Source organism: Falsiphaeobacter marinintestinus (genome assembly GCF_007923355.1).
Taxonomy (GTDB): domain Bacteria; phylum Pseudomonadota; class Alphaproteobacteria; order Rhodobacterales; family Rhodobacteraceae; genus Phaeobacter_A; species Phaeobacter_A marinintestinus.
This window is the reverse complement of the sequence record NZ_VOGO01000002.1, coordinates 224,435-279,687: the sequence shown is the minus strand read 5'-3', so window position 1 is coordinate 279,687 and position 55,253 is coordinate 224,435. Positions and strand designations below refer to the sequence as shown.

The following is a 55,253-nucleotide window of genomic DNA, read 5'->3' as shown; positions in this document are numbered from 1 at the left end:
CTGCGTCCAGCGTCATATTGGTCCGCAAGCCAGGATCGTCAGGCCCGGGTTCGATACCGCCCCCTGCCCCTCGCATGACCGACGCCACATGGGCATGCCGCCCCTTGGCGACGTCTTTTGAGAATTCGCGCACATAGTCATCAACCGGGTGCAGAACAATTTCGGCAGGCGTGCCGATCTGCACAATCTTGCCATCGCGCATGATGGCGATGCGATCGGCAAGTTTCAGCGCCTCGTTGATGTCATGGGTAATGAACACGATGGTCGTCTTCAGCTTGGCCTGAATTTGCAGGAACTCGTCCTGCAATTGGCGTCGGATCAGCGGATCCAGGGCCGAAAACGGCTCGTCCAGAAACCAGACCTCGCAATCGGCGACCAGCGACCGGGCAATCCCGACGCGCTGACGTTGCCCGCCGGACAATTCGCGCGGGTAATTTGCTTCGCGACCGGCCAGCCCGACCAGATCGATGACTTCGCTCGCCTTGGCCAACCGCTCTTTGCGCCCAATACCCTGAACTTTCAGCGGATAGGCCACATTGTCGGCAACCGTCATATGCGGGAACAGACCGAAATGCTGAAACACCATGCCCAGCTTTTTGCGGCGCAGTTCGATCAAACGCTGCTTGCTGGCCTCGACGATGTTTTCATCATCAATCCGGATTTCGCCCGCAGTTGCATGCAACAGGTGCGAGATGCAACGGATCAGGGTAGATTTCCCCGATCCGCTCAGCCCCATGATCACGAACAGCTCACCTTCGGCCACGTCGAACGTGGCATTCTGCACGGCCGGGATAAACCCGGTCGCACGAAGGTGTTGTGAGGCCGCGTCCGCATCCTGCCCTGACCTGTCCAGTGCGGCAGTCAGGGCTTTGTCGGCCCCTTCCCCGAACACCTGCCACACGTGGCGGCAGGCGATCGCCGGAGCGTTTACGTCACTCACCGAGTGGCCGCGTCCACAATCGGGCGCCAGCTGGACTCATTTTCAGCCATCCATGCGGCGACGACCTCTTGGACCTTGCCACCGTCAACGTCCACGGCCCCCATCATCGGCTGCTGTGCCTCTACGCTGAGGGTATAGTTCGTCAGGATCTCGTAGGCCGCAGGCCAGGTTTCCTCGATACCCGACCACCCGGCTTTGAAAATGCGCGACGGCGCAAAGTCACAGTCGTTCACCGCATTCGGGTTCGGACCCCATGCCGGATCGTTGAAACATGCCTCTTCGCCAACGGGCAGATCAACGAACTGCACGTCATAGGCCGACATCGCCCAATGCGGCTGCCAGAACGTGATCAGCAGCGGTGACTTGCGTTCAGTTGATGCGCGCAGTTCAGCGATCAAAGCGCCTTCGGACCCGGCCGGAACCGCCTTGAACGGCAGAGCCAATCCGGTCATCCGGTCAGCCCCCGGGGTGCCCCAGTCAGCCGGATAGTCCACAAGACGACCCATCGGGATGGTTTCAGCCGTGGCAAACGCCTGCGCGCAGTCTTTCAGCGCTTCCCACGCTGGCAAACCCGGGCACATGTCCGCGACATGCGCAGGGTATGCGATACCTTCCTTGGCATCGAGCCCAAGATCACCCAGTTCGACAACACCGCCGGCCTCAACCTTCTTGGCATAGTCGTCCGACACATTTGACGACCAGATTTCCATCGCGCCGTGGATCTCGCCATCCGCCATCGCCTGATACATGTTCATGTATCCAGCGGTGACATATTCGACTTCATATCCCGCGACTTTCAGCATTTCGCCTGCCACATAGGTCGACACATGCTGTCCGGTCCATTCGTTGACCGCCAGTTTGATCGGCGTCCCCACATCGCCCATGTCGGCGGCATAGGCTGTCGATGACAGAAGGGTCGCCACAATGGCGAGTTTGACGTGCTTCATATCTGATACTCCCTGTTTTGATTTTGGTGCGAGTATTCGGCAAATCCTGCCGACTGTCACGCGATCAATTGAACTTTGGCTGGCATGGTGCCCGCATCGCAAAACGCAGGCCCATTCCAGAGACATGTGATCGAAACACCGCATCCTGCGATCCAGTTTGCCAGAACAATTGGCAGGCAGAAAAAAGCCCCATATTCTTCTGTGCAATCTTCGGGGGGAGACACGTGCTGAAACGTTTTACCAAGGTTGGCCATGTTGCGGCCATTGTCGGCCTTTGCCTGCCGCTTCAGGGGTTTGCCGCACCCGAGACAGTGCGCTGGGGTGTTGTCGGCGGCTGGGATATCTCGTTCTACCCGGACGCCAAGGGGTGTCAGGCCTTTGCGCTTTTCGAACACGACACTGCATTCTTCATCGGATTTGACGATACCGATGGGCGCAGATCGCTGAACGTGACCCTGATCGACCAGTCCTGGACGAATATCGAAGACGGCGAAGAATACCCCGTTCAGGTTCAGTTTGGCCCCAACCCGACATGGACACTGGCCATGGATGGGCGGGTGATGAACGGGTATCCGGCACTGAGCATCCACATCAATTCTGACAGCGACGAAGCCGAGCAATTTGTTCGCGAGTTTCGCGAAGAAACAGAAATGGCCTGGACGGTAGATGACATTGCCCTGGCCCGGCTGACCTTGCGCGGGTCATTGAAAGCGTTTGATGAAGTTCTCGCCTGCCAGAATGCTGATCATTCGTTAAAACCCGTGCCGGCAGCGACCGCGCCCGAAGAGATCGTACCCGAAGAGGCTGTGTCTGAAGACACTGCGCCCAAAGACACTGCGCCAGTGTCGGACTGACCCGATTCCAGTGAACCTGTTGCCAGTACGACCGACGCCCGCTAACCCTGCCTGAGGTTGTCGTTCGCAATAGAGAGTCACCGTCATGCCAAGAACCCTTTTCCTGCATTCTGGCCCCGGCAAAACCGGAACCAGCGCGATACAGGCGGTCTTGCGCGACGCGACTCCGCCGGGTTTGCTCTACCCGACAACAGGTCAGTGGCCTGACGGCGCCCACCATAAGATACTGTTTGCCATGCGTGGAAAAACCAAACGAGGCGACATCGACATCCCGCCGTTCGAAGACCTCATGTCTGATTTATGTGCTGAATTGGATGCCGCCGAAACCGACGTTGTGATCAGCAGCGAGTCATTTGGCACGCAGGATTTCGAGGTTTTTCTCGACCATCTGAACCGGCGTCTGGAACGGCCCTTCGACGGCATGCAGGTTATTGTCGTGCTGCGTCATCCGCTGGAACGCGCCGCATCAGCCTATAATCAGAACATCAAGGACATGGCTTTGACGACTGTTCAAATGCCAAAGCCTTATCTTGAAACCAGCGCGTTGAGCTTGCGCCTTGCCCCATTGGTCCGGGCGTGGAAAACCATGCCCGTGCCGGTCACTTTCCTGAATTATCACCCGTCTGCAACGCTGGTACACCGTTTCTTTGAGACCATAGGCCACTTGCCCGAAGACGGAAAACTGCCCGAGAAAACCCACAACCAGTCGATCAGCGGTTATGCCCTGCTGACGCTTCTTGCCGGGCGCATGGTCGGTCTGTCACCTGAGGATCTGAAGACCCTGTTCAAAGGTTTGCGACAGGACAAAACCCGCAAAATCTGGCAGGGGCCGTCCTTTCCCTTCGCGCGCAATTCCTGTCTCGCATATCTCGAAACCGTCGTGACACCGGATCTGGCCGAGGTCGAGCGTTTGACCGGGTTGGCCATTCCGAACGAAACCAAAGATGTGCCAAAACGATTTCATCTTGGTGATGACGACCTTGCTTCGATCCGGGATCGGGTGACTGCCTTTACGCTAAGTACCGCACAAGCAAAACGGCTGGACAGTGTGTTGGCCGCCTTCGCCATGCAAAAACGCAAACCCGCAACGCAGAATTGAACGACCTGCCCCCTCGACGGGCTGACACCGGCTGGCTAACCTGACGCGCAAGCCACAGGAAAGGCACGACATGACCCCGGAAACCGCACAGGCGATCCTTGCCGACAACTTTGCTGACTGGGTGCAGGCGCTTGACCTGACCGTGACCGAAATCGACGCCGAGCATGCGTTGGTGCGAATGCCTCTGGGCGATCATCTGGCCCGCGTCGGAGGCATCGTGTCGGGGCAGGCCCTTGCCGCTCTGGCCGACACCTCGATGGTGCTGGCCGCGCTGGCGCAAGCTGGCGAATTCCGGATGTTTGCAACAACTGACCTGCACACGCAATTTCTGCGTCCCGGCGTCGGGACCGCCATACTGTGTCGCGCGATGGTGGTGCGTGCTGGCAAAGCACTGGTCTTTGCCCGCGCCGAGATGACGGAAGAAGACAGCGGTAAAATGGTCGCGACGGCAACGGCGACGTTCTTTGCTGCACCGCCCCAAGGATAATCGCAATGCGCAGCTTTGATGAGATCTTCGAAATCTCCGCCGGACGTCATGGGGGTGCCGCCGCTTTGGAGGACAAGTTATCCCCGCCGGTTCCGGTGGCCGACCTGAGCGCGATGCCCGACGACCGCTGGTTGTCAATCATGACAAAATGCGTGTTCCAGGCCGGGTTCAACTGGAAGGTCATCGAAAACAAATGGGACGGGTTTGAAACTGCCTTTGACCAGTTCGACGTCGGGCGCTGCGCTTTCATGGATGACGACAAATTCGACGCCCTGCTGCGCGACGAACGGATCGTACGAAACGGCATGAAAATCGCCACAATTCGCGACAACGCCGCCTTTTTGCTTACCCTGCGCGATCAGGGCGGTGCCGGAAAAGTCCTGGGTGGCTGGCCATCGACCGATTATGTCGGCCTTTTGGACCTTCTGAAAAAAGAAGGCGCCCGGTTGGGCGGCACAACAGGGCAATATGCCATGCGATTTGCAGGCCGCGACAGTTTTATCCTGTCGCGCGACGTGACCGCCCGTCTGGTTGCCGAGGGGGTGATTGACAAGCCCGGCACCTCGAAAACCGCGATGAAAAAGATCCAGACGGCGTTCAATACATGGATGGATCAATCGGGCCGGTCCCTGACCGAAATCAGCCGCGTTCTGGCGATGAGCGTGTGACGCACGACCGCGCCTCAAAGGGCCTACCGTCTTGCCGGCAAAGCCGCTAGCGTGCCGATCATGATCCTGCGTATTTTCCTCGTTCTGCTGCTTGTGTCCGCCTGCGGTCGCCCCTTGACCGACACCGAACTCGCCTTTGCCCAGAAGATACAAGGTGACGAACTGAACGTGAAACGCGTGCGGCTTGTCAAAGGTGCCCCGGTCGGCAGCGTGACTTTCAAACGCAAGGTCCGACCACGCGTGACCTGCCGCGAGCGCATCCTGCCCCCGGCCAAGGAAGAAATCGTTACAACCCGCCCCGCCGCTGTCACCCTGTTCAACAAGGTCTATTTCAGCAAGGACTGGTACATCGAAAACTATCTTCCGTCCTATCCCGACCGGCTGTATTTGGTCGAATCCATGTTGCTGGCCCATGAACTGACCCATGTCTGGCAGTGGCAAAACCGGAAAAAAACCGGCTACCATCCGCTGCGTGCCGCTGCGGAACACGGTCAATCGGACGATCCCTATCTGTTCGATCTGGAAAACTCGCCCGATTTCCTGAGCTATGGGTACGAACAACAGGGGGCCATCGTCGAAGAATATGTCTGTTGCCGCGCTCTGGCGCCTCAGGCGTCACGGACACGCAGGCTGCATGCGATGCTTCAAGACGCCTTCCCGGTGTCGGACCTGCCGCAAAGCCGGGAAAACGACGTCTATTTGCCGTGGAAAGACGCTGAACTGACAGGCATTTGCGACTAGTCAGTGACCTGAATGCTTTCCAGATAGACCATCAAAGCGGCCAGTGGCCGTGGCGTCGGGGTCAGCGTGCCGTCAATGTCGACCGGCACCAGATCGCCTTCCAGCAGTTTGCCAAATTCAGGCATGACATCCGCAGACACCTTGCCGTGACCATAGCCGTCAACCTTGCTCAAAACAGCGGCCCTTGGGAACACGCCGTCATTGCGCGCCGAGATACGGGTCAGATCCGGCGCCGCCTGCCCTCCGATCAGATCCCCGCCCTCACCCGAATAGTCGTGGCAGGCCGTACAATACTCGGCGTAGTATTGTTCGCCTTCGGTGGGAGTCGGCATCATTTCACTGGTGGCGCAGGCGGCAAGCAGCCCGGCCAAAGGCAAGGCCATCAGGCCCAGATTCACGATACGCTGGCTCATTGTGTCTGCAACGTTTCGATATAGCTTAACAGATCGACGATCGGTGCGCTGGTCATGATGGGCTGGCCGTTAGGGGCTTTGAGCGCCTTGTCGCGCCCCTCAAAGAAGTATCCGTAGACCGGCATTGGGCTGCCGTGGCTGACCAGCGGGTCGCGCCCGTCGATACGCTTGACGACCCGTTCGACAGGAAAGACCCCGTCGTTTCCAGCTTTCAGTTGCGTCATATCTGTCGGTTTGATCAGCAGAACGCCCGCCATTGGTCCCTGTCCGGTGCCTTCTATCCCATGACAGGTCGCGCAATGGACCCGGTAAAGCTCGGCCCCTTCTTTGACGTCCTGCGCCACGGCTGGCATCGCCAGCGTCGCCAGAACGGCCCATGTCACCCATCTTGTCGTCTGCATCGCTGTTCTCCTTTATTTCGGGTCGTGCAGGATCACGGATCCTGCAGAGTTTCCACATAGTCGGTCAGCGCCACCAGCGCTTGGGGCGTTTCAAGTTCGCGCCCGTCAGGCGTTGTCCAGATCACGGTCGGCCCGTCCAGAACCGGCCCGAACTCTGGCATCAGGGCATCAAAATCGCGCCCGCGATAGCCATAGACCTTCGCCATCACGTCCTCGGCCGGAAACACGCCATCATTCGCTGCCGCCAACCCGCGCAGATTCGCTGGTGTGACCGGCAAGTCACCTGCCAATGGTCCATCACCTGCGCCGCTAACCCCATGGCATGCCACACAGTTTTGCTGGTACAGCATGGCTCCGGAGGGTCCGGCATCCGGGGCGCATCCCGCCACTATGACGCTCAGACCAATAAGAATGGCGCGTTTTGCTTTACGCATTTTGTTCGATCCCGCTCTGCGCCTTGTCCCTGCTGTGCATGTTCAGCCTTGTTCAGGGTGTCTTTCCCCGCAATGATCCACATCAAGCTGAAATGCACAAGAGGAAGCTGTTGATGACCCACTATGCCCTGATCATGCTGGCAGCGGGGATCGGGATTCCGATTTTGGCCGCGCTGAATGCAGCCCTGGGACGGGTCATCGGCTCACCGACTGCGGCGGCCGTGGTTTTGTTCTCGGTGGCCTTCACAGTCAGCGCAATCGCCGTGATGTTCACGGGACTGCAGCCCCTGTCGCGGTTGGGCGAGGCCCCCAAACACCTGTTTCTGGCCGGGTGTCTTATCGCGTTCTATGTGCTGACGATTACCCATGTTGCACCGCATTTCGGGGTCGGAAACGCCGTCTTTTTCGTGTTGATCGGCCAGTTGATCAGTGCCGCCATGATCGATCACTTCGGATTGTTCGGCGCGCAGGCGCAGCCTTTGAATGCGATGCGAGCCGGCGGTTTGGCATTGATGGCAGCGGGCGCCTGGGTGACGCAGCTGGCCTAGGTCAGAACCCCGCCGTCCAGTCGCACGATGCGATCCATGCGGGCCGCCAGCTCCAGGTTGTGCGTGGCGATCACGGCAGACAGGCCGGTGCCGGTCACCAGTTGCATCAAGGCGGAAAACACCTGATCCGAGGTCGCCGGGTCAAGGTTGCCGGTGGGTTCATCCGCCAGCAAAAGCTGCGGTGCGTTTGCCAGAGACCGGCAAAACGCGACACGCTGCTGTTCGCCACCGGACAAAGCCGCCGGGCGATGATCGACACGGCTGGCAAGCCCGACATCCTCAAGCAACTTCCGCGCGCGGGCATTGGCCTCGCCGCGGGGTACGCCATTGGCCAGTTGCGGCAGAACGACGTTTTCGGCCGCCGTGAATTCGGGCAGCAGATGATGGAACTGATAGATAAAGCCAACATCGCGCCGCCGTACCGCAGTACGGGCGCTGTCGCCCTTGCCGGTCATGTCCTGACCTGCGATCTCGATTTGACCGCCATCGGCCGTGTCCAGCAATCCGGCGATGTGCAGCAAAGTGGACTTGCCCGCCCCCGACGGAGCGACCAGTGCGACGACCTCACCTTTGGCAACTGTCAGATCAATACCCCGCAAAACCTGGACCTCTGCCGGGGTTCCGCGTTTATAGACCTTGGTGATCCCGGTCAGCTTTAACGTGTCACTCATAGCGCAACGCCTCGACCGGGTTCATCCGCGCTGCGCGACGGGCCGGGAACAGCGTGATCAGCCAGCTCAGGCCAAGGCTTAGCCCTGCCGCCGCCAGCACATCGCCCATGGTCACGACGGCAGACGGAAAGAAGAACCCATTGGCTTCAAGGTCACGGACACCACTGCCGGTGATCCAATCGACCAGCCCGTACACACTGTCGATATTCCAGGCAAAGACCACGCCAAGTATCACACCAAGGATCGTGCCAACCGTGCCCACAACGGCTCCACACAAAAAAAACACCCTCAGGATGGACCCTTGACTTAGCCCCATGGTGCGCAGAATGCCGATGTCGCGCCCCTTGTTTTTGACCAGCATGATCAACCCCGACACGATGTTGAGTGCCGCGATCAGTACAAGGATCGACAGAACCACGAAGATCGCATTGTCCTGCATTTTCAACGCCCGGATCATGCCGCCCGTTCGGTCCTGCCATGTATAGGCATAAGCACGGTCCCCGCTGGCTGCGGTTACCGGGATGACCATACGGTCCACAGACAAGGGGTCTTCGACCCGCAGATCGATCTGATCAACCGCCCCGTCGCGATTGAAGAACTCCTGTGCCTTGCCAAGCGGCAAATAGGCCCGGCTTTGATCGATGAACCCCTGCCCGGACGAAAAGATGAACACCACCTCATAGGCTGACACACGTGGAGATGTCCCCATCGGGGTTTTCACGCCATCCGGAGAGATCAGTTTGATCCGATCACCGGTGGCCACACCCAGCTGACGCGCCAACAGAGCGCCAAGGGCTATGCCGTCGTCAAAACGCGCTAAGCTGCCCCAGGATTGATCCGGGTCAGCAATCATCGGGTAATCCAGCAGGTCATCATACGAGATGCCATAAACGTCGACCGGCGCGTTCTGACCCCGGTAACTCCCCATCACCTGCTTGCGCACCAGCGGGGCCGCGTCTTCAACTCCGGGTAGTGCTTCCAGACGGTCGGAGACGTCGGCGTAGTCGCGGATCAGATGATCAAGCGGGATATCCCCCGTCAGATCGCGTTGATAATGCACGTCGATGTGGGCATTGGCGCCCAGCATCGCTTCGATGATATCCGCGCGCAGCCCAGCCCGCACAGCCAGAGTCGCGATCAATGCGAACACCGCCAGCGTGATGCCGATCAAACTGATCCAGGTCATCACGCTGACACCGCCGTCGGCGCGGCGCGCCCGCAGGTACCGCCAGGCAATCATCCATTCAAACCGCGCAAAGGGCGGTGGGGCACTGGCCATGTCTGCTCCGGTCTTTTGCCGCTTCATAAGGTGGGCGCACCCTATGGGCGGGGCTGGGGCCGGTCAAGCAATGCCACCGCTCCTGCCCTGACCTGTCCGAAGATCATCAGAATCAATGAAACATTTGAACACGGCAAATGACGTTCCGGTGCGCTCACGGAGAACACGCGATGGGGTGAACTTTTGTGAAGTTTAGTGGCCTGTTGCGAAAGATTAATATCGGACAGGGTCACGGCATTGAAACTTTATTACAGGAGACTCCCATGACTCAGATCCGTATCGTGGCAACCAACACATCCGCAGACGGCGGCACCTTTCTGACACCGCTCTGGTTCGCGGCCCATGATGGCAGCTTTGACCTCTATAATATGGGTGAGGCCGCTTCGGCAGGCCTGGAAGCGCTGGCCGAGGACGGTAATTTCGCTCCGATCAATGGCGAAGTCACGGCAGGTGACGCAGACGCCGTTACAGGGGCTGTCGTCGGCGCAGGCGGGCCGATCGCGACCGGCGAAACGGCGTCGGTTTTGGTCGAGGTCGATGGCGCATCGAATGGCTATCTGTCGCTGGCGGCGATGATCCTGCCGTCGAACGATGCCTTTGTCGGCACCGGCGACTCTATCGCCCTGTTTGACTACTACGGCGACTTCCTGGGCGAGCAGACCATCGAGTTTGCCGGAAGTGATGTGCTGGATGCCGGAACCGAAGAGAACACCGAAGAAGACGCAGCATTTCTGAACCAGGCCGCACCGGACACCGGTGTCGATGAGAATGGCGTCGTGGATTATCACGTCGGCTTCCTGCCGGAAGGGGATGGCAACATTCTTGGCGGCACCAACGCAGCGGGGGCATTCATTGATCCGGTTGCAGCGGATTTCACGCAGCCCGGCGCTCAGATCGCATCGGTTCACATCAACGTTGCGGTCATCACAGACGGAACCAACGGACATGATTTTGTTGGTGGATCTGAAGCCGATGATCTGGTCGACGGTGGCGCCGGTCGTGACACTCTGATCGGCCGTGCCGGGTGGGATGTTTTGCTGGGCGGCGGTGGAAATGACACCCTGTCGGGCGGCATCGGCAATGACGTGCTCGACGGTGGTCGCGGGCGCGACATGCTGGACGGTGGGCGCGGCCAGGATGTTTTCGTGTTTGCTGAAAACTATTCGCGCGACCGGGTCGAGAACTTCGATGCCACAGAAGACGTGATCATTCTGGACATCGACGGCGTAGATAACTTCGACGATCTGGCCGGCCTGTATTCGCAAGTTCCGAACAACACAGTGTTCGACTTTGGCGACGGCGACGTGCTGATCCTGAACGGCACATCCTTTGACGAGCTGAGCGCGTCAAACTTCGACTTCGTCTGATCCGTATGACCATCTACCGGATTCCGCTTTGGCGGGGTCCGGTCCCGTTGCGCGGTTATCGTCTCAGGGTTTGAACACGGCCTCGATCATCACACCATCCAGCTGTGTCATGACGTCGAAATCAATACAGGCCTGCCACGCGGCAACCATCCCCCAATCGCCTTCCCAGGACACGGCATATGATCCGGCCCCCATGGTTGGGAAACACAATGCACCCATGTGCCAGAAATTGTGACTGCCGCGAAAGCTGCGCCAGAACGTGCCAAGCCCATAATGCACACCGCCCCCCAGATCGACACTGGGGTCACCCGAGGGCACTGGCCCATTCGCGAAAGCACGGGCATGAAACGCCGCATAGTCTGCCACAGGCATGTACCACCCGCCCCAGGAGTCAAACGCTCCGGCAACTGGCGAGGTTGAGGCCCCGGGCACCACGCGATCCGCACAGGCGGTTCGGTACAGGGTTTGCGTAACACGCGCGATCACTTCGCCCAAAAGCGCATAGTTTTCGTTGGTGTACTGGAATTGTCCGGATCGTTTCAGCTTGTTGCGTCGGAACACATCATCTGTGACGGTGCCGTGTTGAGGCGCTGGATGGCCCAGCCAATCCGGCATCGTTTTCTGCGTGCTGTCGCGATGCACGCCGCCGGTGTGAGTCAAAAGATCGCTGAGGGTCAGGTCACGCAGGGCATCCGGAGTTTCGGGCAGCACATCGACCAGCGCCGTGTCATAGCTCACAACGCCCTCGCCCACCAATGCGCGGATACAGGCCCCTGTGATGGCTTTGCTCAGGCTGGCCATTTCAACAGGGTCGCTGGCATCCATGCCCCAGCCGTGCGTCGTGACCAACTGCCCCTTGCGGGTGATCGCAATCGCGCCGGTTTCGACGCCTGCCCCATCCATCCACCCTTTGAACCCGGCAATGATCCGGTCAGGAATGTCCTGAGCTGCGGCGTTGACCGCAGTCAGCCAGAACAACAGCACACAGAACAGACCCCGCATGGTGTCAGATCCAGGTATGGAACGACCGGTTGGCCATCGGCTCAACGTGTTGGGCCGCGCCACCGTGATGCGGGGCATAGATTTCAGCGATTTTCTTCACCGCGTCCTCAGGCGTCATTTCAACGCTTTCGCCCGTGCGGCGCGAGGTCAGTTCGACAACACCGTTCTTCAACCCGCGCGGTCCGACCGTGATCCGCCACGGCAAACCAATCAGATCCATAGTCGCGAACTTGCCGCCTGCGCGTTCCTTGCGGTCATCATACAGCGGTTCCAACCCGATAGCCGTCAATGCCTTATAGATCGTTTCACAGGCGCCATCGGCGGCTTCGTCGCCCTGTTTCAGGTTGACGATACCGCAATGGAATGGCGTCACGCCTTCGGGCCAGATGATCCCGTTTTCGTCATGGCTTGCCTCAATAATGGCGCCGATCAGGCGGCTGACGCCAATCCCGTGGCTGCCCATATGCACTGGTACGGGTTTGCCATCGGGTCCCTGAACGGTGGCGCCCATCGGTTCTGAGTACTTGGTGCCGAAGTAAAAGATCTGCCCAACTTCGATCCCGCGCGCCACACGGCGACGCTCTTCAGGGACCTGATCGAACAAGGCCGCGTCGTGGGTTTCGTCTGTGCGCGCATAGAGCGTCGTGAATTCTTCCATGACGGCCTGGCACTGGGCTTTGTCGTCATAGTCGATGTCCCGTTCCCCCATGCGAATGTCGGTCACAGCGCTGTCATAGAACACTTCCGACTCACCGGTTTCAGCCAGCACAAGGAATTCATGCGTATCGTCGCCGCCAATCGGACCACTGTCGGCCCGCATCGGAATGGCCTGCAGGCCCATACGTTCGTAAGTGCGCAGATAGCTGACCAGATGGCGGTTATAGGCGTGCAACGCGTCTTCTTTGGTCAGGTCGAAGTTGTACCCGTCCTTCATCAGGAATTCACGGCCCCGCATAACGCCAAACCGCGGGCGGATCTCATCCCGGAATTTCCACTGGATCTGGTAGAGGGTCAGCGGCAAATCCTTGTAGCTGCTGACGTGGCCGCGGAAGATGTCGGTGACCAGTTCCTCGGCTGTCGGCGTGAACAGTAGGTCGCGGTCGTGCCGATCCTTCATCCGCAGCATTTCCTGACCATAGTCATCGTAACGTCCGGATTCGCGCCACAAGTCTGCGGATTGCATGACCGGCATCTGGATCGCGATGTGACCGGCGCGGGCCTGTTCCTGGTGGACGATGTTTTCCAGCTTGCGCAGGACCTTAAAGCCCAACGGCAACCACGAATAGATCCCCGCGCTGGCTTGTTTGATCATCCCGGCCCGCAGCATCAGCCGGTGGCTGACGATCTGCGCCTCGGACGGGTTTTCTTTGAGGACAGGCAGGAAATAACGGGTCAGGCGCATCGGGGGTCCCTCGTTTGCGTAGCGTTCAGGGGTTTTGACCGACGGGCCCCGGCTTGGCAAGCCCTTCACGCCCCCAGCGCAGGACTGGATCGCAGGTCGCGCGCCGTAACGGTCCGCGACCCGGTTATTGCTTCTGAATCAAGGATCCGTAGAAATTGATCCCGCGCTCAAGGTTTTCGATCGACAGCCGTTCGTTGATACCGTGAAATCTGAGCAGATCGTCCGAGGTGATCTTGAACGGGTTGATCCGATATGCCGCGTCAGCCGCTGTCGCATAATGGCGGGCATCGGTGGCGGCGATGGTCAACCCCGGCACGGTCGCCAACGGGCCGAACGCCGCGCGGATCGATCCTTCGATGTCGCGATACCCGGCCGTATCGGTGCTTGAGACCGGAGAGGCTGGTGTCGCGAACCCATCGTTCACGCGGATCTCGATCCCTTCGTCATCCACAACGGCGCGAACATGCGCGATGACATCGTCAACCGTGTCGCGAGGGTGAAGCCGAAAGTTGACTGTTGCCGTTGCCTCGGCTGCCAACACGTTTTCCTTGCTGGACCCGGACAGCATCGTCGGCGCGGTGGTCGTGCGCAGCATGGCATCAGTTGACGGCGCGCCGGACAGGATGCTTTCGAGCAACGGATTGAACAACCAGCGGTTTGCAAACACCACGCGTTGTTCGATCGAGAAATGCCGGCCGAGACCGTCAAAGAAGTCTTCGGACACACCGGTCAGACCTCCGGGAACAGGCTTGTTCTGCAACCGGTCAATTGCACGGGCCAATTGCCCGACCGCTGTCTGGCGCGGCGGCATCGAAGAATGCCCGCCCGGAGACGTCGCGATCAGTTTCAGCGTCAGGTATCCCTTTTCGGACAGGTTGATGCTGGCCACAGGCTGGTCCAGCCCTGGAATGATCTTGTCGAGCACGAATGAGCCTTCATCGAGTGCCCAGGCCAGTTGAATTCCGTTGTCATGCAGGTATTTGGCAACCGACTTGGCTCCGTCGCCGCCAATCTCTTCATCGCCACCAAAACTGAAGTAAATCGTACGTTTCGGCGTGAAACCCGCCAGCATCAGATGTTCGGTTGCTGTAACCATGGCGATCAGCGCGCCCTTGTTGTCAAGCGTACCGCGCCCCCAGACGAACCCGTCATCGATGGTGCCTGCGAAGGGGTCATGATCCCATTTCTCAAGCGATCCCGGCGGGATGGGCACGACATCGTAATGCGCGGCCAACAGCACCGGTTGCAGGCTTTCGTCACTGCCTTTCCAGACATAGAGCGGCGTCTTGGCGTCCAGAACCATACGCTCGGTATTGGCCGCGAACGTCGGATAGGTTTCATCCAAAAAGCTTAGGAACCCATCGAAATCGGGGCGGGTCAAATCGTCCGAAACTGTCGCGAACCGGATCGCTTTGGACAAGTTGTCGGTCGCATTGCCAATGTCGGCCCCCAGATCGGTCAATTGTGCCTCGGAGACCGTCGCCGGTTTGTACCGCATCGTGTTGATCGTCAGAACGGCGGCCAGTGCCACCAACAGGAACAACCCCGCCACAAGAATGCGTCTGGCAGTTTTCATGATGCTCTCCATTGCGACTCAGGGCCCAGCCCGGTTGCTCAAAGGATGCCTTATGGCCCCGTGGCCTGTCTCGGATAACCTGACGTTATTGAGTTTTTTGAACGCTCAGCTTTCTAACAAAGCCATCAAACGGGCCTTTTCGCCGACGTCATCAGGGCGCGAGATCACGCCTGCCAGATCTTCCAACGACGCGATCGAATGACCGGCGCGGAAGCTGTCGACATGAGGCAGCATGGCGCGGATGCCTTGGGCTTTCGGGGCAAACCCTTCCCAACGCAACAATGGATTCAGCCAGATCAGGCGGCGGGCCGACAGGTGCAGCCGCTCCATCTCTTTTTCCAGCGCGCCGGGATCGTCCCGGTCCAGCCCGTCGGTGATCAGCAGCACGACGGCGCCCTGCCCCATCACACGCCGCGACCAGTCGCGGTTGAAACTGTGCAGACATTGCCCAATCCGCGTGCCGCCTTCCCAATCTTGCGCCTCGGCGCCAGCAGCCGCCAGCGCGGCATCGACATCGCGCTGACGTAAATGGCGGGTGATGTTGGTCAACTGTGTGCCGAAGGTGAAGGCATGCACCTTGGCCCAGCCCGCGCCTTTGGCGTTAGACACGGCATGGAGAAAATGCAGGATGATGCGGCTGTATTGGCTCATCGAGCCGGAAATATCGCAAATTACCACCAGGTTGGGCCAGCGGGGTTTCGGCTCTAACTTGTGCAGGTCGTGCAGTTCGCCCCCCTGCCGCATCGCGCCGCGCAGGGTTTTGCGCCAGTCCAGCCGGTTGCCAAGATGGCTGGCCTGCCCGCGCCGCGACGGGATCGGTTTGACCGGCAAGGTCAGCTTCGCCAGCATCCGTTTGGCCCGGGCGACCTCATCCGTGCTCATCTGTTCGAAATCAAGACTGCGCAGGCGTTCTTCGGTCGACATGGTCATCGAGGCGTCGACCTCGATCATTGTCTCTTCTTCGCGCTCGGGCCCCTCTTCGGGAATGTCGAGGTCCGCACCATCCAACAAAGCCTCGGCCGCGCGTTTTTCAGCGGCCTGTGCCGTGCGTTCTTCCTGCACGCCGCGGACGGCGGGCAGCATCATCGCCATCATGTGTTCCATGAACCGCGGATCGCGCCAGTACAGCCGGAAAATCTGTCCAAAGACTGCGCGATGTTCGGGCCGGTTCACGAAACAGGCGTGCAACGTCCAGTAAAAATCCGCCTTTTCGGTGAACCCGGCGGCCTCGACCGCGCGGATCGCATCGATCACCCGCCCCGGCCCGATCGGCAACCCGGCTTTGCGCAACGCCCGGGCGAAATGGATAATGTTATGCGAGAGTTTCGGGTTCTCGGGCAGATCGAGCGGCGCGTATTCAGTCATGCGGTGCACAACGGGGGGCTGCCCGCCCCCCGCACCCCCCGGGAGTATTTTCAAAGAGAAGATGCATCAGACCGGTTCGAGCGTCGATTTGACCTCATCCAATATGCGCTTGGCCTCGGACCCCTGCAGTTTCTGGATATCATCCTGATACTTCAGGATTGCGCCCAGCGTATCGGCGATGACTTCGGGGCTAAGGCTGACCACATCAAGGGCCAGAAGGCACTTGGCCCAGTCGATGGTTTCGGCAACGCCGGGCTTTTTGAACAGATCTTCGGTGCGCAATTTCTGAACGAACGCAACCACTTCGCGGCTCAGGGCGTCAGCGGCTTCGGGCGCGCGCGATTGCAGGATCTCGACCTCGCGCGGGAACGTCGGATAGTCGACCCAATGATAGAGGCACCGGCGCTTCAAGGCGTCATGCACTTCGCGGGTACGGTTCGACGTTAGAATGACGATAGGCGGTTCGGGCGCCTTGATGGTGCCGAGTTCCGGGATCGTCACCTGGAAATCAGACAGGGCTTCCAGAAGGAACGCCTCGAACGGTTCGTCTGTGCGATCCAGTTCGTCGATCAACAGCACCGGCGCGCCGTTTTCATCCGGGCGCATGGCCTGCAGCAACGGGCGCTCGGTCAGGTATTCAGGGCTGAACAATTCGTTTTGCAATGTCTTGCGATCAGCGCCACCGCTGGCTTCGGCGGTGCGGATTGCCACCATCTGGGCTGGAAAATTCCATTCATAGACCGCACTGGACGCATCAAGCCCCTCGTAACACTGCAGGCGGATCAGACGGCGGTTCAAACCGGCGGACAAGGCCTTGGCGATCTCGGTCTTGCCGACACCGGCCTCGCCCTCAAGAAACAGCGGACGGCCCAGTTTCAGTGAAAGGTAAACGACCGTGCCCAGCGCGCGGCCGCAGACATAGCCCTGTTCGGCCAGCATGGCCTGAACGGCATCGATAGATGGCGGTATCTGCATGATCTCTCCTCTTGCGCCCAAAAGGTCATGCGCGCGCGCGCGGGTCAAGCACTGCTAAGGTCGGACAAATCGGCGCAACCGGGCGACAGGCTAATGGACTGAATGTTGACGATTTCGCCCTGAAATGTCATGTTTCAGGAAACAATAAATGGCATTCGACCGGCTCAGGGTCGAACCACAGCGGGCAGACACAACATGATCAGCAACGGATACGGCACCGAGATGGAGGTGACATGCGGATCACCGCAGTAACCTGCGTCAAAAACGAAGGTCCTTTTCTGTTGGAATGGATCGCCTTCAACCGGTTGATTGGCGTCACTGATTTCCTCTTTTATTCAAACGATTGCACGGATGCGACCGACCGCATGCTGGATGCGTTAGAGGTCCGGGGCATTGTGCAGCATCTGCCCAACCCGGCAGAGGGGCGTAATTATCAGATGGAGGCGCTGAAACACGCCTCAAAACAAGAGATCGTTCAGAATGCAGACTGGGTCTGGATCGCAGATGTGGACGAGTTTCTGAATATCCATGTCGGTGATCATACAATCCCCGGTCTGATCGAGGCGTGCGGCAACCCTCAGGCGATTTCTATCCCGTTCCAGTTTTTTGCCAATGACGATGTTGACGGCTTTGAGGACGTCCCGGTGATCGGGCAGTTCAACCGGTCTCACAATCCGGACCTGTGGTGCGGAGAGACCGCCCATGAGGTTAAGTCCCTGATGCGCCACGATTTCCCGCTGCAGTACTTTGGCGCACACCGGCCGTTCTTTAAAAAGAAACTGCCGGAAAAACGGTACCCCAAGTGGACTGACGCGTCGGGCCGCAAGGTGCCCAAACCGTTCCTGACGGCCGCCAACCCGCGCCGGATCCGCAAGTTTCCCGCAAAAGGGTCGCGGGATTTTGCGACGCTGAACCATTACGCGCTGCGTTCGCTGGATAGTTACCTGGTCAAGAACGACCGGGGTGATGTGAACCGTGAACACCGCGCGTTTGACGATACGTATTGGCGCGAACGGAATGATCCTGCCTTTGAGGACACATCGATCCGGCGCTACTTGCCGGATCTGAAAGTGGCGCTGGCTGACCTGAAATCTGACCCCGAGATCGGCGCGCTGCATGACGAAGCAGTTGCCCTGCACATCGCCCGGCGCGATCAGCTGTTGGAAAGCCCGGTCTATCGACAGATGCAGGCGCAGTTGCGCACGGCATCAAAACTCCCCCCGCAGGAAGAGGCGATGCTGATCGACCTTGGTCTGGCCTCCTGATCTGCAGACGAGGATCTGTTAACGAATGCGTATTTACCTGCATATTGGCCCCGAACATGTCGGTGCCGACCGTCTGCAAAACGTGCTGTCGGACAAGCGCGAACAACTTTCGTCGAAGGGGGTTTTGTATCCGCGTAGTCCGGGGGGCAAAAATCACACCCGTCTGTACATGGCCGTCACGGACCCCGATCATATCGACCCGCTGCGCTTTAACCGCGGGCATATGACGGCGGAAAAACAGCAGGCGTTGTATAACTCGCTGGGTATGGAACTGGCGCGCGATGCGGATCAGGCCAAGCCTGAGATCATGATCCTGTCAGCCTCACAGCTTGGGGCATCGCTGTGCCGCGTGTCTGAATTGGAGCGTCTGAAGGCGCTGTTGACCCCGCTGTCGGACGACATTCGGATTGTGGCGCATGTCGATGAACAGGCGCATCTGCTGACCCGGGTTTATGCCGGGCAAGTGATGGAAGGCCGCTCTGCCCCCCTGACACAGGAGTTAGAGTTGGCGGGCACGACAGACTGGTGGCAAGCGAGCCTTGATGCAGGGCCCAGGATCGACCCGCAGGCCGGTCAGTTTCTGGAAACCCAGGCGCCGCCTTTCTGGCTGGATTTTGCCGGGTTGCAGACCTTTTGGGAAAGCGTGTTTGGGGCCGGGTCGGTGACGTTGCGCCCCTATGACGCCGACTTGTTCTATGGCTCGGACACGACAGAAGAGATCCGCGCGGCCTTTGGGATCGAAGGCACGATTGGGCGGGCGGTGGACAAACCGATCCCCGATGAACCCTCGGCGGCCTGGATGGCCCGTGGACGGCAGTTGAACACGCTGATCCTGAAAGTGCTGGAAAGCCGTCGCAAGGTTTTGCCCCGCACCCTGTGGCGCACGTTTCTGTCCGAGATCGCGATCGACGGTGATCCGATTGCGCCCGGCGCATTGGCGCCGGTCGCGCGACATTTCGATAGTATGAACAAGGCGCTGATCAAAGCGCATCCGGCGCTTAGCACGTCGACGTTCAAAAAGGCCCATCCGCGAAAAGACTGGGCCGAAACCGATCCCGGCAATGGATACCGCGCCTCGCAATACATGCTGGCCTTCATGCACCGCATCGACAAGGCCACAAAGGAAGCCCGCAAAAGCATGGGGGCCGATCTGGCCGCCATGAATGGTCAAGCCGACGTTTCTGCGCCCGCCGCGGCGCCCGTCACGGTCCCTGCCCCTGTCGCCCCAAAAACTCCAGCCAAGCCAGCTGTTGGAGAGCTCAGCGAAGAAGCCCGCCGGATTCTGCCGCCGCTGGCGGTCGAAAAGTTCGAAGGCCTCAAAGGGTCGCCTTATGCGCCACATAACCGATTGGGTCGCGTCAACGAGGAAGAACTGGCCGCCGCCTATACGCCACTGACACCGCGTGACCTGCCCAAAGGGTCGTCAGGCAACGTCATTGTCGGCTGTATGAAGAACGAAGCGCCCTATATCGTCGAATGGGTCGCCTATCACCGGGCGATGGGCGTCGATCATTTCCTGATCTACACCAATGACTGTTCGGACGGGACCAGCGAGATCCTTGACCGGTTGCAGGAAATGGGCGTTTTGCAACATCGCAACAACGATGAGTGGAAGGGCAATTCCCCCCAGCAGTATGCTCTGAACCAGTCATTGAAAGAGCCGGTTATCAAGAATGCCGACTGGATCATCCATATCGACGTTGATGAATTCATGAACGTGCGCTGCGGCAATGGGACGTTGCAGGACTTCCTTGCTGCCGTTCCCGATGCCACCAATGTCGCCATGACATGGCGGTTGTTCGGATATAACGGGGTGACGCATCTGGCGGATGAATTTGTGATCGATCAGTTCGACGGGTGTGCGCCCAAATTCTGCCCCAAGCCGCACACGGTCTGGGGCTTCAAGACGATGTTCAAAAACATCGGCGCATATGAAAAGATCTCGTGCCATCGCCCCAACAAGTTGGATGACGGGTTTCGCGACAAGATCAAATGGGTCAACGGGTCGGGCAAGGACATGACCGGCGAAGCCGCCGACAATGGCTGGCGCAGCTCAAAGAAATCAATTGGTTACGACCTTATTCAGCTGAATCACTATGCCCTGCGCAGCGCCGAAAGCTATCTGATCAAACGACAACGCGGCCGGGCGCTGCACGTGGATCGCTCGATCGGGCTGAACTATTGGATCCGGATGGACTGGAGCGATTATCGCGACATCACCATCAAACGGAACCTGCCGCGCATGACTGCCGAATATGAAAACCTGATGGCCGATGAAAAGCTCAAGCATTGGCATGACTACGGATTTGACTGGCACAAGGCCAAAGCCGAAGAACTGCACGGAATGCCCGAATTCGAGGACCTGTACAAACAGGCGCTGACCATCAACCTGAACGAGACCGAGCGCGTTGCTTATGCGCTGGCCTTGGATCTGGAAAGCTGAGCGATGGCAGACGGCCCCCGCATTCTCGCGGTTTTGACCGTCCGCAACGAAGCTGCTTTCCTGCTTGAGTGGCTGGCCCATCACAAGGCAGTTGGGTTCACCGATTTTCTTGTTTTTTCTAACGATTGCACGGACGGCACCGACAAGATGCTGGACCGTCTGGATCAATTGGGTTGGCTGACGCATGTGCGCAACGACGGCCCCTATGACAAGGGCGGGATCCAGTTCACGGCGCTGAAAATGGCCGATAAGACCCGGCAGGTCAAAAAGGCAGATTGGATCCTGCCGATGGATGTCGATGAATTTGTCAACATCCACACCGGCGATCATACGGTTCCCGCGCTGCTGGCCGCCCTGCCCGACGCCACCGCAATCACGCTGACCTGGCGGTTGTTCGGCAATGCCGGTGTCGTGCGGTACGAAGACACGCCTGTTACCGAAAGCTTCACCAGATGCGCGCCTGAAATCATGTACTGGCCCTGGCGGTCTGCGATGTTCAAGACGCTGTATCGCAATGACGGGACCTATGCCAAGCTGGGCGTACACCGCCCACGCAGCCCGGATCAAAGCCGACTGGACAAAGCCCGCTGGTTCGACGGACAAGGCCGGTTGCTGGAGGACCAGTTCAAGGTCAAGCGCATATTCAACAACTATGGCCGACCAAACTATGATCTGGTGCAACTGAACCATTATCCGCTGGGCGCGATGGAAAGCTATGTGCTGAAAGCCGACCGGGGCCGCGCTGTGCATTCTGATCACATGCTGGATATGGATTACTGGGTTGAACGCAATTTCAACACCGACACCGATACGACAATTTCCGCAACCGCCCCGGCGCGCGATCACCTGCGATCTGAGCTGCTGAAAGACACCAAACTGGCCCGCCTGCACGAACGCGCGGTGGACTGGCGTCGCACCCGGTTCCTCGCCCTGATGGAAAAAGAACCGTTTCGGGCGCTGTTCGCCCGTCTGCTGATGACCCCGCAATCCCGCCCGATTTCTGCCCAAGCCGCCCGCACACTGGCAGGATTCGCAAATCTGGGCCGCATCAAATCAGGGTAAGTCTCCCCTGCAGACACAGGCCCGGGTCCTTATTTTCAACGCAAGCGTCGCAAAACCGGCTGGGACTTTTCCCAATTTTGCCGCATTCCCTGTCTAAATTCAGGCTCAATTAACGACCCAAAAAGCGGTCGATGTTTTGAGGATCAGTTGAATGCAGGAAGTTGAAAGCAACTTGGACATCTCTCTTGCGGATCTTCCGCAGGATGAGTGGAAGGCCAAATTGGTGGCACAAGCCGAAGAGTTCGGCATGTGGCAGGATCTTGGCGACAAGCATTTCGCAACCTTCATTGATCAGCAAAGCACGCTTCTGGTCACATTCGAAACGATCCAGGGCATCCGGACCTTGTCCGAAACCGCGCAACCCTTTGGCTTTGACATGGTCAAGGCGCAGGGCTGGTCGCATCTGTGCGTCATTTCGGATGGCGATACATGGTTCCGGGATAACCGCGTGTATGGCCTGTTCGATCAGCTGATCGATGACGGGTTCTTCGAAGATTTCGATCAGGTGATCTTTTACGGTGCCGGGCCTTGTGGCTATGCGGCAGCCGCGTTTTCTGTTTCGGCCCCCGGATCGACCGTGATCGCGGTTCAGCCGCAAGCCACGCTGGATGCCCGGATGACGGAATGGGACGACCGTTTTGTCGAAATGCGCCGGACTTCGTTCTCAGATCGCTATGGCTATGCGCCCGACATGCTGGATGCCGCCGAACAGGCCTATGTGATGTACGATCCCCGTCAACAGCTGGACGCGATGCATGCGACCCTGTTCGAACGTTCCAACGTCACACGTCTTCGGATGCCGTTCATGGGTTCAGCGCTGCAGACCCGCCTGATTAACATGGACATTCTGTATCAGACCTTGTCGCTGGCCGGTGCGGGCAAACTGAACGGTGAGGCCTTTCACAAATTGTATCGCGCCCGGCGCAACAACAAGAACTACCTGCGCAGCCTGATGACCTATCTTGACGACAACGATCGACCGTATCTGAATATCATGCTGTGCCGAAATGTGATCACGCGCATGGGCGCCCCGATCTTTCGGCAAAAGCTGAGTTCTTTGCTGGAAGAAGCCGAATCAGGTGCATTTAAGGCCCCGCCGCCCCCGGCGGAGTAATCCCCAAAAGCCGCAGCCGAATCGGGTGTCGCCTGCGATAGATAATATGCGCCCAGATCGCGACAAACGGCGTCATCCATCCGGCGTCGATCTCGATTCTGTCCGTCAGGACCGCCCCAGTGTCTTCGGCCTGAACGTGCAATTCGTGCGTCAGCTTGTGAATGCCCATCCCATCCTCTTCCGACCGCATCACACGCGCCACAGGATCGCATTTCATCACGCGCATCTGATAAGGGCGCACCGGAAAAAGCCCAAACAGAGACAGCGCAACGTCGATGACCTGCCCTTCGTGCACTGGCCCGGACGGCAGATGATGAAACTGCACCCAAGGTTTGGTCACGGCTTCAAGCGTATCAAGATCCGTAACCAACGCGAACAACCGGTCAGGCGGCACGGGATAGTGATGTTCAAATGCAAGGACTCGGGTCATCAGGGGCTTTCCTCCCCCCCAAATCTGCCGCAGCAGCACCTCGGCTGGAACAGCGCAAATTGCCTCCCCCTCTGGTCGGATCGCCGCACCTGTGCTAGCCCGGCCTTATGACCAATACGCTCACGCTTCGTCGCCCCGATGACTGGCACTTGCACCTGCGCGATGGTGCCGTGCTGACCGCCGTCCTGCCTGAAACCGCCCGCGATTTCGCCCGGGCGATCATCATGCCGAATCTGGTTCCGCCAGTGATCACGGGGGATCAGGCTGCCGCCTATCGCGACCGTATTCTGGCGGCCTTGCCCCAAGGCATGTCGTTCGAGCCCTTGATGACGCTCTATCTGACAGAAGACACCGATCCTGACGATGTGGCGGCGGCTGCGGCGTCCGGGCTGGTGACGGCGGTAAAGCTTTACCCCGCCGGGGCCACCACAAACTCGAACAGTGGCGTGCGCGACTTCGACAACGTCCGCGCGGTGCTGGAACGCATGGCCGAGATTGGCCTGCCGCTGTGCGTCCATGGCGAAGTCACCGACCCCGAGATCGACATCTTTGATCGTGAAGCTGTTTTCATCGACCGGGTTCTGGATCCGATCCGGCGCGCCACGCCCGGCCTGCGCGTGGTGATGGAACACGTCACCACCTCAGACGCCGTCGACTATGTCAAAGCTGGCAATGACGATCTGGCCGCGACGATCACCACGCATCACCTTGTAATCAACCGCAACCATATTCTGGTCGGCGGGATCAAGCCGCATTACTACTGCTTGCCGGTCGCCAAACGTGAAACCCACCGGCTGGCCCTGCGCGACGCGGCCACGTCCGGTCACCCGCGTTTCTTTCTGGGCACTGACAGCGCGCCGCATGTCGACCCGCTGAAGGAAAACAGCTGCGGCTGCGCCGGGTGCTTCACCGCGACCAATACCATGTCCGTTCTGGCCGAAGTGTTCGAACAGGACGGCGCACTGGACAAGTTAGAGGGCTTTACCTCGCTCAACGGTCCGGCCTTTTACCGGCTGCCGGTGAACGAAGCGTCGATAACCCTCACCAAAGGCGAGCCGGTCACTTATCCCGAGAAAATCGCTTGCGATGATGGCCCAATCACCGTCTTCGACCCCGGTTACCCGCTTCATTGGGCCGTTCAGCGCGACTGACGCCGTCCCGGCAAAACCGAATACTGTTTTGGCGCGCTCCTTATCTATGATAAGGTGTGCGCAATTCATTTGACTACTCATTCTCACGTTCCGCCGGCTTACCGGACTATTTTTGCAAGAAAAGGACTCATGCCATGAGCACTTATTCCTATGACACATTTAGCCTTCGTATTCAGGACGGCCCGTCGGGTGTCACTTACTCAGACTTTTTCCAAACCCAGATTGAAATCGGTGCAAAAGATGGAACCGGCTTTTCTTACACCATTGACTCTGTGGCACAGAATGGCACGGCCTTGGTCTCCTTGGATTTCCACGACACCTATTTGATCAAGTTCGACTTTCTACATTACATCGTCATCGATTTGGAGCAGGCATACGTATACGATCTGAGCTGGGACGACGGCGGAACGACACGCACAACGACCTTGCTTTCCTTGGACATGGATCTTGGCCCCGACGGGTTCGGTACACCACTGTATCGGCGATACTTTGTCGAAATTTCTGGCGATGATCTGCCACCCATAAACGATCTGGATGAATTTCAGGCCTTTCTGTCGCAAACAACCGGCACGTCTCAGTCAACCGGCGCGTTCGGCGAAGGTGTGCTGATACCATGGGGATCAACCCTCTCCGATAAGTCCAAGGACAACGATTTCGTGGCCCTAGCCGACGCTTCCTTGTTTCGCAGAGTTATGGGGGAAGACGACGCTGTGATCGATGGCGGCGCTGCCTTCGATCAACTGGTTATCCCCTTGTCGACATATGGGCCAGCGGGCGCAACCATTGATGTCGCCGCCGGAGAAGCGACCGGTTTTTACAACTTCATGTCAGGGTCCTATGACACGTCTTATTATTTCACCAATTTCGAACTTTTCTGGGGAACCCATCAGGACGATACATTCATCGGAGATGACAACCCGAACCAGTTTCGTGGAATGGGTGGAGCCGACACGTTTCTAGGCGGTGGCGGTATCGATACGGTGCGGTACGACAAGGACTATTCCCAGACCGGGCTGAACAGCGTTTTTGTAAACCTCAAACTGGGCTTTGCCATTGACGGCTTCGGAGCTCAGGATTCTCTACAGGACATCGAACGGGTCATCGGAACCAAACTGGACGACAAGCTGGTCGGGGATTTGAATGACAATCGCCTTCAGGGCAACGACGGCGACGACTTGCTTGTCGGCCTGAAGGGCAATGACCAGTTGTGGGCCGGGTCCGGGGATGACGTCCTGAAAGGTTCGGATGGGGACGACCTGCTAATGGGGGCACAGGGCGCGGACTGGATGCTTGGCGGGGCGGGCCAAGATGTGCTTCGGGGCGGTGCAGGCAACGACACGGTTCTTGGCGAAGACGGAAACGACAATCTGCGTGGCGGCGGCGGGCTCGATACCATGAATGGCGGTCAAGGCAACGACGTCCTGGACGGCGGCCCTGGCAAGGATTTGCTTGGGTTCAGCGCTGGCCATGACCGGATCCTTGGGTTCGAGGACGATGTCGACACCCTCATCTTTCATTCAGACCTTTGGGGTGGCGACGCTCTGACGGCAGCTCAGATCCTTGACTATGCCAGCATCACGGGCGGGAACATCGTCTTTGATTTCGACAACGGAAATACTTTGACCGTTGAAGGGCACACTGATCTTGGCGCATTGGAAAACGATATTGCGGCTCTGGCCATGTCGGACGCCCTGATGTTCTAAGTCAGCCGCGCTGCCTGGGACGGGTTAGGATCGAACAATCAAGTCACACGACGGATCGTTGACCGCTTTAACTGCAGGCTACTTCCGGTTTTTTTCGGATCTCGACCTGAAATGGTTTCGACGCACTGTTTCGGGCAACATGTGGCTTAGGAACAGGTCAAAACCTTCAAATTAACCCAACGTAAGGTACATATTTTTCAATGCCCTACTTGGTTCAATGAAAGCAGTCTGGCAGCATTTAACGACTCGCTAAAAGTGCGAAATGATCAGACATCATTTGACAGAGGCCCTTTCCGAAATGACTACCTATGCATTCTCCTGTTTTAGCTTGGACTACGAAGACAACGACGATCACACCGATGACGTTTACACCCAGTTTCATTCTGGCTCCCTGTTCTCAGTCTCTGCCCCTACAGGGGCCGGTTTCACCTACACCTTCAGTAGTGAACCCGACGCTGAAGAGTTCGATGTGGACATCGATCCGGGATCGTATTTTTCGATTACTCTGGGTGGCTTTGATGCCGATACAATCGACATAGAATCCGAAATCGTTGACATTGAATGGGTCGAAGGAGGCATCCAGAAAACCGCCATCGTTCTCGTTCTGGATCATGAAAAAGGCGACAACGCCGAGGGAAAATTTCACGGCACCCGGTACTTCATATCGCTGGTCGGTGACCCCCTGCCCTCTGTCACCTCGGTCGCCGCTTTTGAAGCATTCGACGCTTCTATAACCTCGGCGACCACGGCCACCGGTGACTATGCCGCAGGAGAGTTCATTCCCTGGGCCAGCGTCGGCAGTCCGGATGTCAGTCAGGTTGACGAAGTCTATGGCACGCCGGGCGATGATGTGGTGCGAACCGGTGCAGGTGACGATGAAATCTACAGCTCGCAGGGTGACGATTTCTATAACGGCGGCGGCGGATGGGACGAGTTGCATTTCTCGGGCGATCCAAGCGGCGTAGACGTCAACTTTGCCGCCCGGCGGGCCACAGACGGTTGGGGCGACACCGATGTTATCCTGTCCATCGAAATGGCGCGCACGTCGATGTTTGCCGACACGGTGACCGGGAATATTGAGAATAATCAGGTTCGATTGCTGGCCGGGGATGATACGTTCAACGGCGGCGGCGGTACTGATACCGTTCGTTACGACAAAGATGCCGAACATGGCGGCACCGCTGGCGTGACGGTCAATCTGGGTACCGGAACCGCAACCGATGGCTTTGGCGATACCGATACACTGTCCAGCGTCGAAAACGCCATGGGCACGGAACAGGATGACAGCCTGACCGGGTCCATTTCTGACAACCACTTGCGTGGGCTGGCGGGTGACGACGACCTGTTCGGCGAAAACGGCGATGACGATCTGGATGGTGGTGAGGGCAACGACCTGCTGGACGGTGGACGTGGCAACGATGAGCTTGATGGCGAGGACGGTGTCGACACCCTGTTGGGCGGTAACGGTGACGATACGCTGAACGGCGGCAGCGGCACTGACATCCTGAATGGCGGTCTGGACGACGATATCCTGACCGGCGGCAATGGCGGCGACACTTTTGTGTTCGAAGGCCAGTTCGGCAACGACGTGATTACGGATTTCAATGCCCGAACCGCATCAGAGAAAATCGACCTCAGCGGCGTCACGTCGATTGTTGGCATGCTGGACCTGATCAACAATCATATGACCCAGGTCGGCGATGATGTCGTGATCCAGGCCGGCAGCAACACGATCACGCTGGAAGGCGTGGACCTGGTTGATCTTGGCCTGCCCGATTTCATTTTCTGAGTTCGACACTTAAGATTTCCTGAACGCCCGACCTGTATCTCCTCACAGGCCGGGCGTTTTCATGTCTGAGGCTTCAATCCTGTTCGCTTTGCGTTTATGGACAGCCAATCGCTGCCGAAAGGATGCCCGCATGATCCCCAGTTCATACCCCTCAGCCGAGGAAATGGCCCGCCTCACCGCCCGGATGCTGCTTGAAATCAAAGCTGTTCATCTGAACGCGAAAGAGCCGTTCACGCTGGCGTCGGGGCTGCCCAGCCCGACTTACATCGACTGCCGCAAGTTGATTTCGTACCCGCGCATCCGGTCCACCCTGATGGATTTTCTGACCGTCACGATCATGCGCAATGCCGGGTTTGAGGCGTTTGACAACATCGCAGGCGGTGAAACGGCTGGCATCCCGTTTGCGGCACTGGTGGCCGAACGCATGGCGCTGCCGATGACCTATGTGCGCAAGAAACCCAAAGGCTATGGTCGCAACGCCCGCATCGAAGGTGATATGACCGAAGGCCAGCGGGTTCTGCTTGTCGAAGACCTGACCACCGATGGCGGCTCAAAGCTCAGCTTTGTCGATGCAATCCGCGACACCGGCGCGACCTGCGGGCACACGGCGGTGATCTTTTACTACGGCATCTTCCCCGAGACCGAAAAGACGCTGGGCGATCATGGCGTCGCGCTGCATCACCTGTGCACATGGTGGGACGTGTTGGCCGAGGCCAAGTCATCCGGTGCCTTCGACGCGGAAACCCTGACCGGGGTCGAAGCGTTCCTGAACGCCCCTCGCGAATGGCAGGAAGCCAATAAAAGCTAACCGGCGGTCTGTCGGCGCCGGGCATCTGCCCGGCTGATTACCGGGCAACCCAGCGTTTCATCCAACGCCTTGGCCAATTCCTCGGCTGTTTCGGTCGATCGGTACTCGCCACCCGTCCGGTCGGCCAGACAGCGCGCGACAGTGCCGGCGTTCTCATAGGCTTCACGTTCCTTACCCTGCCAGCCGAAAAAATCGCCGCGGATCTTGAAGCCAATGACGTGCACAGTCAGGTCCACCGAATCTGCAACCAGTTCTGCTGCCAGTTGACACGGCGCACCGCCACAGGTTTCACGCCCATCCGTGACCAGAACCACGACGCCGGGTTTGATGCGATACTCCAGCACCTGTGCGGCGCGTTCCACGGCTTCGGTGAGGGGCGTTTCGCCCGACGGTTCCAGCCCATCAACCGCGCGTACAACATCGGGGCCTGCCGATGGCACAGGCGCGAATCGCAAATCGATATTGGCGCATTGATCTTCGTTTCCCGGTCCATAGACGATCAGCCCCATCCGTCGATACGGCGAGATATACGGCATGACATCGCGGACGGCCCGGCGGGCTTCGATGATTCGCGGCTCGCCCAGATGGTTGAACCCCATTTCGGCCATCGATCCCGATCCGTCAAAAACGACCATCGCGTCGACGCTGCAATCGGAAACTGCCAATGCCGGGCGTCCCCCGGTCAGCGTCAAGGCCGTCACGCAAAAAGCCGCGGCCATTGTCGGAATCGGGTTCAATCGCATCCGTCGTCTCCTCGTCATGCTGCAGGGTCTTTTGCCATCATGCTACATCGGGGCGGCCCAAGACCAAAGCGCTTCGTTGAGTGGGTTTTCTCGACTTGGGCCCGAACCGCTGACAGGCCTTTGAACTTGTTGCAAAACACAGTGTTGGACCTGACGTCGCGACCCTGCTGCGTCGCAAAACACGCTAAATGTTGACGTAAGGTATCCCGGTGCGTCAATATGAAGGGGTTGCAGGCCATGCACAGGCTATCCACAGAAACATACAATTTGCCATGCCCGCAGCGCATCCTTTATGACGGTCAGCCTAAGGGGCAGTGGGGCAGACAATGAACGAGATCTCGAATTTCGACACAGCACAGACGCAAGCAGCAGAAGAAACGACCATGCCGCACTCGGTCGAGGCCGAACAGCAGCTTTTAGGCGCGATTCTGACCAATAACGATGTCTTTGACCGCATCGCCGCGATCATCAAGGCCGAGCATTTTTTCGACCCTGTGCATCAGCGAATCTATGAAATCGCCTCGGCCCGTATTGCCAAGAACGCACTTGCGTCTCCGGTGACGCTGAAGGCTTTTATGGAAGATGACGACGGCCTGAAAGAACTGGGCGGCCCCGCCTATCTGGCCCGTCTGGCCGGTGCCGCGATCAGTGCGTTTGCAGCGCGTGACTATGCTCAGATGATCTATGATCTGGCGATCCGGCGCGAACTGATCGGGCTGGGCAAAGACATCTCGGACAAGGCCGCCCGGGTTGAAGTCGCAAGCGAGCCGAAAGAACAGATCGTCGAAGCTGAACAGGCGCTGTACAAGCTGTCCGAACAGGGCCAGACCGAAACCGGGTTTCAGAGTTTTCTCAAGGCCGCCACCGACGCGGTCAACGTGGCCAACGCAGCCTATCAACGCGGTGGCGGCATGGCCGGTGTACCGACCGCACTGACAGATCTCGACAAAAAACTGGGCGGCCTGCATCCCTCCGACCTTCTGATTCTTGCCGGACGCCCATCGATGGGCAAAACCTCGCTCGCCACAAACATCGCGTTCAATGTTGCCAAAGCGTACAAACGCGGGCTGAAACCGGACGGTTCCGAAGGCACGATTGACGGCGGCGTCGTCGGGTTTTTCAGCCTTGAAATGAGCGCCGAACAGCTGGCCGGACGGATTTTGTCCGAGGCGTCCGAAATTTCGTCGCACAAAATCCGTCAGGGCGATCTGACCGAGGGCGAGTTTCGCCGCTTTGTTGAAGCCGCCAAAGATCTGGAAGCCTGCCCTCTTTATATCGACGACACTCCGGCCCTGCCGATCAGTCAGTTGGCAGCCCGCGCTCGGCGTCTGAAACGGACCCATGGGCTGGATCTGCTGATCATCGACTATCTGCAGCTGTGCCGCGGCACGGCAGACAACCGCGTGAACGAAATCGGCGAGATTTCAATGGGCATGAAGGCCATCGCCAAGGAACTCGACATTCCGGTGATCGCCTTGTCCCAGCTGTCGCGTCAGGTTGAAAGCCGCGACGATAAACGCCCGCAGCTGTCTGACCTTCGGGAATCAGGTTCCATCGAACAGGATGCTGACGTGGTGATGTTCGTCTATCGCGGCGAATACTATAAAGAGCGGGAAAAACCCGGCGAAGACAATGTCGAGGCCATGGCCCAGTGGATCGAAGAGATGGAGAGCCTGCACGGCAAGGCCGAGGTCATTGTTGGCAAGCAGCGGCACGGCCCTATTGGCACGGTCGAGCTGTCGTTCGAAGCTCAGTTCACGCGATTTGGGAACCTTGCGAAAACCTGGCAAACCGACGACCAGCAATTCTGAACCCGCTTCGCGTGACGCATTCGTGACTGGACTTGCGCCCGGCACTGGGGCGCAATGTGGCTATGCGTGTCCTGCTCATATTCCTTTTGGTGTTGGCTGCACCGGCCAAGGCCCAAACCGAGGTTGATGTCGAATTGGTTCTGGCAGTGGACGTTTCGCGGTCGATGACCCCTGCCGAGCTGGAAATCCAGCGTCGCGGCTATGCCGAAGCCCTTTCCAGCGACGAAGTTTTCAAAACCATCGGCAAAGGCATGATTGGGCGGATCGCGGTGACTTACGTAGAATGGGCCGGATCAGCGTCCCAAACCGTTGTCATCCCATGGACCCTGATCGAAACGCGCGACGATGCGCAGGCTTTGGCCGACCGGCTGACCTCGTGGTTCAACGACGGGATGCGGCGCACGTCGATTTCGGGCGCGTTGCTGTATGGTGCCGACAGTTTTGAGCTGAACGAATTTGTCGGATTGCGACGCGTCATCGATGTCTCGGGGGATGGCCCTAACAATTCGGGCGCGCTCGTGCTTGACGCCCGCAGTCAGGTTTTGGCCCGTGGGATTACGATCAACGGTTTGCCGTTGATGACGCGCGACGCGTTTTCTGACCGGTGGGGCATCCCCGATCTTGATATCTATTACCAGAATTGCGTGATCGGTGGTCCCGGCGCTTTTGTGATCCCAGTATTGACGTGGGATCAGTTTGCAAAGGCTGTCCGTAGAAAGCTGGTGCTGGAAATCGCAGGCCTTGTTCCACAGGCTGCCCCCCAGGTCATACCCGCCACCACATATGACTGTCTGGTCGGAGAAAAAATCTGGCAACGCAACATGGGCGATTTCCCGGAACCCTGAATGGACTTGACCTTCGCCCGCGCAGGCGAAACCCTGCGCGGAACCAAGCGGAGGGTACTATGACCATTCACGACTTCATGGCAGCTTACAAACGGGTCTGGGAAGGTCAGGATTCCGAAGGCTTTGCGGCCCTTTTTCTTGAGGACGGCCAATACTGGAACACGCCGTTTCAGGTGCAAAAGACACCACAGGAACGGGCGGCGTATTGGGATCGTATCAAGCTGCAGGACGATATCGAACTGAATTACGAAGTGTTGGCCGAAACGCCAAACGGTGGCATCGGGCATTGGAACGTAACCTATCAAGTCGCCTCGGAGGAGCTGTTTGCGATCTGGGCCAAGTCCACCGGAACCGGCCTGCCTGATCGCCAGCCCGGCGATCCCCTGCCCCGGCTGGAACTGGATGGCACGCTGGTTGCCGAGTTCGACGATAGCGGCCTTGCCCGGGCCGTTCGGATCTGGTGGCATTCGAAGATGCATCCTGCCACCTGACGACACTGCGAATCCCCTTGACGCCAGACGTCCCCATGGCATGAACGCCCCATGAGCACCGCGACCCTTTCCATCGACCTTGACGCGTTGGCCGCCAACTGGCGCGCCCTGGACGCGCGCACGTCCTGTGAAACCGCCGCTGTCGTCAAAGCCGACGGTTATGGGCTTGGGGCAGGCGTTGTGGCCCACAAACTGGCCCAAACGGGTGCGCGGCGGTTCTTTGTCGCCGCTGCCGAAGAAGGTGCCGCCGTGCGCGAGGCCGTTGGCCCCGGCCCGATGATCTGCGTGTTTTCCGGGCATATGGACGGCGACACCGGTCTGATCCGCAATCATGATCTGGTTCCGATGCTGAATTCGGTTGACCAGTTGTTGCGCCACGTTGAAAGCCTGCCGCATCGCGCGTTTGGCATTCAGCTGGACACCGGGATGAACCGTCTGGGCATGGAACCCGATGAATGGGTCGCGCTGAAAGACATCGCACTCAGACAGATGCCGGTGCTGATCATGTCACATCTGGCCTGCGCGGATGACCCCGACCACCCGATGAACGCCCATCAGTTGCGCGTGTTTCACGAACTTACGGAAGGTATCGACGTGTCGCGATCGCTGGCAGCAACGGGTGGTATCCTGTTGGGCCCTGATTATCACTTTGACATCACCCGCCCTGGCGTCGGCCTCTATGGCGGCCTGCCATTTGACGAGGCCGTTCCGGTTGTGTCCCTTGACCTGCCCGTCATCCAGATCCGCGATCTGAGAGCTGGTGAAACGGTCGGTTATGGCAACAATTGGACGGCCAAGCGCCCGTCACGCATCGCAACTGTCGCTGCGGGCTATGCCGATGGTCTTTTGCGCGCTATTGGAAGTGACAACGTCCACCTGTTCACCCAGGATACGTCGTGCCCTTTGATCGGACGCGTATCGATGGACCTGATCACTGTCGACATCACGGATCTGGCGCAAGAGCCTGAATCTCTGGCGCTGATGAACACCGAACAAGGTGTTGATGATCTGGCTGACGCTGCGGGCACAATTGGCTACGAGATCCTGACCTCTCTGGGTGCGCGATACAAGCGGGTGTACAAGGGATGAACCCCCTCACGCTTCTTGCGCAACTTGGCCGCATGGTTCTGGTGACATTGGCAGAAGTCGGTCGGGCATCGATATTTGCGTGGTCTGCAATCACCCATATTTTCCGCCCGCCTTACTATCCGCGCGAACTGGCAATTTCACTGTTGCAGATCGGCTGGCTGTCCTTGCCGGTGGTGGGTATGACTGCAATCTTCACGGGCGGCGCGCTTGCCCTGCAGATCTATTCAGGCGGCGCGAGGTTCGATGCCGAAGCCGTCGTGCCCCAGATCGTCGCCATCGGTATTGTGCGCGAACTTGGCCCCGTGTTGGTCGGCCTGATGATCGCCGCACGCGTCACGTCTTCTATCGCGGCAGAAATTGCCACGATGAAGGTGACCGAGCAGATCGACGCTTTGGTGACGCTGTCCACCAATCCGATGCAGTACCTTGTCGCGCCGCGCGTGCTGGCCGCGTTGATCACCGTGCCGCTGCTTGTCGGCATTGGTGACATCATCGGGATCGCAGGTGGGTATACGGTTTCGGTGCAAAGCCTTGGTTTTAATTCAGCAACTTACCTCAAGAATACTGTCGATTTTCTTGAACCGCTCGACATCATTTCATCGTTGGTCAAGGGCACCGTCTTTGGCGGGATTTCCGCCGTGATGGGGTGCTATTTCGGCATGAATTCCGGCCGCGGGGCTCAGGGTGTTGGCCGTGCGACCAAGGGCAGCGTCGAAGCCGCCGCCGTTCTTATCCTTGCTGCCAACTTCCTGCTGACGGGGGTGTTTTTCTCGGTATGATCCAGCTTGAGAACGTCCAAAAGGCCTTTGGCAACAACCGTGTGCTGCGCGGTATGACCCTGGAAATCAAAAGCGGGACGTCGATGGTCATCATCGGTGGTTCGGGCACGGGAAAATCAGTGGCCCTGAAGTGCATTCTGGGACTGATCCAGCCTGATTCCGGCAAAATTCTTGTCGACGGCAAAGATGCATCGACTGGCGACCGCGACGCGTTTCTGGCCAAGTTCGGCATGCTGTTTCAGGGCGGCGCGTTGTTTGACTCTCTCCCCGTCTGGCAAAATGTGGCGTTCCGGCTGCTGCGTGGATCGCTGAAACGCCCGCAAGCCGAAGCGCGCGAGATCGCCATCGAAAAGCTGCGCCGCGTGGGTTTGAAAGCCGAGGTCGCAGATCTTTTTCCGGCTGAATTGTCAGGGGGCATGCAAAAACGCGTGGGCCTGGCCCGTGCGATTGCCGCCGATCCCGAGATCATCTTTTTTGACGAACCCACCACTGGTCTTGACCCGATCATGGCAGGGGTCATCAACGAATTGATCCGTGAAATCGTCGTCGAAATGGGTGCCACAGCGATGACTATCACCCATGACATGACCTCGGTCCGTGCTATCGCCGACAACATCGCGATGTTGCATGACGGCGTGATCCAGTGGACCGGGCCGGTCAGCAAGATGGATGACAGCGGCGATCCCTATCTGGATCAGTTCATCAACGGGCGCGCTGAAGGTCCGATTGAGGCTGTGCGTTAAGTCAGGCGTCCGCGCTGTCCGGTTGGGCCAGTTCCATTTTCAGGCCGGCCAAAAAGTTGCGCAGCAGCGTCCGGATAAACACATCCGCCTCTTCTTCGCGGGACAGTTTTGACGTCGTTTCCAGTGACACGATCCCATACAGGCTTGACCACAGCACCCGCGCAGACAGCCAGGCCTCTGCGCTCCCCTGTTGCGAAAACAGCGGATCGATCGCTTTGACGCCATAAGCCAGCAACTGCGTCACCTGTTCAACATAGTGATCCGGAAGAGTTCGCTGTTCGGGAAGCATATGAAAAAACACGGCGTTCCAACGGTTCTGATGCGCGTTTGCGAATTGGAGACAGGTTTTGGCCAATTCAAACAGCGAGGTTTCAGGATCGTCGCCAATTTCGACGTCGGCCAGTGTCGCATGCAGGTCTTTCAGCGTCAGAACATGTGTCTCGACAATCAGGTCATCCAGGTTTTCAAAAACCTGATAAATCGTGCCCGACGTGTACCCGATTTCTGCGGCAATCTTGCGGATACTAAGACCGCGAAGCCCGCCGTCTTCGATCAGCTGGCAGGTGGATTTTAGAATCATCTCGCGCAGCTGATCCCGAGTGTGATCTGATCTTCTTCCCACCTAACACACTCCAAAAAAACACTATTTCACTGTTTTCCATCGTATATTGATCAACGGTTAAATTCAAGGTAAGTTTAATTAATCATCGTTTAATATTAACGCGATGGGACGAAAGACGGGCCACTACACAGGCCCGGTTTGCGACTTTTGATTGGGGAAAAAGGGTTTCTATCCATGTTTGACATATTGATTATCGCGGTTCAGGTCGTCGGCCTGTACCTTCTGGCCGATCTGGTTGGCGGCATTTTTCACTGGGCCGAAGATACGTTGGGCGACGTTGATGACCCGATCTGGGGCAAGGTATTTGTTCAGCCCAACCAGACGCATCATGACCGCCCGGCTGATATGATGAAAATCCACTGGCTCAAGAACAACATCCCGATCCTGTCCTTTACGGCGCTGGTTTTGATCGTCGCCTACTTTGCCGACGCAATGTCATGGCAATTGTTGGTCTTCGCCGCATTCGGCGGCTTCAACCAACAGGCCCACCGATTCACGCACGCACCGCGACACCGTCTGCCCAAGATCATCAAGCGTCTCCAGAAAATCGGGGTCCTTCAAAACGCACCGCATCACTGGAAGCATCATATCGACCCGCACGTCACACATTATTGCGTGCTGACCCCATGGCTGAATCCCTGGTTGGACAAGCTGGGGTTCTGGCGTGGGCTGGAGCGGATTTTCGTGCCCCTGTTCGGCGCCCCCCGCCGTCCGGATCTGCAAACCAAATCCTGGTATCGCGACTGACCGCCCCGCGATTGTTCAAAATCAGGCGTGTCTGATGCGCCACGCAAAGCCGGTTTTGATCGGCTTTGAAGACTGCAAGACCTTTCAAACCGCGCTGACGCAACCCAACTCTGATCGAACGCGCACCGGCGCATCCATTTAAGGGGACAGTTCGATCTTATTCCGCCTCGCCACGCTGGCCCTGCTTATCCTGTATCCAATCGCCTGGTTTGCGCCGCTTTTGCGTGCCAGCCTGCTGCCTCTGTTCGGGATGAGCGAAATCACGGTCATGACCGGTTTGCAGTCGCTTTGGCAGACTGACCCGGTGCTTGCATTAATCGTTTCGACCTTTGCGCTGTTTGCTCCGTTTATGAAATGCATCGGGCTTGCGCTGGTGCAATGGAACCTGCTTGACGTGCGCGCCATGCCAGCAATGCATATCCTTGGAAAGCTTGCTATGGCAGACATTTTCCTGATCGCGCTGTACATCACCATCGTCAAGGGCGTGTCTTATGCACGGATCGAGATCGCATGGGGTTTGTATCTGTTCACGGCCTGTATACTGGCGTCGATCATTCTGGGGATATTGATCGAACGCAACATGCGCACGCAGCCTTCAGCAAACGGTTCAAAGGCCTGAGCAATGGGCCAATCTGGGGTTGAGCCGAAGCAGCCGCTCGTGCAGTAACGCAGAATGGCAAAACAGAAATCCTTCGTCTGCGCCTCGTGTGGGGCAGTCACTTCAAAATGGTCGGGCCGGTGCGACGGCTGCGGCGAATGGAATTCCATCGCCGAAGAGGCCCCGCTGTCCGCCGGGCCGTCTTCAAAATCGCTGGGCGCCAAGCGCGGGCGCAGCGTGGCGCTGACCGATCTTTCGACTGAAGAAGCCCCGCCGCCCCGCACGATGAGCGGCGTTGCCGAACTGGACCGGGTTCTGGGCGGCGGTCTTGTCGCGGCATCTGCCATTCTGGTTGGGGGCGATCCGGGGATCGGCAAATCCACTTTGCTGTTGCAAGCCGCTGCAAGGTTCGCGCGCAATGGTCTGAAAGTGCTTTATATTTCAGGCGAGGAAGCCAGCGCGCAGGTCCGGATGCGCGCCCGACGCCTGAATCTGGCCGACGCCCCGGTTAAACTGGGTGCCGAAACCAACCTGCGCGATATCCTGACCACGTTGGAGGCCGAAAAGCCCCAGCTGGTGATCATCGATTCGATTCAGACGATGTGGGCGGACAATGTCGAAAGCGCGCCGGGCAGCGTGTCTCAAGTCCGCGCCGCTGCGCATGAGCTGACCACTTTTGCCAAGCGCAATGGCGTCAGCGTTGTGATGGTCGGCCATGTCACCAAGGACGGACAGATCGCTGGCCCCCGCGTGGTCGAACATATGGTCGACACGGTCCTTTATTTCGAAGGCGAACGCGGCCACCAGTTCCGCATCCTGCGCGCCGTGAAAAACCGCTTCGGCCCCGCCGACGAAATCGGCGTGTTTGAAATGACCGGTGGCGGGCTTGCCGAAGTTTCCAACCCCTCGGCCCTGTTCCTGTCGGAACGCGGCGAACCCAATCCGGGATCGGCCGTGTTTGCCGGGATCGAAGGCACCCGGCCCGTCCTGACCGAAATCCAGGCGCTTGTTGCGCCCTCCCCGCATTCACAGGCGCGCCGGTCGGTCGTCGGCTGGGACGGAGGGCGGCTGGCGATGATTCTTGCGGTTCTCGAAGCCCGCTGCGGCATCCCGTTTGCCGGGCTCGATGTCTATCTGAACGTCGCAGGCGGTATGAAGATCAGTGAACCGGCCGCAGATCTGGCCGTGGCGGCCGCTCTAATAAGTGCCCGCGAAGACACAGCGCTTCCCGCAGATACCGTTGTTTTCGGGGAAATCAGCCTGTCTGGTGCCCTTCGTCCGGCCCCTCAGACCGAAAACAGGTTGAAAGAAGCGCAAAAACTTGGTTTCACCGCAGCCATTGCTCCGGCTGGCGGCAAAACCGGACCGGGCGGCGGGATGTCAATGACACGACCTGCCGACCTGGTAGGATTTGTCGGCGACATCTTCGGGGCCGGATAACAACGAAGTAGCGATCGGGACAGGCGAGAGACATGGAAGGTTTCACCATCATCGACGGCATCGTGGCCGTGGTCATCGTGCTCTCGGCACTGTTGGCGTATTCGCGCGGTATCGTTCGCGAAGTCATGGCAATCGCCGGCTGGGTGGCCGCTGCGGTTCTGGCATTCATCTTCGCACCGCAGGCCGAACCGCTGATCAAAGAGGTCCCGGTGCTAAGCGATTTCATCGCCGACAGTTGCGAACTTAGCATTATCGCGGCCTTTGCGGCAGTGTTTGCTGTTGCCCTGATCGTCGTCAGCTTTTTCACACCGCTGTTTTCGACGCTCGTGCAACGCTCGGCGCTTGGCGGGCTGGACCAGGGTCTGGGGTTCCTGTTTGGCGTGGCGCGCGGCATCCTTCTGGTTGCGGTGGCCTTCTTTGTCTATGACACCGTGATTACTGCGCAGAATTTCACCATCGTTGATGAAAGCCGTTCGGCCCAGGTGTTCTCGCGGTTCAGTGACAAAATCGAACAGCAAAGCCCGGAAGAGGCGCTTGGCTGGATCACCCAACAATACGAAGGTCTGGTCGGCAGCTGCGGCTCGGCCCAATAATACCTCGGATAAACCCGCAAAAATATAGCGCTGCAGTCCTCCGTCGGCGGAGGGTTGCAGTTTGAAGATTATTTTTTCGGATACTTCCGCAACATTTTGTGATCCTTTCGTGACACTGACCGCCGGTGCCTTTATGTGGGTAAATGATACAGCCCACGGATTCGGAGCCCCTCACCCGTGCCGATGACGCAAATGCCTCCCGCCCACCCGTTTGACGATGATAAACTGCGCGAAGAGTGCGGCATATTCGGAGTCTCCGGCGTCAAAGACGCCTCCAGTTTTGTCGCCCTTGGCCTGCACGCCCTGCAGCACCGTGGCCAGGAAGCCGGGGGGATTGTGACGCACGACCCGACGCAAGGGTTCAATTCGGCCCGCCGCTTTGGATATGTCCGGGACAATTTCACCTCGACCGACATCATGGAAACCCTGCCCGGGCCGCTGGCCATAGGGCATGTGCGCTATTCCACTGCCGGATCCAAAGGGCAGACCGCGATTCGCGATGTTCAGCCGTTCTTTGGCGAATTCTCGATGGGGGGCGCGGCGATTGCCCATAACGGCAACATCACCAATGCCGATGCCCTGCGCCGTGAACTGATTGAACGCGGTTCGATTTTCCAGAGCTCGTCTGACAGTGAATGCATCATTCATCTGATGGCACGGTCGCTCCAGCGCAACATCCCCGAGCGGATGGAAGACGCGCTGCGACGTGTCGAAGGCGCGTTTTCGATCGTGGCCATGACGCGGACCAAACTGATCGGTGTACGCGACCCGCTGGGTGTGCGCCCGCTTGTGCTGGGTAAGATCGGGGACGGCTGGGTGCTGAGTTCCGAAACCTGTGCGCTCGACATTATCGGTTCCGAGTTTATCCGCGAGATCGAGCCCGGCGAAATGGTTGTCATCACACCCGAGCACGGTGTGCAAAGCCATTTCCCGTTCCGCAAACAAAAGCCCCGGTTCTGCATCTTCGAACATGTCTATTTCTCGCGCCCCGATTCGATCCTGGGCGGCCGGTCGGTTTATGAAACCCGCGAAAGCATTGGCCGCGAACTGGCCAAGGAAAACCCGGTGGACGCCGATCTGGTCTGCCCTGTTCCTGATAGCGGCACCCCTGCGGCGATTGGCTATTCGCTGGAATCGGGCATCCCTTATGCAATGGGGATTATCCGGAACCAGTACATGGGTCGAACCTTCATCGAGCCGACCGAACAGATCCGCAACATGGGCGTGCGACTGAAGCTGAACGTGAACCGGGCCTTGATCCGGGGCAAACGGGTTATTCTGGTCGACGATTCCGTGGTGCGTGGCACAACCAGCCGAAAGATCAAGGAAATGATCTTGGATGCGGGCGCGAAGGAAGTGCATTTCCGCATCGCCTCTCCGCCCACTGCATGGCCCTGTTTCTATGGTGTCGACACGCCTCAGCGCGAAAAGCTGTTGGCCGCAACCATGTCGGAAGAAGAAATGCGCTCGCATCTGGGCGTGGACAGCCTGAAGTTCATTACTCTGGACGGGCTTTACCGTGCGGTTGGCGAGGCTGGCGGTCGTAATCCGGCAACACCGCAGTATTGCGATGCCTGTTTCTCGGGGGAATACCCCGTCAAACCGTCCGACATGCTGGCCAAAGGGTTCGAAATGAAGGAAGCCGCCGAATAAGATCGGCAGGGCGTTGCCGGTGACCCGCGGTCACCGGCAAAGGATCGCCCGAAGCACAATCTTCAGCTTCCATCGCTGCTTCGCAGCACTTATGTCACCACCTTCTGAACGTAACGATGAACGGGCCGGGCGATGGCCACCCGTTGAAGGGGATCATGAGTAGCAAGGCAAGTTCGGGCAAAACACCCGCTAACGTCGCCGCAACCGCGACACAGGAAAAAGCCGCCGATCTGTCCAGCGTCACGCTGATCGGGCTGAATGGCGCATCCGGGGCCTATAAAGCGCTTGTGCGGATGCCCGGTGGGCGGATCAAACAGGTTACAGCGGGCACCCGACTGACGGCCGGGAAAATCGTCGCCATCGACGAAAACGGCCTGATTCTGGAAAAAAATGGCCGCACCCGGCGGGTAGAGATGCCCGGATCCTGATAGGGGCTTGACCCCGGTCACCGGCAAGGCCAAACCGCCCGGCATGACCGATACTCCTGTTGCCCTGATCACTGGCGCGTCGCGCGGCCTTGGTGCTGCTCTGGCCGAAGCGCTGTGCGAAACCCATCATATCGTCGCCGTGGCTCGCACCACCGGCGCTTTGGAAGAACTGGATGACCGCATCCAGGCCAAAGGCGGCAGCGCCACCCTTGCACCAATGGACATCACGGTGCCTGATGCCATGGCCACGCTGTGCCGTGGCATTCATGACCGCTGGGGCAAGCTGGATCTGTGGCTGCATACCGCGATCCATATCACCCACCTGACACCCGCCGTTTTCATCGATGCCAAGGACTGGGAAAAATGCAACGCGATCAACACAACCGCCGTGTCGGTGCTGATCCCCTATGTTGCGCCTTTGCTGGGCGATGACGGTCAGGCCGTGTTTTTTGATGACCCCCACGCAGGTGAGAAGTTTCATGGCATCTATGGCGCCACCAAGGCAGCGCAGATCGCACTGGCGCGCAGTTGGCAGGCCGAGACTGTGAAGACAGGCCCCCGCGTACATGTGCTGCAGCCCCGGCCGATGGCCACAGCCATCCGTGCGCGGGTGCATCCGGGCGAAGATCGCAGCGCGCTGGCGACCCCCGCCAGTGAGGCCGCACGCTTGCTGGCGCAGCTCTGACGCACGGAAATGGCCCTGACGGGCCATGCCGTTGGCAAGAGTATTTTGAAAGAGAAGAAACGCGCTTGCTTGCCCAGCCTGTCAACGGCGTCTATCAAAGCTCAAACAAGGCGGGATTTCATGCGTATATTAGTGACCAACGATGACGGCATCAATGCACCGGGTTTAACCGTGCTGGAAAAGATTGCCGCAGATCTGGCGGGCCCCGACGGTGACGTCTGGGTCTGCGCACCGGCCTTTGAACAGTCCGGGGTTGGACACTGCATCAGTTATACCCACCCGATGATGATCGCCAAGCTGGACGACCGCCGCTATGCCGCCGAAGGCAGCCCGGCTGATTGCGTTCTGGCCGGGCTGCATGACGTCATGGGCGGTGATCGACCCGATCTGGTTCTGTCCGGTGTGAACCGGGGTAACAACTCGGCCGAGAACGCGTTGTATTCAGGCACCTTGGGCGGCGCCATGGAGGGTGCGTTGCAGGGCATCCCGTCAATGGCGCTGTCGCAGTATTATGGCCCGCGCAATCTGACACTGGAGAACCCGTTTGAGGCCGCCGAACAGCATGGTGCCGATCTGATCCGACGGATCCTTGCGGCCCACCCTGCTCAGGACGACAGCTATCAGGTGTTCTACAACATCAACTTCCCACCAGTTCCGGCAACTGAGGTCAAAGGCAACCGGATCGCGCCGCAGGGCTATCGCGGACACGGGCGGTTCCTGACGGAACCTCATTCATCGCCGTCAGGCCGTCAGTTTGTCTGGATCAAGGGCTCGCAGCAGCATGACCCCACAGCCCCCGGAACCGATGCGGCGGCCAATCTGGATGGCTATACCTCGGTCACGCCGATGCGTGCCGATCTGACAGCGCATGACCTTTTGGGGCCGTTGAAGGCCATCGAATGACCGGACCCCCACCCGAAACCAAGATGCAGTTCCTGTTCGCGCTCCGCTCAAAGGGTGTGACGGACACACGCGTGCTGAACGCCATGGAAGAGATCGATCGCGGCCCGTTCGTGCGTGGCATCTTTTCCGAGCGCGCCTATGAGGACATGCCCCTGCCCATCGCCTGCGGGCAGACCATCAGCCAGCCATCGGTTGTGGGCATCATGACTCAGGCGCTGGACGTGCAGCCGCGTGACAAGGTGCTCGAGGTCGGCACGGGGTCGGGATATCAGGCCGCGATCCTCAGTCGGTTGGCCCGCCGGGTCTATACCGTCGAACGCCACACCCGGCTGGTGCGCGAATCCCGTGAGATTTTTGAGACGCTGGGCCTGGTCAACATCACCACGATGGTTGCCGACGGATCGCATGGATTGCCCGATCAGGCCCCATTTGACCGGATTATTGTCACCGCAGCCGCCGAAGACCCACCGGGGCCTCTCTTGGCGCAGCTTAAGATTGGCGGTATCATGGTCGTGCCAGTCGGCCAGTCCGACACCGTTCAAACCCTGATCCGGGTGCGGCGTGGCGAGGACAGATTTGAGTATGATGAAATCCGGCCCGTGCGGTTTGTGCCGCTGCTTGAAGGGCTGGGCAAGGACATCTGAGTAACACGTAAGCCCCCGGTCAACAGGGGGCGAGTTTTGAGGAACAGCAATGCAGATCCCCGTTCGGACGCCCTCTATCCGCCTATGTGCAGCGGTTTCCGCCTTTGCCCTGATGGCAGCCTGTAACGAACCGCTGGATTTCGATCTGCGCGGCAAAGTCGGCGGGTTTTCAACCGCGCCTGCCGCGCTGGCGGTGTCGACAACCGACCGCCCGGAAGCCGACGATCGTGGTATCATTTCGTACCCCAGCTATCAGGTCGCCGTATCCCGGCGCGAGGACAGTGTGGCGGATGTTGCTGCCCGGATCGGACTGCCCGCAGACGAGTTGGCGCGGTATAACGGTATGGAAGTCACTGACAAACTGCGCGAGGGCGAGATCCTTGCCCTGCCCCGTCGAGTGTCTGAGCCAGCAGCCGGAACGCCGGGATCGATTGATATTGCCTCGCTGGCCGGTGACGCCATCGACAGCGCACCGGACACCACTCCGGTGACCACCACCACGTTGGAGCCTGTGTCTGCCGAGGTCTTGAAGGCGGCCGAACCGGTGCGCCATAAGGTCGACCGGGGTGAAACCGCATATACCATCTCGCGTCTCTATCAGGTGCCGGTGGAATCGCTGGCCGAATGGAACGGGCTTGGGTCGGACTTTGCCGTACGTGAAGGTCAGTATTTGCTGATCCCGATCAAGAACCAGCCTGCCCCTACGACCGCTGCTCCGGTCGAGGCCGCCGCTGTGACCCAGCCCGGTGCAGGGTCGCCGACGCCGACGCCACCAAGCGCGACGCAGCCTTTGCCGGATGAGGTCGTGGACGCAGAACCGCCTGAAACCCCGGACGTGTCGGTGGGCGAACCGAGCAAGGCCAGCAGCGCTGCGATGTCTTTGCCGGTGCAAGGCAAGATCATCAGCACCTATTCCAAGGGCAAAAACGACGGGATCGACATTGCCGGGTCAGCTGGTGGTAGTGTTTCGGCCGCCGAGTCCGGTTCGGTAGCGGCGATCACCAAAGATGCAGATCAGATCCCGATTATCGTGCTAAAGCATGATACCGGCCTTCTGACAGTCTATGCCAATGTTGAAAATATCACTGTAAACAAAGGTGATAGCGTGAAACGCGGGCAGAAGATCGCCAGCTTGCGCAGCGGCGATGACGCTTACGTCCACTTCGAAGTCAGGGACGGATTTGATAGCGTCGATCCAATGCCTTACCTGCAATAGACCGCTTCTGACGAAGCCTTGAGTTGACGGCCACTGGATTTGGCGGAGAATGGGTTTGAACCCTTGTCAGGAGACTTTGTTTTGAAACCTTTCACCCCTTTGACCGCCCTGTTTTTTGTCGCAAGTACCGCCGGTGCCATGGCCTGCCCTTGGGCCGGCGGCACTTTTGAGGGCAACAACAATCAGGTCACAGTCGAATTCACCGTCAACGCGGATTGCACGATGGTTTCATTTCAGTCTACCGGCAGCGCAGGTTTCCAACCCCCTGATACGCCAGAAGATTTCGCGATGGTGCCTGGCAAGTATGGCTGGGATTCCGAAATGCACGGGGTGACAACGACCTTCCAGACCAAAGGCAAGATCGTGGATTTCAACGGCCCCGGCGTCACCACACGCCTGCACGTCGATCCGAAATAAACACTCAATGACAGGTGGTTAGCTTGTCAGGCTAATGCCTTGGCGTCCCGCCAGATCGACAAAGAACTGCCAGGCAACCCGGCCCGATCTTGCGCCGCGTGTTGCCTGCCATTCGATCGCTTCAGCGCGCAGGGTCTTGGCAGCGACTTTCACACCATATGCTGTGCAATAGCGGTCGATCATCGCAAGATACTCATCTTGCGAACACGGATGAAAGCCCAGCCACAATCCAAACCTGTCGGACAGTGAGACCTTTTCTTCCACGGCTTCGGAGGGGTTAATCGCGCTTGAGCGTTCGTTTTCGATCATGTCACGCGGCATCAGGTGGCGGCGGTTGGACGTTGCATAGAACACAACGTTGTCGGGACGCCCTTCGATGCCACCGTCCAGCACCGCTTTGAGCGACTTGTAATGCTGGTCGTCATGGGTGAACGACAGGTCGTCGCAAAACAGCACAAACTGGTGCGGAGCTGCGCGCAGGTGGTTCAGCAGACGCCCCACTGACGGCAGGTCTTCACGCTGGAGTTCGACCAGTTTCAGGTTCGGGTGATCTGCCTCAACCTCGGCATGTATTGCTTTGACAAGGCTCGATTTTCCCATCCCGCGCGACCCCCAGAGAAGGGCGTTGTTGGCGGCAAATCCCGAGGCGAACCTGCGGGTGTTATCCAGCAGCGTATCGCGCGATCTGTCGATCCCGACGAGAAGATCCAGCCCAACGCGGTTGACCTCGGGAACCGGTACAAGCCGGTCGGGTTCGACGTGCCAGACAAAAGCCGTGGCCGAATTGAAATCGGGGGCGGCCATCGGTGCCGGGGCCATCCGCTCCAAAGCTGAAGCAATGCGGGCCAACGCGTCCTGATCCATGTTCTGATCCTTGTCTGTTGCGACGCGTTTCAAAGCATTTTCTGACCCGGGCGGCAAGGCCCCGGCGTTTGGGTTGTCATCTGTTTTTGACCGTTTTGTACCGCCTTCAAAACCGGGATTGTCCGTTTTGTACATCGGCTTTGCGGCCTGCCGGAGACAAGGCGCGAAGACGGCGTGCCCGGATCGGCATCACAAAGCTCGACTGGTTCGTGATTTCAAGTCAGAGTGACGGCAACTTCAGCGTTGGGAGGCGCGTATGGATTTTCTGACTGACCCGTTCCTAGTGGACCCGTCCCGAATCGAGGGGCCCGTTCTTGTGACCGGTGCCGGAGGCTGCATCGGTTCGTGGACTGTTGCGGTTCTTGCGCGGTCGGGTGTCGAGGTTGTCGCCTTTGATCTTCGCGATGACCGGACCCGCCCTGCGCTGGTGATGGGGGAAGATCTGGCCCGGACCCTGACCTGGGAGGCTGGCGACATCACCGATGCCGACGGGCTGAACGAGATCTGCGACCGCCATGGTGTTCGCTCCATCATTCATTTGGCCGGATTGCAGGTTCCGTTTTGCAAGGCGAACCCTGCCGCCGGGGCGCGGGTGAATGTCGAAGGGACCATTAACGTTCTGGAAACGGCGCGCCGGTTAGAGTTGAAGCGGTTGGCCTATGCCAGCAGTTCGGCGATTTACGGGATGCCCCCGGGCGAAGGTCGTCTGTCGACGCTGTATGGGGCCTATAAGCTGGCCAACGAATACTCGGCCAAGGTGTTCTGGCTGGACTGGGGCGTGCCTTCGGTCGGGATCCGACCCAACGTGGTTTATGGCGTAGCGCGGGATCAGGGGCTGACATCGGGGTTCAGTGCTGGTCTGGCCCATGCGGTGCGCGGCGAGGCGTTCGAGATCGGTCTTGGTGGTCCGATCAGCTGGCTTTACGCGGGTGAGGCCGCCGCTGCGTTTATCGCCGCGATCAGCCAGGATGGCGCGGACGCGCCGGTGTTTGATCTGAACGGGGCGTGCATGACGATAGAAGACGGGATTGAGATCCTGACAGGTCTGATGCCCGATCATCAGGTGACCACGACGGGCACCCTGTTGCCGATCCCCGGGGATCTGGATGACGCACCGATCCGGGCACATGTGGGCGCGTACCCGTCGGTGACGCCCGAGGAGGGTATCCGCCAGACCCTGAGGGCGTTTCGGCAGTTGCAGGCTGAGGGTCGTTTGCCGGTTTAGGCGGATTCCAGCGGGCCGCCCTGAACCGTGATCCGGTTCATATAGCGGCGATGGCCGTGGTAATCGTTGATTGCCTTGTGCCACGTCGCGCGGTTGTCCCACATGGTGACGTCGCCCGTCTTCCAGCGCACCCGGCACTGGAATTCGGGTTTCTGGCAGTGGTCATAGAGCATATTCAGGATGGCGTCGGATTCAGGTTGGGTCAGCCCGTCGATCTGCGTGGTGAATTGCGGGTTCACGAACAATCCGGGGCGGCCTGAAAGCGGGTGTTTGATCACGACCGGATGCAGGGCGTCTTGGGTGGCGTTGTCGGCGTTGCCGACCCGGCCGGTTCTGGACGCATCGGATTTGGACTGACTGGCGCCGAACACATGGCGCGACGAATGCCACGCGTGCAACCCGTCGAGCAGGCTTTTGAAGCGATCTGACAGCGCGTCATAGGCCGCAGCCATCGAACAGAACACCGTATCGCCACCAACTTCGGGGATTTCGATGCCATAAAGGATCGAGCCCATGGCCGGTTCCTGATCATAGGCGTGATCGGTGTGCCAGACCTCGCCAATGGCGCCGGTCTGGTCAGGTTCTTTCAGAACGATGGCGATTTCAGGATGGGTGTCGAGCGCGGCAAAAAAGCGGTTCACGTTGATGTCCCCCCAGCGCCGCGCAAAGCGCAGGTGGTCGTCGGGCGTGAGGCTTTGGGCGCGGATCGTGATCACGGAGTGGTCGATAAACGCCTGCCGGATCGCGTCGAACTGATCAGGGTCGGTCAGATCTGCATCAAGGATTTCTGCGCCGAGTGCCCCGGTCAGTGGTCGTATTTTCATGTGAGCCTCTCATGTCAGGCGGTATCGGACCTGCCTGTCACAGCATTGACGCAACGGCAGGCGTGATCAAGGCAGAATGGCTTGACCTTCCATCTGGTGGAAACCTTACACCTTGGGAAAAAGGGGTTTTGGTATGAAGAAACAGATCTGGTGGGGTGCCGCTGCTGTGGTCGGACTGGGCGTTGGGGGCTGGGCCTTGTTGCCGCAGGAAAAAGAGCCCGCGCAGGTGGCCGATGCCTTGGTAGACATCTCGCTGCCCGCGTCTTTGACCACCAGTGCACAGGTCGGGAAAACCATGTTCGAGGCGAAATGCGCGGCCTGTCATGGTATCAATGCCGTTGGTCGCAACGGCGCTGCGCCGCCGCTGGTTCACAAGATTTACGAACCTTCGCACCATGGCAACGAATCGTTTCAGCGGGCCGTGGCGATGGGCGTGAAAAGCCATCACTGGCGGTTTGGGAACATGAGGCCGATCGAGGGGCTGACACGGGGTGATGTCACGCAGATTGTCGCCTACATCCGGGAACTTCAGCGCGCCAACGGGATCAACTGAACCGTTTCGCGACACCAGCATCTAACAGACAGGAGACCTGGCCATGCGCCCAGCAACGTATCTTTGCATCGTGCCAATTATCGCGGCGACCGCCGTGTTTGCCCATTCAGGCGTGAAGGATCCGACCGTGATGGCGCGCATGCAGAACATGGGCACCATCGGAGAGAACATGAAAGTCATCGGTCAGATGATGAAAAAGGAAATCCCGTTTGATGCTGTGGCCGCGCAGGTTGCGGCGGGCAATATTGCGGCGGCAGCCAGCCTTACGGTCGCGAAATTCGAAGACCCGGCGACCGATCCCAAATCCGAGGCCCTGCCCGCGATCTGGGAGGATTTTGCCGATTTCTCGACCAAAGCCTCGGATCTGGAGACTGTCGCCCGGACACAGGCCGGTACGATAGGCAGCTATGACGATCTGCGCGGGGCGGCCGGCGCATTGGCAGGGGCCTGCAAGGCCTGCCATTCGCGGTACAAGGCGGATTGAGGCGGGTGTTCTGAAAGACAAGAAAGGCGCGCCTGTGAGGGCGCGCCTTTGGAATGTGCCGCCCGCTTGCGCGGGGATGAAGGGGGTTTACTTGGTGTCTTCGTCGAATTCGTCCATCAGCGGATCATCGAAGTCTTCATCTTCGTCGTCATAGTACCCTTCGGCCCGAAGCTTTGCTTCGCGCTTGGTTTCGACGCGTCTGACAAGGAAGATCGAGACCTCGTAAAGGCCGTAAACCACGACGAACAGGATCACCTGAGTAATGACGTCCGGTGGGGTCACAAGGGCCGCCAGAACAAGGATCGCGACCACAGCGTATTTTCGCACCGCGCCCAGCCCTTCGGCGCTAACCAGCCCGGCCTTGCCCATCAGGGTCAGCAGAACCGGTAGCTGGAAGCACAGGCCGAAGGCCACGATGAATTTGATCGTCAGGTTCAGATATTCCTGCGCAGAGCCCTGGAACACCACCGAAAGCGGCGCGGCGTTCATTGACCCATCCGCCAGAACCTCGCCTTCGGCCCCGAATTGCTGGAAGCCAAGGAAGAAGTCATAGGCCAGCGGCGTGACAACGTAGAAGGCAAAGCTGGCGCCCAGCAGGAACATGAAGGGCGAGGCAATCATGAACGGCAGGAACGCACCCTTTTCGTTCTTGTAGAGCCCGGGGGCCACGAACCGCCACATCTGCATCGCAAGGTAGGGGAACGACAGGATCAGACCGCCCAGAAGCGAGACTTTGATCGCGACAAAGAAGCCTTCCTGCGGCGAGATAAAGATCAGGTCGCAGTCCTGTCCGCGCTCGGACAGAACCTGGCACAGCGGGTCGGTCAGAAAGTTGAAGATCGGCGTTGCGACCGTGAAACAGATGATCATGCCGACCAGAAAGGCCACGACGCAGTGGATCAGCCGGGTGCGCAGTTCGGCCAGATGCTCGATCAGCGGGGCCGAGCTGTCGTCGATCTCGTCTTCGATTTGGCTCATGTCTTGGTCTCGCTGTCTGGAGTCGTGAGCGCGGCTTCGGCCTCATCCGCCTTGGCCAGCGCATCGGCGGCTTCTTTCGCCTTGCGTTCGGCGGCGGCGCGGGCGGTGGCGGCCTGGATCTTCTTGGTGTCTTCGGCCCGCTGGGCGGCCAGCTTGCCGGTTTCACTGTCGGGATCAAACTTGGTCGGATCCAGATCCTTGGTCAGATCGCTGGCAGCCTTCTTGACGCTGTCCATTGCGCTGCCGACAGGATTGGTGGCCGTTTTCAGGCCCTTCTGGATGTCGCTGACACCCGCCTCGTCGGCCGCGTCATGCATGGCACGGCTGAATTCGCGCGCCATACCGCGGGCCTTGCCGACCCAGCGCCCGATATTGCGAAACAACACCGGCAGATCCTTCGGCCCCACGACGATCAACGCCACGATGCCGATGACCAAAAGTTCGGTCCACCCCAGATCGAACATGTGTGATTACACCTTGTCTTTGTCAGTCTCGGAGACGATTTCGGCGTCAGGTGTGATGTCTTTGGCGGTTTCCGAGGCATCGTCTTCCAGCTCTTGCGCGCCTTCGTTGATGCCCTTTTTGAAGGATGTGATGCCTTTGCCGACTTCGCCCATGAGCGAGCTGATTTTGCCCCGGCCAAACAGGACCAGAACGACGACGGCGATCAGAAGGATGCCGGGAAGGCCGATATTGTTGAGCATGTCTTTCTCCTTGATGACGCGCGCGGACGGCCCCGCGCGATAAATTTTCGGTCTTTGGTCTAGCCCCGTGACGCATGGCGCGAAAGCGGCAATGGGCTTGCACCGGGGCGATTCCGGCCCGTTTTGCGGTTTGGGCGGATGCGCCTGACATCAACTGACAGGTTTATGTCAGTTGATGATCTCTATGACAGCCACATGGAGCCAAATCAAGGAGAGACCCATGACCACCTCACCCCAAATCGCGGAAATCGTCACCTTCCGTCTGGCGGCAGGCGCTGGCGAAGCTGCCTTTGTCGAGGCCGCCGCCAGCGTGGAAACCATGCTGACCACGTCTGGCCAGATGCTGGCGCGCACCCTGTCAAAATCCCCGGACGGAACGTGGAGTGATCATATTGTCTGGTCAGATGAAGCAGCAGCCCGCGCTGCGGCAACAGAAGTCATGCAAAGCCCGGCCTGTGCGCCCTTCATGTCGTTGATCGACCCGGACAGTGTCCAGATGAGCCATGGCACCATCGCGCGGCGGATGGACGAAACCAGCACTTAATGGCAGGGTCGGCCCATGCGCCGCACCGATCGCCTGTTCGACATTATCCAGATCCTGCGCGACGGTCAGCTGCACCGCGCGCAGGACATTGCCGACCGGCTGGAAGTCTCGGTGCGCACGATCTACCGCGACATGGATACGCTGGCGGCCAGCGGCATCCCGGTCGAAGGTGAACGCGGCGTCGGCTATATGGTGCGCGAGGCGATCACCCTGCCCCCGCTGACGCTGACCCCGGCTGAACTTGAAGCTTTGAACCTTGGTATGGCGATTGTCGCCGAGGCTGCCGACCCGGATCTGAAAGCCGCCGCGCAGTCGCTGGCTGACAAGGTCGATGCCGTGTTGCCCACCCAGACCATAGCCGAGGCCGAGGCGTGGAAATTCGCGGTGTATCCGTTTGCAGACGCGGCGCGCGGGTTCGCGCATATGGCGACCCTGCGCAGCGCCATCAAGGGTCGCCAGAAGCTGCGCCTGTCGTATCGTCGGATCGATGGCACCCTGACCGACCGGGTGATCCGGCCTTTGCACATGGAGTACTGGGGGCGCGTCTGGACTCTGACCGCATGGTGCGAATTGCGGTCCGATTTCCGGGTGTTTCGGGTTGATCTGGTCGAAGACTCGACGGCGTTGCCGGAATTGTTCGTCGATGACCCCGGCAAAACCTATGACGACTATCTGGCCTGGCAGAAAACCACAGTGACGGGAGCGGCCGATGGCCCATGACAACACGGTGATCCACAGTTTCAACCTGCCCGGTGAGTCGGTATGCGTCGATGTGTTTCACCGCCCCGACGGCAGCTTTGGCTTTGAAGAATTCCGCCGCGATCCCGAAGACATGCGCGGCTGGTACCCAATCGGCATGTTCAGCCCGCAGGTGTTTGAAGAGGCAGAAGGCGCATTGGCGGCTGCCAAAGCCGCCGTGCACTGGCTGGAAGACGTCGTGCAACAGTAAGGCGCGTCAGCCCAGTTCGAAGCTGGTCACGCCAAAGATATGCTCCAGATCAACTTCGGGCGCTGGCCCGCGATACATGCGGGCGGTTTCAAAGACCGGTGACAGACCCAGATGTTCGGCCAGGGCCACAGCAGGCGCATTCGGCTCCGGCACATCCAGAAACACCTCGTCATCTGGGTCAAGATCCTTGGTCAACGCGGCCAGCACCGCCCGCGCGACGCGGTCCGAGGCCGCAACCAAAGGCCCGATCTTGTGTCCGGCCCGGCAGGGTCGCAGCGTGGCAAACCCCGTCAGCCGCTCGCCCTCAAAGGCGGCAACAGTCCTGTGCCCCTCGGCCCCCAGCCACGCCTTCCAGAATGTGGGTCGCGGCGCGGGAAACACGCGACGATCCATCTGTTCTAACGCGGCAAAGGGTGCGTCGGCAGGCCTGACATCCATTGCCGGGCTGTCCATGCGACCTGCGCGCCCGCCGAACCGTATGTTGCGGTACGCCAGATCGAACCCGGATTTGCGGTAATTGTCCTGCTGATCGACCACCCCGTCCAGCCCGACAACCCGGTCCCCGGCATGGGCCAGCGCATCCTGCCACAAACGGTACCCCATTCCCTGCCCGCGTTCGCCTGGCGTGACGATATAAAACCCAAGAAACGCGAAAGTCGGATCATAATTCACAACCGAGATCGACGCGACCAGCCGGTCATCCAGCCACCCGCCCCAGAACCCGTCCGGATCGACACGTTCAAAGCAGTCCATATCGCGGATGCCGGGGTTCCAGCCTTCGGACGCGGCCCAGTCCACAGCTTGCACCCGATCCGTTGGCGTCATCACTCCGGTCCGATACATCGCGCGCTCCTGCTTCTTTCTTGTTCCAAATACCCGCGCCGCAGGCCCGCCGCGTCAGCGGCGTTCAGCAAGGCTCAGGTCGGGAACACGAAACAGCGATTGCGCCGCACGGTCAACCACATGACCCGGCCCTTTTCGGGCAGAAACACGTTGGGCACCGTGGCTTTCAGGAGTGACCCGTCATGATCCATGCGGAATTCGACAAGGCTTTCGTGGCCCAGAAATCGGGCCCGTTCGACCACGCCGCGCGCGGCGACCCCGTCGGATGGGGTTGGCAAGGGTCCTGATCCATTGCGGTCAAAGTCCAGCTTCACATGCTGGGGGCGGAACACGATGTCGACCTTGGTGCCATCGGGAAAGCCCGGGGCAAGGAACTGGCCAAACGCGGTCTGGGCCAATGCGCCATTCACCTCGGACTGCAATACATTGATATCGCTGAAAAACGCGACCGCAGCACGATCCGCCGGGCGGGTATAGACGTTATAAGGCGCGCCGCGCTGAACGATCTGGCCGTCGCGCATCAAGGCAATCTCATCGGCCATGCGCATCGCCTCTTCCGGCTCGTGCGTGACCAGCAGAACGGCCGTGTCTTCGTCTTTCAACAAGCTAAGCGTTTCGTCGCGGATGCCGTCGCGCAGGCGATTGTCGAGACCGGAAAACGGTTCGTCCATCAGCATGATCCGGGGGCGCGGGGCCAATGCACGGGCCAGCGCAACGCGCTGTTGCTCCCCCCCCGAAAGCTGGTGCGGATAGCCATCGATGTGGCGCATCAGATCGACACGCTCAAGCAAGGCTTCGACGCGAGCGCGCTTTTCGGCGCGGGTGCCCTTGCGCAGGCCAAAGGCGACGTTGTCGGCAACGCTGAGATGCGGGAACAGCGCGAAGTCCTGAAACATCAGGCCGATTTCGCGTCGCTCGGGCGGGACGCGAAAGATCGTGTCGCAGACCAGTTTGCCATCAACCCAGATTTCGCCCGAATCCTGCATTTCGACCCCGGCGATGATCCGCAATGTCGTGGATTTGCCGCACCCGGATGGCCCCAGAAGGCAGGTCACCTGCCCCGCGCTGATCGTCAGAGACACGTCATCCACCACCTGACGCCCGTCGAACGAACACTTCAGGTTCTTGATTTCCAGCCGCGGCGGCTGAGGTGGTCGTTTCGTCTGTGGCAAGGTCACGGACAGATGGGCCTCACTGGCATTCCCGATAAAAATCATCAGGCTGAACGGGCAGATAGCAACCCCGCCGGATCACTGCAAGAGTCCATCGCCCGATCACGTGGGCAACGCGGGCTCTAACATGAACCCGGTCGCCGCGCGGACCTGTCCGTTGATCTGAATTTCCAGCCGATGCGCCCCCGGTACCAGCTGAAATGTGGTTGCATCGCCTTTCATGCGGTGGCGCTTGGTCAACACCAGCGGCGTACCGGGCTGTGCAGTCGTTTGCTTCAGTTTGAAGACTTTGGCCGACACTTTGCCACCCGGGCGTTGAAAATGAAGGACATAATCCACCAGCACCGGCGTGTCGGTCGGTGCCGTGATCTGGCACTCGAACTCAAGCACCTCTCCGATCCGGACCGGATCTGTCCGGATGGTCACGTCAGCCTGAATGTCAGCTACGGGATCATAGCCCAGAACCTGCAAGGCCCGTGGTGTGCCGGATTTCACAAGGCTGCGCAGGGCGTGGCGGGTCATCCAGTTCAGTTCGGCGGGGGTTTGACGGCCCTCGTCGGTCCAGCCCTGCAATCTGTCGATGACAGTATCCGGCGCGCTCTTGGCGATGTCGTTCAGGTGGTTGGCGATGGACCGGGTGACATAGCGCGTCGGGTCAGCATGCAACCTGTCCAGCAGAGCAAGCGGCACCAGCGGGTCCAGCGCGATGCCCTGCCCCCATGGCAGGCGCGG

61 protein-coding genes (2 of these 61 running past the window's edge) are annotated in these 55,253 nt (G+C 59.1%); 38 read left to right on the top strand and 23 right to left on the bottom strand.

What is annotated here, in order from left to right; all coding sequences use genetic code 11:
* Window positions 1-940 carry the 5' portion of a quaternary amine ABC transporter ATP-binding protein gene (locus FOY56_RS05655; RefSeq protein WP_146344846.1) on the bottom strand. Its footprint begins 119 nt before the window's first position, so 940 of the gene's 1,059 nt are visible here — the first part of the coding sequence; the start codon lies at window positions 938-940; the stop codon falls past the left edge of the window.
* A complete protein-coding gene (locus tag FOY56_RS05650) occupies window positions 937-1,887 on the bottom strand; it encodes an ABC transporter substrate-binding protein (RefSeq protein ID WP_146344845.1) in 951 nt (316 codons plus the stop codon). Before FOY56_RS05650 ends, FOY56_RS05655 begins: the two co-directional genes overlap by 4 nt.
* A gap of 224 nt (window positions 1,888-2,111) precedes the next feature.
* Between FOY56_RS05650 and FOY56_RS05645 the strand changes: the two genes are divergently transcribed.
* The 5 genes from FOY56_RS05645 (at window position 2,112) to FOY56_RS05625 (ending at window position 5,736) form a co-directional block, all read left to right on the top strand.
* Entirely contained in the window at window positions 2,112-2,741 is a 630-nt protein-coding gene (locus FOY56_RS05645) for a hypothetical protein (protein WP_146344844.1), read from the top strand.
* Between the two features lie 85 nt (window positions 2,742-2,826).
* Window positions 2,827-3,840: a hypothetical protein gene (locus tag FOY56_RS05640; protein ID WP_146344843.1), complete on the top strand. Its 1,014-nt coding sequence runs from the start codon at window positions 2,827-2,829 to the stop codon at window positions 3,838-3,840.
* 70 nt (window positions 3,841-3,910) lie between these two features.
* Window positions 3,911-4,327, top strand: a complete 417-nt coding sequence (locus FOY56_RS05635) for a PaaI family thioesterase (protein WP_146344842.1) — start codon at window positions 3,911-3,913, stop codon at window positions 4,325-4,327.
* 5 nt (window positions 4,328-4,332) lie between these two features.
* Window positions 4,333-4,995 carry a DNA-3-methyladenine glycosylase I gene (locus FOY56_RS05630; RefSeq protein WP_146344841.1) on the top strand — a complete coding sequence of 221 codons (663 nt, stop codon included), beginning with the start codon at window positions 4,333-4,335 and terminating at the stop codon, window positions 4,993-4,995.
* A 60-nt stretch (window positions 4,996-5,055) separates the two neighbouring features.
* Window positions 5,056-5,736, top strand: a complete 681-nt coding sequence (locus tag FOY56_RS05625) for a hypothetical protein (protein WP_146344840.1) — start codon at window positions 5,056-5,058, stop codon at window positions 5,734-5,736.
* On the opposite strand, the gene FOY56_RS05620 is transcribed toward FOY56_RS05625, so the two are convergent.
* The 3 genes from FOY56_RS05620 to FOY56_RS05610 are packed head-to-tail and all read right to left on the bottom strand — an operon-like array spanning window position 5,733 to window position 6,984.
* Window positions 5,733-6,149: a cytochrome c family protein gene (locus FOY56_RS05620; protein ID WP_146344839.1), complete on the bottom strand. Its 417-nt coding sequence runs from the start codon at window positions 6,147-6,149 to the stop codon at window positions 5,733-5,735. The genes FOY56_RS05625 and FOY56_RS05620 overlap by 4 nt on opposite strands.
* Window positions 6,146-6,550, bottom strand: coding sequence for a c-type cytochrome (locus FOY56_RS05615; protein ID WP_146344838.1), 405 nt, complete (start codon window positions 6,548-6,550; stop codon window positions 6,146-6,148). The genes FOY56_RS05620 and FOY56_RS05615 overlap by 4 nt, the downstream gene beginning before the upstream one ends.
* A gap of 32 nt (window positions 6,551-6,582) precedes the next feature.
* The gene (locus FOY56_RS05610) at window positions 6,583-6,984 is read right to left on the bottom strand and encodes a c-type cytochrome (protein WP_146344837.1); all 402 of its coding nucleotides are present in this window, start codon (window positions 6,982-6,984) and stop codon (window positions 6,583-6,585) included.
* Between the two features lie 113 nt (window positions 6,985-7,097).
* Between FOY56_RS05610 and FOY56_RS05605 the strand changes: the two genes are divergently transcribed.
* Window positions 7,098-7,532 (top strand): DMT family transporter, encoded by a 435-nt coding sequence (locus FOY56_RS05605; protein WP_146344836.1) that lies wholly within the window; start codon window positions 7,098-7,100, stop codon window positions 7,530-7,532.
* Here FOY56_RS05605 and FOY56_RS05600 read toward each other — a convergent pair.
* Together FOY56_RS05600 and FOY56_RS05595 are read right to left on the bottom strand one after the other, a co-directional pair.
* On the bottom strand, window positions 7,529-8,203 hold the full coding sequence (locus tag FOY56_RS05600) for an ABC transporter ATP-binding protein (RefSeq protein ID WP_146344835.1): 675 nt from the start codon (window positions 8,201-8,203) through the stop codon (window positions 7,529-7,531). The two genes, FOY56_RS05605 and FOY56_RS05600, sit on opposite strands and share 4 nt — an antisense overlap.
* Window positions 8,196-9,482: an ABC transporter permease gene (locus FOY56_RS05595; RefSeq protein WP_146344834.1), complete on the bottom strand. Its 1,287-nt coding sequence runs from the start codon at window positions 9,480-9,482 to the stop codon at window positions 8,196-8,198. Before FOY56_RS05595 ends, FOY56_RS05600 begins: the two co-directional genes overlap by 8 nt.
* A 263-nt stretch (window positions 9,483-9,745) precedes the next feature.
* Here FOY56_RS05595 and FOY56_RS05590 point away from each other — a divergent pair, with 263 nt between their 5' ends.
* A complete protein-coding gene (locus tag FOY56_RS05590; protein WP_146344833.1) occupies window positions 9,746-10,849 on the top strand; it encodes a spondin domain-containing protein in 1,104 nt (367 codons plus the stop codon).
* Between the two features lie 63 nt (window positions 10,850-10,912).
* Here FOY56_RS05590 and FOY56_RS05585 read toward each other — a convergent pair whose 3' ends face one another.
* From FOY56_RS05585 to FOY56_RS05565, 5 genes are all read right to left on the bottom strand, one after another.
* The gene (locus FOY56_RS05585) at window positions 10,913-11,851 is read right to left on the bottom strand and encodes a serine hydrolase domain-containing protein (protein ID WP_186766248.1); all 939 of its coding nucleotides are present in this window, start codon (window positions 11,849-11,851) and stop codon (window positions 10,913-10,915) included.
* Window positions 11,852-11,855: 4 nt separating this feature from the next.
* A complete protein-coding gene (proS, locus tag FOY56_RS05580; RefSeq protein WP_146344831.1) occupies window positions 11,856-13,253 on the bottom strand; it encodes a proline--tRNA ligase in 1,398 nt (465 codons plus the stop codon).
* 124 nt (window positions 13,254-13,377) lie between these two features.
* Window positions 13,378-14,829, bottom strand: coding sequence for a M20 family peptidase (locus FOY56_RS05575; protein ID WP_146344830.1), 1,452 nt, complete (start codon window positions 14,827-14,829; stop codon window positions 13,378-13,380).
* 105 nt (window positions 14,830-14,934) lie between these two features.
* Complete coding sequence (locus FOY56_RS05570) at window positions 14,935-16,194, bottom strand: vWA domain-containing protein (RefSeq protein ID WP_146344829.1); 1,260 nt, start codon at window positions 16,192-16,194, stop codon at window positions 14,935-14,937.
* Between the two features lie 66 nt (window positions 16,195-16,260).
* Window positions 16,261-17,169, bottom strand: a complete 909-nt coding sequence (locus FOY56_RS05565; RefSeq protein WP_146344828.1) for an AAA family ATPase — start codon at window positions 17,167-17,169, stop codon at window positions 16,261-16,263.
* Between the two features lie 233 nt (window positions 17,170-17,402).
* Here FOY56_RS05565 and FOY56_RS05560 point away from each other — a divergent pair, with 233 nt between their 5' ends.
* The 4 genes from FOY56_RS05560 (at window position 17,403) to FOY56_RS05545 (ending at window position 23,053) form a co-directional block, all read left to right on the top strand.
* On the top strand, window positions 17,403-18,434 hold the full coding sequence (locus FOY56_RS05560) for a glycosyltransferase family 2 protein (RefSeq protein WP_146344827.1): 1,032 nt from the start codon (window positions 17,403-17,405) through the stop codon (window positions 18,432-18,434).
* A 25-nt stretch (window positions 18,435-18,459) separates the two neighbouring features.
* The gene (locus FOY56_RS05555; protein ID WP_146344826.1) at window positions 18,460-20,877 is read left to right on the top strand and encodes a glycosyltransferase family 92 protein; all 2,418 of its coding nucleotides are present in this window, start codon (window positions 18,460-18,462) and stop codon (window positions 20,875-20,877) included.
* Window positions 20,878-20,880: 3 nt separating this feature from the next.
* On the top strand, window positions 20,881-21,939 hold the full coding sequence (locus FOY56_RS05550; RefSeq protein ID WP_146344825.1) for a glycosyltransferase family 2 protein: 1,059 nt from the start codon (window positions 20,881-20,883) through the stop codon (window positions 21,937-21,939).
* Between the two features lie 151 nt (window positions 21,940-22,090).
* Complete coding sequence (locus FOY56_RS05545) at window positions 22,091-23,053, top strand: phosphoadenosine phosphosulfate reductase (RefSeq protein ID WP_146344824.1); 963 nt, start codon at window positions 22,091-22,093, stop codon at window positions 23,051-23,053.
* Here FOY56_RS05545 and FOY56_RS05540 read toward each other — a convergent pair.
* A complete protein-coding gene (locus FOY56_RS05540) occupies window positions 23,025-23,483 on the bottom strand; it encodes an Rv1443c family protein (RefSeq protein ID WP_146344823.1) in 459 nt (152 codons plus the stop codon). The two genes, FOY56_RS05545 and FOY56_RS05540, sit on opposite strands and share 29 nt — an antisense overlap.
* A gap of 107 nt (window positions 23,484-23,590) precedes the next feature.
* Here FOY56_RS05540 and pyrC point away from each other — a divergent pair, with 107 nt between their 5' ends.
* The 4 genes from pyrC to FOY56_RS05520 all read left to right on the top strand — a co-directional run bounded on the left by pyrC (window position 23,591) and on the right by FOY56_RS05520 (window position 28,934).
* Entirely contained in the window at window positions 23,591-24,634 is a 1,044-nt protein-coding gene (pyrC, locus tag FOY56_RS05535) for a dihydroorotase (RefSeq protein WP_146344822.1), read from the top strand.
* Between the two features lie 134 nt (window positions 24,635-24,768).
* A complete protein-coding gene (locus tag FOY56_RS05530; RefSeq protein ID WP_146344821.1) occupies window positions 24,769-26,337 on the top strand; it encodes a calcium-binding protein in 1,569 nt (522 codons plus the stop codon).
* Window positions 26,338-26,635: 298 nt separating this feature from the next.
* Entirely contained in the window at window positions 26,636-28,126 is a 1,491-nt protein-coding gene (locus FOY56_RS24050; RefSeq protein WP_186766247.1) for a calcium-binding protein, read from the top strand.
* A gap of 130 nt (window positions 28,127-28,256) precedes the next feature.
* Window positions 28,257-28,934 (top strand): orotate phosphoribosyltransferase, encoded by a 678-nt coding sequence (locus FOY56_RS05520; RefSeq protein WP_146344819.1) that lies wholly within the window; start codon window positions 28,257-28,259, stop codon window positions 28,932-28,934.
* On the opposite strand, the gene FOY56_RS05515 is transcribed toward FOY56_RS05520, so the two are convergent.
* A complete protein-coding gene (locus FOY56_RS05515) occupies window positions 28,931-29,677 on the bottom strand; it encodes a vWA domain-containing protein (protein WP_246139421.1) in 747 nt (248 codons plus the stop codon). The genes FOY56_RS05520 and FOY56_RS05515 overlap by 4 nt on opposite strands.
* A gap of 326 nt (window positions 29,678-30,003) precedes the next feature.
* On the opposite strand from FOY56_RS05515, the gene FOY56_RS05510 reads away from it, so the two are divergent.
* From FOY56_RS05510 to FOY56_RS05485, 6 genes are all read left to right on the top strand, one after another.
* Window positions 30,004-31,488 (top strand): replicative DNA helicase, encoded by a 1,485-nt coding sequence (locus FOY56_RS05510; protein WP_146344818.1) that lies wholly within the window; start codon window positions 30,004-30,006, stop codon window positions 31,486-31,488.
* 62 nt (window positions 31,489-31,550) lie between these two features.
* Complete coding sequence (locus FOY56_RS05505; RefSeq protein WP_146344817.1) at window positions 31,551-32,333, top strand: DUF1194 domain-containing protein; 783 nt, start codon at window positions 31,551-31,553, stop codon at window positions 32,331-32,333.
* Between the two features lie 59 nt (window positions 32,334-32,392).
* Entirely contained in the window at window positions 32,393-32,824 is a 432-nt protein-coding gene (locus tag FOY56_RS05500) for a nuclear transport factor 2 family protein (RefSeq protein ID WP_146344816.1), read from the top strand.
* Between the two features lie 51 nt (window positions 32,825-32,875).
* Entirely contained in the window at window positions 32,876-33,913 is a 1,038-nt protein-coding gene (alr, locus tag FOY56_RS05495; RefSeq protein ID WP_146344815.1) for an alanine racemase, read from the top strand.
* The gene (locus tag FOY56_RS05490; protein ID WP_146344814.1) at window positions 33,910-34,692 is read left to right on the top strand and encodes an MlaE family ABC transporter permease; all 783 of its coding nucleotides are present in this window, start codon (window positions 33,910-33,912) and stop codon (window positions 34,690-34,692) included. Before alr ends, FOY56_RS05490 begins: the two co-directional genes overlap by 4 nt.
* Complete coding sequence (locus FOY56_RS05485; protein ID WP_146344813.1) at window positions 34,689-35,435, top strand: ABC transporter ATP-binding protein; 747 nt, start codon at window positions 34,689-34,691, stop codon at window positions 35,433-35,435. Before FOY56_RS05490 ends, FOY56_RS05485 begins: the two co-directional genes overlap by 4 nt.
* A gap of 1 nt (window position 35,436) precedes the next feature.
* Here FOY56_RS05485 and FOY56_RS05480 read toward each other — a convergent pair whose 3' ends face one another.
* Window positions 35,437-36,057, bottom strand: coding sequence for a TetR/AcrR family transcriptional regulator (locus FOY56_RS05480; protein ID WP_146344812.1), 621 nt, complete (start codon window positions 36,055-36,057; stop codon window positions 35,437-35,439).
* Window positions 36,058-36,231: 174 nt separating this feature from the next.
* Between FOY56_RS05480 and FOY56_RS05475 the strand changes: the two genes are divergently transcribed.
* The 11 genes from FOY56_RS05475 to FOY56_RS05425 all read left to right on the top strand — a co-directional run bounded on the left by FOY56_RS05475 (window position 36,232) and on the right by FOY56_RS05425 (window position 45,381).
* Complete coding sequence (locus tag FOY56_RS05475; protein ID WP_146344811.1) at window positions 36,232-36,804, top strand: fatty acid desaturase CarF family protein; 573 nt, start codon at window positions 36,232-36,234, stop codon at window positions 36,802-36,804.
* A gap of 154 nt (window positions 36,805-36,958) precedes the next feature.
* On the top strand, window positions 36,959-37,423 hold the full coding sequence (locus FOY56_RS05470; protein ID WP_146344810.1) for a paraquat-inducible protein A: 465 nt from the start codon (window positions 36,959-36,961) through the stop codon (window positions 37,421-37,423).
* 54 nt (window positions 37,424-37,477) lie between these two features.
* Window positions 37,478-38,842 (top strand): DNA repair protein RadA, encoded by a 1,365-nt coding sequence (radA, locus tag FOY56_RS05465; protein ID WP_146344809.1) that lies wholly within the window; start codon window positions 37,478-37,480, stop codon window positions 38,840-38,842.
* A gap of 32 nt (window positions 38,843-38,874) precedes the next feature.
* Window positions 38,875-39,435: a CvpA family protein gene (locus FOY56_RS05460; protein ID WP_146344808.1), complete on the top strand. Its 561-nt coding sequence runs from the start codon at window positions 38,875-38,877 to the stop codon at window positions 39,433-39,435.
* A 192-nt stretch (window positions 39,436-39,627) separates the two neighbouring features.
* A complete protein-coding gene (purF, locus tag FOY56_RS05455; RefSeq protein WP_146344807.1) occupies window positions 39,628-41,088 on the top strand; it encodes an amidophosphoribosyltransferase in 1,461 nt (486 codons plus the stop codon).
* 155 nt (window positions 41,089-41,243) lie between these two features.
* Window positions 41,244-41,516, top strand: coding sequence for a pilus assembly protein PilP (locus FOY56_RS05450; protein ID WP_146344806.1), 273 nt, complete (start codon window positions 41,244-41,246; stop codon window positions 41,514-41,516).
* Between the two features lie 43 nt (window positions 41,517-41,559).
* Window positions 41,560-42,201, top strand: a complete 642-nt coding sequence (locus tag FOY56_RS05445) for an SDR family NAD(P)-dependent oxidoreductase (protein ID WP_146345145.1) — start codon at window positions 41,560-41,562, stop codon at window positions 42,199-42,201.
* 120 nt (window positions 42,202-42,321) lie between these two features.
* Entirely contained in the window at window positions 42,322-43,104 is a 783-nt protein-coding gene (gene surE / locus FOY56_RS05440) for a 5'/3'-nucleotidase SurE (RefSeq protein WP_146344805.1), read from the top strand.
* Entirely contained in the window at window positions 43,101-43,748 is a 648-nt protein-coding gene (locus tag FOY56_RS05435; protein ID WP_146344804.1) for a protein-L-isoaspartate(D-aspartate) O-methyltransferase, read from the top strand. Before surE ends, FOY56_RS05435 begins: the two co-directional genes overlap by 4 nt.
* Window positions 43,749-43,797: 49 nt before the next feature.
* A complete protein-coding gene (locus FOY56_RS05430; RefSeq protein ID WP_146344803.1) occupies window positions 43,798-44,964 on the top strand; it encodes a peptidoglycan DD-metalloendopeptidase family protein in 1,167 nt (388 codons plus the stop codon).
* Between the two features lie 81 nt (window positions 44,965-45,045).
* On the top strand, window positions 45,046-45,381 hold the full coding sequence (locus FOY56_RS05425) for a hypothetical protein (RefSeq protein WP_146344802.1): 336 nt from the start codon (window positions 45,046-45,048) through the stop codon (window positions 45,379-45,381).
* A gap of 18 nt (window positions 45,382-45,399) precedes the next feature.
* On the opposite strand, the gene FOY56_RS05420 is transcribed toward FOY56_RS05425, so the two are convergent.
* Complete coding sequence (locus tag FOY56_RS05420) at window positions 45,400-46,245, bottom strand: ATP-binding protein (RefSeq protein WP_146345144.1); 846 nt, start codon at window positions 46,243-46,245, stop codon at window positions 45,400-45,402.
* 256 nt (window positions 46,246-46,501) lie between these two features.
* Between FOY56_RS05420 and FOY56_RS05415 the strand changes: the two genes are divergently transcribed.
* The gene (locus FOY56_RS05415) at window positions 46,502-47,470 is read left to right on the top strand and encodes an NAD-dependent epimerase/dehydratase family protein (RefSeq protein WP_146344801.1); all 969 of its coding nucleotides are present in this window, start codon (window positions 46,502-46,504) and stop codon (window positions 47,468-47,470) included.
* Here FOY56_RS05415 and FOY56_RS05410 read toward each other — a convergent pair.
* Window positions 47,467-48,294 carry a TauD/TfdA dioxygenase family protein gene (locus FOY56_RS05410; protein WP_146344800.1) on the bottom strand — a complete coding sequence of 276 codons (828 nt, stop codon included), beginning with the start codon at window positions 48,292-48,294 and terminating at the stop codon, window positions 47,467-47,469. The two genes, FOY56_RS05415 and FOY56_RS05410, sit on opposite strands and share 4 nt — an antisense overlap.
* A 133-nt stretch (window positions 48,295-48,427) precedes the next feature.
* On the opposite strand from FOY56_RS05410, the gene FOY56_RS05405 reads away from it, so the two are divergent.
* Together FOY56_RS05405 and FOY56_RS05400 are read left to right on the top strand one after the other, a co-directional pair.
* Window positions 48,428-48,847 (top strand): c-type cytochrome, encoded by a 420-nt coding sequence (locus FOY56_RS05405; RefSeq protein WP_146344799.1) that lies wholly within the window; start codon window positions 48,428-48,430, stop codon window positions 48,845-48,847.
* A gap of 43 nt (window positions 48,848-48,890) precedes the next feature.
* Entirely contained in the window at window positions 48,891-49,331 is a 441-nt protein-coding gene (locus FOY56_RS05400) for a c-type cytochrome (protein ID WP_146344798.1), read from the top strand.
* An 87-nt stretch (window positions 49,332-49,418) separates the two neighbouring features.
* On the opposite strand, the gene tatC is transcribed toward FOY56_RS05400, so the two are convergent.
* Genes tatC through FOY56_RS05385 form a run of 3 tightly spaced genes read right to left on the bottom strand, consistent with a single transcriptional unit; the run spans window position 49,419 to window position 51,013 of the window.
* Window positions 49,419-50,309 (bottom strand): twin-arginine translocase subunit TatC, encoded by an 891-nt coding sequence (gene tatC, locus FOY56_RS05395; RefSeq protein WP_146344797.1) that lies wholly within the window; start codon window positions 50,307-50,309, stop codon window positions 49,419-49,421.
* A complete protein-coding gene (gene tatB / locus FOY56_RS05390; RefSeq protein WP_146344796.1) occupies window positions 50,306-50,773 on the bottom strand; it encodes a Sec-independent protein translocase protein TatB in 468 nt (155 codons plus the stop codon). Before tatB ends, tatC begins: the two co-directional genes overlap by 4 nt.
* Before the next feature lie 6 nt (window positions 50,774-50,779).
* Entirely contained in the window at window positions 50,780-51,013 is a 234-nt protein-coding gene (locus FOY56_RS05385; RefSeq protein ID WP_146344795.1) for a twin-arginine translocase TatA/TatE family subunit, read from the bottom strand.
* Window positions 51,014-51,233: 220 nt separating this feature from the next.
* On the opposite strand from FOY56_RS05385, the gene FOY56_RS05380 reads away from it, so the two are divergent.
* The 3 genes from FOY56_RS05380 to FOY56_RS05370 are packed head-to-tail and all read left to right on the top strand — an operon-like array spanning window position 51,234 to window position 52,506.
* Window positions 51,234-51,557: a hypothetical protein gene (locus tag FOY56_RS05380; protein WP_146344794.1), complete on the top strand. Its 324-nt coding sequence runs from the start codon at window positions 51,234-51,236 to the stop codon at window positions 51,555-51,557.
* A 15-nt stretch (window positions 51,558-51,572) separates the two neighbouring features.
* The gene (locus FOY56_RS05375; RefSeq protein ID WP_146344793.1) at window positions 51,573-52,277 is read left to right on the top strand and encodes a helix-turn-helix transcriptional regulator; all 705 of its coding nucleotides are present in this window, start codon (window positions 51,573-51,575) and stop codon (window positions 52,275-52,277) included.
* Window positions 52,267-52,506, top strand: a complete 240-nt coding sequence (locus tag FOY56_RS05370; RefSeq protein ID WP_146344792.1) for a hypothetical protein — start codon at window positions 52,267-52,269, stop codon at window positions 52,504-52,506. The genes FOY56_RS05375 and FOY56_RS05370 overlap by 11 nt, the downstream gene beginning before the upstream one ends.
* A gap of 6 nt (window positions 52,507-52,512) precedes the next feature.
* On the opposite strand, the gene FOY56_RS05365 is transcribed toward FOY56_RS05370, so the two are convergent.
* The 3 genes from FOY56_RS05365 to FOY56_RS05355 form a co-directional block, all read right to left on the bottom strand.
* Window positions 52,513-53,349: a GNAT family N-acetyltransferase gene (locus FOY56_RS05365; RefSeq protein ID WP_146344791.1), complete on the bottom strand. Its 837-nt coding sequence runs from the start codon at window positions 53,347-53,349 to the stop codon at window positions 52,513-52,515.
* A gap of 74 nt (window positions 53,350-53,423) precedes the next feature.
* Entirely contained in the window at window positions 53,424-54,485 is a 1,062-nt protein-coding gene (locus FOY56_RS05360) for an ABC transporter ATP-binding protein (RefSeq protein ID WP_246139431.1), read from the bottom strand.
* A gap of 138 nt (window positions 54,486-54,623) precedes the next feature.
* Window positions 54,624-55,253, bottom strand: the 3' portion of a protein-coding gene (locus tag FOY56_RS05355; protein WP_146344789.1) for a YhaZ family DNA alkylation repair protein. It continues 504 nt past the right edge of the window; the window shows 630 of its 1,134 coding nt (coding positions 505-1,134); the start codon falls outside the window, past its right edge — the gene reads right to left on this strand; it ends in the stop codon at window positions 54,624-54,626.

Excerpts from the sequence above, each read along its gene's own strand:
- FOY56_RS05650 (WP_146344845.1), bottom strand. The coding sequence starts at position 1,887 with ATGAAGCACGTCAAACTCGCCATTGTGGCGACCCTTCTGTCATCGACA.
- FOY56_RS05590 (WP_146344833.1), top strand. The coding sequence starts at position 9,746 with ATGACTCAGATCCGTATCGTGGCAACCAACACATCCGCAGACGGCGGC.
- FOY56_RS05435 (WP_146344804.1), top strand. The coding sequence starts at position 43,101 with ATGACCGGACCCCCACCCGAAACCAAGATGCAGTTCCTGTTCGCGCTC.
- FOY56_RS05365 (WP_146344791.1), bottom strand. The coding sequence starts at position 53,349 with ATGTATCGGACCGGAGTGATGACGCCAACGGATCGGGTGCAAGCTGTG.
- FOY56_RS05445 (WP_146345145.1), top strand. The coding sequence starts at position 41,560 with ATGACCGATACTCCTGTTGCCCTGATCACTGGCGCGTCGCGCGGCCTT.
- FOY56_RS05550 (WP_146344825.1), top strand. The coding sequence starts at position 20,881 with ATGGCAGACGGCCCCCGCATTCTCGCGGTTTTGACCGTCCGCAACGAA.
- pyrC (WP_146344822.1), top strand. The coding sequence starts at position 23,591 with ATGACCAATACGCTCACGCTTCGTCGCCCCGATGACTGGCACTTGCAC.
- radA (WP_146344809.1), top strand. The coding sequence starts at position 37,478 with ATGGCAAAACAGAAATCCTTCGTCTGCGCCTCGTGTGGGGCAGTCACT.
- FOY56_RS05375 (WP_146344793.1), top strand. The coding sequence starts at position 51,573 with ATGCGCCGCACCGATCGCCTGTTCGACATTATCCAGATCCTGCGCGAC.
- tatC (WP_146344797.1), bottom strand. The coding sequence starts at position 50,309 with ATGAGCCAAATCGAAGACGAGATCGACGACAGCTCGGCCCCGCTGATC.
- FOY56_RS05510 (WP_146344818.1), top strand. The coding sequence starts at position 30,004 with ATGAACGAGATCTCGAATTTCGACACAGCACAGACGCAAGCAGCAGAA.
- FOY56_RS05410 (WP_146344800.1), bottom strand. The coding sequence starts at position 48,294 with ATGAAAATACGACCACTGACCGGGGCACTCGGCGCAGAAATCCTTGAT.
- FOY56_RS05630 (WP_146344841.1), top strand. The coding sequence starts at position 4,333 with ATGCGCAGCTTTGATGAGATCTTCGAAATCTCCGCCGGACGTCATGGG.
- purF (WP_146344807.1), top strand. The coding sequence starts at position 39,628 with ATGCCTCCCGCCCACCCGTTTGACGATGATAAACTGCGCGAAGAGTGC.
- FOY56_RS05625 (WP_146344840.1), top strand. The coding sequence starts at position 5,056 with ATGATCCTGCGTATTTTCCTCGTTCTGCTGCTTGTGTCCGCCTGCGGT.
- FOY56_RS05615 (WP_146344838.1), bottom strand. The coding sequence starts at position 6,550 with ATGCAGACGACAAGATGGGTGACATGGGCCGTTCTGGCGACGCTGGCG.
- FOY56_RS24050 (WP_186766247.1), top strand. The coding sequence starts at position 26,636 with ATGACTACCTATGCATTCTCCTGTTTTAGCTTGGACTACGAAGACAAC.
- FOY56_RS05610 (WP_146344837.1), bottom strand. The coding sequence starts at position 6,984 with ATGCGTAAAGCAAAACGCGCCATTCTTATTGGTCTGAGCGTCATAGTG.
- alr (WP_146344815.1), top strand. The coding sequence starts at position 32,876 with ATGAGCACCGCGACCCTTTCCATCGACCTTGACGCGTTGGCCGCCAAC.
- FOY56_RS05570 (WP_146344829.1), bottom strand. The coding sequence starts at position 16,194 with ATGACTGAATACGCGCCGCTCGATCTGCCCGAGAACCCGAAACTCTCG.
- FOY56_RS05620 (WP_146344839.1), bottom strand. The coding sequence starts at position 6,149 with ATGAGCCAGCGTATCGTGAATCTGGGCCTGATGGCCTTGCCTTTGGCC.
- FOY56_RS05640 (WP_146344843.1), top strand. The coding sequence starts at position 2,827 with ATGCCAAGAACCCTTTTCCTGCATTCTGGCCCCGGCAAAACCGGAACC.
- FOY56_RS05540 (WP_146344823.1), bottom strand. The coding sequence starts at position 23,483 with ATGACCCGAGTCCTTGCATTTGAACATCACTATCCCGTGCCGCCTGAC.
- FOY56_RS05450 (WP_146344806.1), top strand. The coding sequence starts at position 41,244 with ATGAGTAGCAAGGCAAGTTCGGGCAAAACACCCGCTAACGTCGCCGCA.
- proS (WP_146344831.1), bottom strand. The coding sequence starts at position 13,253 with ATGCGCCTGACCCGTTATTTCCTGCCTGTCCTCAAAGAAAACCCGTCC.
- FOY56_RS05530 (WP_146344821.1), top strand. The coding sequence starts at position 24,769 with ATGAGCACTTATTCCTATGACACATTTAGCCTTCGTATTCAGGACGGC.
- FOY56_RS05560 (WP_146344827.1), top strand. The coding sequence starts at position 17,403 with ATGCGGATCACCGCAGTAACCTGCGTCAAAAACGAAGGTCCTTTTCTG.
- FOY56_RS05490 (WP_146344814.1), top strand. The coding sequence starts at position 33,910 with ATGAACCCCCTCACGCTTCTTGCGCAACTTGGCCGCATGGTTCTGGTG.
- FOY56_RS05545 (WP_146344824.1), top strand. The coding sequence starts at position 22,091 with ATGCAGGAAGTTGAAAGCAACTTGGACATCTCTCTTGCGGATCTTCCG.
- FOY56_RS05595 (WP_146344834.1), bottom strand. The coding sequence starts at position 9,482 with ATGGCCAGTGCCCCACCGCCCTTTGCGCGGTTTGAATGGATGATTGCC.
- surE (WP_146344805.1), top strand. The coding sequence starts at position 42,322 with ATGCGTATATTAGTGACCAACGATGACGGCATCAATGCACCGGGTTTA.
- FOY56_RS05500 (WP_146344816.1), top strand. The coding sequence starts at position 32,393 with ATGACCATTCACGACTTCATGGCAGCTTACAAACGGGTCTGGGAAGGT.
- FOY56_RS05605 (WP_146344836.1), top strand. The coding sequence starts at position 7,098 with ATGACCCACTATGCCCTGATCATGCTGGCAGCGGGGATCGGGATTCCG.
- FOY56_RS05485 (WP_146344813.1), top strand. The coding sequence starts at position 34,689 with ATGATCCAGCTTGAGAACGTCCAAAAGGCCTTTGGCAACAACCGTGTG.
- FOY56_RS05565 (WP_146344828.1), bottom strand. The coding sequence starts at position 17,169 with ATGCAGATACCGCCATCTATCGATGCCGTTCAGGCCATGCTGGCCGAA.
- FOY56_RS05380 (WP_146344794.1), top strand. The coding sequence starts at position 51,234 with ATGACCACCTCACCCCAAATCGCGGAAATCGTCACCTTCCGTCTGGCG.
- FOY56_RS05475 (WP_146344811.1), top strand. The coding sequence starts at position 36,232 with ATGTTTGACATATTGATTATCGCGGTTCAGGTCGTCGGCCTGTACCTT.
- tatB (WP_146344796.1), bottom strand. The coding sequence starts at position 50,773 with ATGTTCGATCTGGGGTGGACCGAACTTTTGGTCATCGGCATCGTGGCG.
- FOY56_RS05600 (WP_146344835.1), bottom strand. The coding sequence starts at position 8,203 with ATGAGTGACACGTTAAAGCTGACCGGGATCACCAAGGTCTATAAACGC.
- FOY56_RS05430 (WP_146344803.1), top strand. The coding sequence starts at position 43,798 with ATGCAGATCCCCGTTCGGACGCCCTCTATCCGCCTATGTGCAGCGGTT.
- FOY56_RS05635 (WP_146344842.1), top strand. The coding sequence starts at position 3,911 with ATGACCCCGGAAACCGCACAGGCGATCCTTGCCGACAACTTTGCTGAC.
- FOY56_RS05505 (WP_146344817.1), top strand. The coding sequence starts at position 31,551 with ATGCGTGTCCTGCTCATATTCCTTTTGGTGTTGGCTGCACCGGCCAAG.
- FOY56_RS05575 (WP_146344830.1), bottom strand. The coding sequence starts at position 14,829 with ATGAAAACTGCCAGACGCATTCTTGTGGCGGGGTTGTTCCTGTTGGTG.
- FOY56_RS05400 (WP_146344798.1), top strand. The coding sequence starts at position 48,891 with ATGCGCCCAGCAACGTATCTTTGCATCGTGCCAATTATCGCGGCGACC.
- FOY56_RS05460 (WP_146344808.1), top strand. The coding sequence starts at position 38,875 with ATGGAAGGTTTCACCATCATCGACGGCATCGTGGCCGTGGTCATCGTG.
- FOY56_RS05555 (WP_146344826.1), top strand. The coding sequence starts at position 18,460 with ATGCGTATTTACCTGCATATTGGCCCCGAACATGTCGGTGCCGACCGT.
- FOY56_RS05520 (WP_146344819.1), top strand. The coding sequence starts at position 28,257 with ATGATCCCCAGTTCATACCCCTCAGCCGAGGAAATGGCCCGCCTCACC.
- FOY56_RS05515 (WP_246139421.1), bottom strand. The coding sequence starts at position 29,677 with ATGCGATTGAACCCGATTCCGACAATGGCCGCGGCTTTTTGCGTGACG.
- FOY56_RS05415 (WP_146344801.1), top strand. The coding sequence starts at position 46,502 with ATGGATTTTCTGACTGACCCGTTCCTAGTGGACCCGTCCCGAATCGAG.
- FOY56_RS05405 (WP_146344799.1), top strand. The coding sequence starts at position 48,428 with ATGAAGAAACAGATCTGGTGGGGTGCCGCTGCTGTGGTCGGACTGGGC.
- FOY56_RS05420 (WP_146345144.1), bottom strand. The coding sequence starts at position 46,245 with ATGGATCAGGACGCGTTGGCCCGCATTGCTTCAGCTTTGGAGCGGATG.
- FOY56_RS05585 (WP_186766248.1), bottom strand. The coding sequence starts at position 11,851 with ATGCGGGGTCTGTTCTGTGTGCTGTTGTTCTGGCTGACTGCGGTCAAC.
- FOY56_RS05370 (WP_146344792.1), top strand. The coding sequence starts at position 52,267 with ATGGCCCATGACAACACGGTGATCCACAGTTTCAACCTGCCCGGTGAG.
- FOY56_RS05385 (WP_146344795.1), bottom strand. The coding sequence starts at position 51,013 with ATGCTCAACAATATCGGCCTTCCCGGCATCCTTCTGATCGCCGTCGTC.